Below are 55,419 nucleotides of genomic sequence, written 5' to 3'. Positions count from 1 at the left end.
AGTTCCAGCCGCGACGTGACGGCGGCGGCCAGCGTCTGCTCGTCGAGGGTGTCCTCCAGCGCGGCGAGCCAGCCGGGATCGGGGGCCGCGTCGTCGTTCAGCCAGGCCACCAGCGGGGTGTCGAGCTGGTCCAACGCCGTGGCCATCGCGCCCGCGTAACCGGTGTTGCGGCGCAGCCGGAGGACCCGCGGCCGCGACGGGTGGGCGGCGAGCAGGCCGGCCGTCCCGTCGTCGGAGGCGTTGTCCACCACCAGCGTCCGATGTGGACGGGTCTGGGCGGCGAGGGCGTCGAGGCAGGCCGTGACGTGGGCCGCGCCCCGCCAGGTGACCACGACGACGGTGGTGCTGGGCTCCGCGCTGGTCACCTGGGTGAGAATAGCGGCGTGCCCGAACTGGTAGTGCTCGCCGAGCAGCTGCTCGCCCCCGTCCCGGGTGGTACGGGCCGGTACACCGCCGAACTGCTCCCCGCGCTGGCGCGCACCGCGCCGCCGGGGTGGACGGTGTCGAGCGTGGTCGCGCGCCACGCGGATGTCACGGCCGCCCAGGTCGAGGGCATCGAAGGCCCGCGCGTGCTGAAACTCCCGCCCCGCGGCCTGATCGGCCTATGGCAGCTCGGCGTGCCGTGGTGGCCGGGCGGCGACGCCGTGCACGCGCCCACGCCGTTCGCCCCGCCCCGCGCGCCCGCCGGGCGGACACTCACCGTGACCGTGCACGACACCGTGCCGTGGACGCATCCGGAGACGCTGACCGCGCGCGGCGTCAGCTGGCACCGTTCGATGATCGCGCGGGCGGCGCGGCGCTCGTCCGGGCTGATCGTGCCGACCCGGGCCGTCGCGGACGAGCTGGCAGTGCTGGTGGACGTGACCGTGCCGGTGCGCGTGGTGCCGCACGGCGTGACCCTGCCCCAGGGCGCGGCGCCGCTGGACCTGCCGGAGCGGTACGTGCTGGCCGTCGGCACGATCGAACCGCGCAAGGGCATGGACGTGCTGGTGGACGCCGTCGCGCAGCTCGGCGACGTCGCGCTGGTGATCGCCGGCCAGCCCGGCTGGGGCGCCATCGACCCGGTGCGCCTGGCGGCCGAGCGGGGCCTGTCCGACGTGCGGGTGCTGGGAAAGGTGACCGACGCCGAGCTGGCCACCGCGCTGCGCGGCGCGAGTGTGCTGGCCGTGCCGAGCCTCGCGGAGGGCTTCGGCCTCCCGCTGCTGGAGGCGATGGCCGCGGGCGTCCCGGTGGTGCACACCGACGTCCCGGCGTTGGTCGAGGTCGCGGGGGGCGCGGGCGTGGTGGTGCCGCGCGGCGACGTTCCGGCGTTGGCTGCCGGACTGCGTTCGGTGCTGAGGTCGCCGGACCGCGCGGCGGAACTGGCGCGGCTCGGCCGTGAGCGGGCCCGCGCGTTCACCTGGCGCGCCGCCGCGGAGGCCGTCTGGGCAGCTCACCGGCGGCGGTCCTGAGGCACGGGCATTCCCAGGCGAGGAGCAGTTTGTCGGTTCCCCACCATCGCACGCTGTCACGGTCGTACTCTGCTCAAGTGACCGGTGATCCCCGAGTGCTGATCGACGCGACCGCGGTGCCCGCGGACCGGGGTGGCGTCGGCCGGTACGTGGATTCGCTCGTCGCGGCGCTCGACCAGGACGGCGCCCGGCTCACGGTCGTCTGCCAGCCGCGTGACCTGCCGCTGTACGACCGGCTCGCGCCGAGTGCGCGGGTGGTGCCCGCGTCGCCGTCGACCTCGACCCGCACGGCCCGGCTGACCTGGGAGCAGGCGACGCTGCCGAGGCTGGTGCGCAAGCTCGCCGCGGACGTCGTCCACTCGCCGCACTACACGATGCCGCTGGCCAGCTCGGCCGCTTCGGTGGTCACGCTGCACGACGCGACGTTCTTCACCGACGCGGTGCTGCACTCGTCGGTGAAGGCCCGGTTCTTCCGCGCGTGGACTTCGGCCGCGCTCCGCCGCGCGACGATGTGCGTCGTCCCGAGCCAGGCCACGGCCGACGAGTTGGCGCGCGTCAGCCCGGTGCGGCGCGCGGAGCTGGAAATCATCCACCACGGCGTGGACACGGAACGCTTCCACCCACCGTCCCCGGAAGAGATCGCGGCGGCCCGCGCGGCGATGGGCATCGGGCGGACGCCCTACATCGCATTCCTCGGCGCGCTGGAGCCGCGCAAGAACGTGCCGGCGCTGATCCGCGGCTACGCGCGCGCCGTCTCCGGCCGTGCCGACGCGCCCGCGCTGGTGCTCGCCGGCCAGCCGGGCTGGGACACGCAGGTGGAGCGCGCCCTCGACGGCGTGCCGCACCGGCTGCGCGTGATCCGCGCGGGCTACCTCCCGTTCGGCACCCTGGCCGGCTTCCTCGGCGGCGCTGAACTGGTGGCCTACCCGAGCCTCGGCGAGGGCTTCGGCCTCCCGGTCCTGGAGGCGATGGCCTGCGGCGCCGCCGTACTGACCACCCGCCGCCTCTCCCTCCCCGAAGTCGGCGGCGACGCGGTGGCCTACTGCGGCGTCGGCGCCGGCGACGTGGCCGCCGCGATCACCGAACTGCTCGACGACCCTTCCCGCCGCGCCGAACTCGCGGCGGCGGCGCAGCAGCGGGCCAAGGAGTTCTCTTGGGCTACTACGGCGGAGCGTCATCGTGAGGCTTATGGGCGGGCTTGGGCACGGCATTTGCAGGATCGGTGACGCGCGGCCGCCCGCGAAACACACGTGTCGGAGAACTACGAGGTTGACCACCCGCTCGGTTGACGATTGACTCATCGAGGTCAAGCGGCACCGGGGAGGGTCCGTGCTTGCGGCGTTCGGTCAGGCTTTGGGGCTCCTGCTTTGTTGCGCGTTTCCGGTAGGCGTGGTGCTGCTGGCCGTGTTCGCCCGAAGGCGGCGTGACAAGCGGCTGGCCGAGCACTGGCGGGAGTTGCAGGCCAGACGCGCTCTTGCTGGTGATGAAGCGGCTGTCGCGGTCGTAGAACGTGTCTACCAGCGCGCTCGCCGAGGTGCGAAAGCGGTGATCCGCTGGCAGGAGACCGGGGACCACCAGGACACGTGGTTCAAAGGTCGTCATCCGGCGCCTGGGAGCGTCCTGCTCCTTCGCGGTTCGACGGGCTGGGGACCGCACAACCGGAATCCGAACACCTACTACGTCAATCCCGGTGACCTCCTCTATTCCGCGCCCAGCGGCACGATTGCCGCGGCTCGGCGACAGCGCCGTCGCGACGCCCAGAAGTGAGCAGCGCGGGGTACCGCAGTCGCAGTCGGTGACCGGGGGACAATGGCGCGGTGACTGAGCACCCCAGCTACGGCGACGGGCTCGCCGTCGTGACCGTGACGTACTTTCCCGGCGAGACTCTCGAGAAGTTTCTCGACACGCTCGAAAAGGCGACTGACCGTGAGGTCAAGGTCGTCGTCGCCGACAACGCGTCGACGGATGGCGCGCCGGAGCGGGCGGCGGAGCGTGAGAACGTGCAGCTGGTCAGCATCGGCGAGAACGTCGGTTACGGGACGGCCGCCAATCGTGGCGTCGCGGCGCTCGATGACAGCTACGGCTGGATCGTCGTGGTGAACCCGGATCTCGAGTGGGAGCCCGGATCGCTCGACGCGTTGCTGGAGGTGGCGAAGCGGTGGCCGCGCGGGGGCGCGTTCGGGCCGCTCATCCACGATCTCGACGGCACCGTCTACCCGTCCGCGCGGCTGCTGCCGTCGTTCGGCCGCGGGATCGGGCACGCCGTGTTCGCGAAGGTCTGGCCGGGCAACCCCTGGACCCGCCAGTACCGCCAGGAGACCGGCACCCCCGTCGAGCGGACGTCCGGCTGGCTGTCCGGCTCGTGCCAGCTGCTCCGGCGCGAGGCGTTCGACTCCGTCGGCGGCTTCGACACGCGCTACTTCATGTACTTCGAGGACGTCGATCTCGGCGACCGCCTCGCCAAGGCCGGCTGGCTGAACGTCTACGCGCCGTCGTCCAGCGTGATGCACATCGGCGGCCACTCCACGGCGCGCGCGTCCGCGAAGATGCTGCGCGCGCACCACGCCAGCGCCTACCGCTACCTCGCCGACCGGCACCAGGGCCTGCGCTGGAAGCCGGTGCTGGCCGCGGTGAAGCTGGGGCTGGCCCTGCGCGTCAAGCTGGAAACCCGCAAGGGCTGACGAAAGTCAGGCGGCCCGGTGAGCACCGGGCCGCCTGACTTTCGTGCACGAACGCTGGGGTCACAGCCCGTCGAGGCGGCGGGACAGGTTCGAGCGGCCGTTGTTCTGCTTGACCGTCGGGACGAGCCCGGTCAGCTCCTCCTCGGACGGCTCGCGCAGCGGGCTGGGCACGGGCTTGGCCTGCGGCCGCGGCACCAGCGGCGTGGTCACCTGCTGCGCCGCCACTGGCTGCGGCTTGGTGGCCTGCTCGGACGAACTGCCCGGCAGTTCCAGCGGCGTGGTCGGGTTGTAGCCGGCCAGCGGGTGATCGTTCTCCTCGATCAGCGACGCCGGCAGCTGCGTCGTCGTGTCGGGGTCCTGCTGATCCAGCCCGGCGACCACGGCTCTGGCGATCTGCTGGGTATTGGAGGCGTCCATCGGTGACGTCATGTTGTCCGGCGTCACCACGAAGGCGCCGCGGGAACGAGCACGTGCGAGCAAGGCGTCCGCGCGATCGCGGGGGTCCATCCCCTCGGCCTCCCGACTGACCCGGGGCCCTCTGGGGAAAGGCCCACCTGTTTCCTGTCTAGGGTAGGCCCTCGGAGCCCGCGCCGTCAGGGTTTCCCACGGCTTGTCGCTGAGCGGCGCGTGATAAAAGAGGAGTTTTTCTGTGACGACCGAGCTCGAAGTCGACGCCGTCGTGCTGGTCGGGGGCAAGGGCACCCGCCTGCGGCCGCTCACCCTGTCCGCGCCGAAGCCGATGCTGCCGACGGCCGGTACCCCTTACCTGAGCCACCTGTTCTCGCGCATCCGCGCGGCCGGGATCCGCCACGTCGTGCTCGGCACGTCGTACCGCGCCGAGGTGTTCGAGGAGTACTTCGGCGACGGGTCCGCGCTCGGCCTGGAACTGGAGTACGTCGTCGAGGACGAGCCGCTGGACACCGGCGGCGCGATCCGCAACGTCTACGATCGGCTCCGCGCCGAGCACGCGATCATCTTCAACGGCGACATCCTGTCCGGCGCCGATCTGCGCGAACAGCTGCGGACCCATGTGGACTCCGGCGCCGACGTCACCCTGCACCTGCAGCGCGTGCCCGACCCCAGCCGGTTCGGCTCGGTGCCCACCGACGCCGACGGCCGCGTCCAGGCCTTCCTCGAGAAGACGCCGAACCCGCCGACGGACCAGATCAACGCCGGCTGCTACGTGTTCCGCCGCTCAGTGGTCGAGACCATTCCGACTGGACGGCGCGTCTCCGTGGAACGCGAGACGTTCCCGGGCCTGCTCGAGGCCGGCGCCCACCTGCACGGCTTCGTGGACTCCTCGTACTGGCTCGATGTCGGCACGCCCGAGGCGTTCGTGCGGGGCAGCGCCGACCTGGTGCGCGGCATCGCGCCGACGTCCGCGCTGGCCGGCCCGACCGGCGAGTCGCTGGTGCTGGACGGCGCGCGGGTCGCGGACACGGCCGTCGTTTCGGGCGGCTCGACGATCGGTGCGAAGGCCGAGGTGGCCGCGGGCGCGACGGTGACCGGCTCGGTGCTGTTCGACGACGCCGCCGTCGCGGAAGGGGCCACTGTGGAGCGTTCGGTGCTGGGCCGCGGCGCGCGCGTCGGCGAGGGCGCCGTGCTTCGTGGCGTGGTGGTGGGCGACGGCGCGACGGTCGGCGCGGGCTGCGAACTGCTCGACGGCGCCCGGGTCTGGCCCGGCATCACGCTGCCCGACGGCGGCATCCGCTTCTCGAGCGACGCGTAACGATGTTGCTCTGGCGGCCGCCGTTCACGCTCGACCCGGGCTCGGTGCTCGGGCCGCTCAGCCGTGGGCGCGGCTCGCTGAACTTCCAGCGCGACCGCGGTGTCTGGTGGCTGGCGGCGAACACCCCTGCCGGCCCCGGCACGCTCGCGCTGCTGCACCGCCCGGACGGCGACATCGAGGCCGAGGCCTGGGGCGACGGCGCGGGCTTCCTGCTCGACGGCGTCCCGGCCCTGCTCGGCGCCGACGATGACGACACGGGTTTCGTCGCGCACCACGGCGTGGTCGCCGAGGCCCGCCGTCGCTGCCCGGGCCTGCGCCTCGGCGCGACCGGCCGGGTGTGGGACTCGCTGGTGCTCGCGGTGCTGGAGCAGAAGGTGACGAGCAAGGAGGCGCTGCGCTCGTGGTCCGAGCTGTGCCGGTGGTTCGGCACCCGCGCGCCGGGCCCCGGGCCGGACCGCCTGCGCGTGCCGCCGGGCCCGGTCGCGATCCGGTCCATCGTGGACTGGAACTGGCACCGAGTCGGCGTCGACCTCAAGCGCCGGACGACGCTGATCAACGCCGCGCGCGTGGCGCCTCGGCTGGAGGAGGCGGTGGCGCTGCGGGGCACCGCCGGGCGGGCGCTGCTGCGGAAGGTCCCGGGCATCGGCGTCTGGACCGCGTCGGAAATCGCGCAACGCGCCTGGGGCGACCCGGACGCGGTCAGCTTCGGCGACTACAACATCCCGTCGATGGTCGGCCACACCCTGCTCGGCCGGAAGATCGACGACGAGGGCCTGGCGGAGTTGCTGGAGCCCTACGCGCCGCAACGCCAGCGGGCCATCCGTTACCTGGAGGCCTCCGGCGCGCGCAAACCCCGCTTCGGCCCGCGCATCGAACTGCGTGACTATCGCGCGATGTGAAGCCCCTCGCCGGGTTCGGCGTTCAGCGGGGTTGTTGTGGGTTCTGCTGCTCGGCTTGAGGTGGCTGGGCCGGGGGCGGGTATTGCTGCTGGCCCGGCTGCGCTTGGCCGTACTGGGGCGGGTATTGCTGCTGTGGCGGAAATGGCTGCTGTGCCGGGTACTGCGGTGGCTGTTGCGGATACTGCTGCTGCGGCGGATAACCGGGCGGCTGCGGCTTCGACTTGTTCGCCCCGACGATCCGCAGCACCACGATGATCGCCAGCGCGATCACCGCCAGCGCCGGAATGACAACAACCACGAGATGGCCCACGGCCGCACTCCTCTTCTCGACTCCCGGAAACGAACGGCGACCGTAGTGGGTCGCCCATGGTCAAGCTGCGCCGCTTGCCGACCCCGAGGTGCTTCTTTGCCCGGACCTCAGTCGGCTTTCGGCCCGTCGGGCGGCTGGTGATCCAGTGGCGGCTGATCCGGCTGGTGGTCCGGGGCCGGCTGCTGCTCACCGCCTTGCTGCGGCGGAAACCCTTGCGGCTGGCCAAACCCCGGTTGCCCGGCCTGGGACGGATACGCCGGTCCGGGTGGCGGATAGCCCTGCCCGGGCTGAGGCGGATACCCCGGTCCCGCCTGCGGATACCCAGGCCCGGCTTGAGGTGGGTAGCCCGGTCCGGCCTGCGGGTATCCGGGCCCGGCCTGCGGCGGGTATCCGGGCCCGGCCTGAGGTGGGTACCCCGGTCCAGGCGGATACCCGGGTCCGCCCTGCCACGGTGGGCCCGGCCGGCCCTGGCCGCCCGATTTCCGCGTCGCCGCCACCACGACCGCGGTCACGACGCCGGCCAGGGCCAGGAAGAGCAGCAGGATCAGCACGTGCCAGGGCTGGATCGCGTTCACAGAATGAGCACCCCTCTCACCGAGAAGGCCCATGGTAGGGGCCTCAGCCCAGCGCCGCCTTCGCGATGGCCAGTGCTTCGGCCGGGGCGAGGCCGAGGCTGCGGGTCACGGCGGCGTACTCCTGGGCTGCTTCGTGGGCGCGGGAGCGGGTTTCGTCGCCGGTCGAGCCGACGAAACTGCCTGCGCGGCCGCGGGTTTCGATCAGGCCCGCCTCTTCCAGTTCGCGGTAGGCGCGGGCGACGGTGTTGGGCGCGACGCCGAGGTCGGCCGCCAACCGGCGCACGGTGGGCAGCTTGGTGCCGACCGGCAGGGTGCGGTCGTTGATCTGCGCGGCGAGCGACGAGCGCACCTGCTCGTACGGCGGCACCGGCGAAGCGCTGTCGAAGCTGACGGTCACCCAGCCCACCCTAGCGGCGCCGCTGCTTGCGCAGCCGGATCACGACCACCACGATCAGCGCCAGGAACGCCAGCCCGAACCCGGCCAGCACCACCCACAGGCCGATGTAGCCGCCTTCGCCGGTGTGGATGTGCGGACGGGCCAGGAACAGGTCCATGCCAATCAGTCTAACCGGACGAAACGGCCGCCCTCATCAACTCGCCCAGGTCCGCCGAGTCCGCCGGCAGGGCGTCGACCGGCCACCAGCGCAGGTCGTCCGACTCCTCGCTGCGCACGGGCTCCGCACCGGCCGGCGCGCGCACCACGTACCGCACGTCGAAGTGCCGCGTCGGCAGGCCGAGCGAGCAGGTGACCGGGTGGGCGTCCAGGTGCACCGGCTCCGCGCCGATGCGCAGGCCCGTCATGCCGGACTCCTCCGTGGCCTCTCGCAGCGCCGCACCACTCAGCGAAGCATCCGACGGCTCGCAGTGCCCGCCCAACTGCAGCCACCGTCCGACGCGCGGGTGCAGCGTCAGCAGCACCCGCGTCCCCGTCGAGTCCAGGACCACGGCCGACGCCGTCAGGTGCCCCGCTTCGCACGAACGCCGGCAGGTGTCGTCGCGCGAGGCGAGGAAGCCGAGAAACGCCTGCCGCAACGCTTCCTGCGAGGTCGACGACGGCGCCCAGGAAGTCAGTGTTGCCAAGGCATCCGAGTGCACGGCATCTGTTCCCACGGTGTCAGCGCCGACCGGCCCGCTCACAGCTCGACCAGCCCGTCACCGGCCGGTCGCAGCTCCCGCGCCGGCGGTGGCCCACCCGCGGGATGCCCGATCGCGACCGCGCCCAGCGGCTCCCACCGCTCGTCCAGGCCCAAGGTGGACCGCACCAGGTCGGCCGCGAAGATCGTCGAACCGATCCAGCACGAGCCCAGGTCCTCGGCCGCCAGCGCGACCAGCAGGCCCTGCACCGCCGCACCCGCGGCGACCGTGAACATCGTGTGCTCACAGTCGTTCCGGCGTTGGTCGCGGTAGGTGTGCGCGCCGTCGGGCACCAGGAACGGGATGACCATCTCGGGCGCGTTGTACAGGATGTCGCCGCGGGAGAGCCGCCGGGAGATCTGCTCCTCGGTGAACTCGTCGCCGCCCAGGTCGTCGCGCCAGGAGTCGCGCATCGCGTCGAGGAGTTTCTTGCGCAGCCCGGCATCGCGCAGCCAGACGAACCGCACCGGGTGCGTGTGGTGCGGCGCGGGCGCGGTCAGCGCGGACGCGACGGCGCCGCGCAGCACCTCGGGGTCCACCGGCTCGTCACTGAACGAGCGGACCGAGCGCCGATGCGGCACGGCTTCGCGCCGGCCCCGCGCCAGCGCTTCGTTCGTGCCGAGGCGGAACAGGTCTTCGTCGACGGGCCGGATCAGGTTCCGCGCGGTGGAGCCGTCGTCGGTGAGCGTCAGCCCGCGCACCACGGCCACCGGCAGGCTGCCGAGCTTGCCCTTCACCAGGTCCGCCGCCGCGGCCAGTTCGTCGGCGACGGCGATCTCCGTGACGGCCAGTTCGTTGCCCTGCGAGTCGATCTGGCCGGCGTACGCGTGCAGCACGCGCAGCCCGGACGAACCGATCGCCGCGTCCGTCTGCCCAACGCGCCACGCCCGGCCCATCGTGTCCGTGATGACCACGGCCACCTCGACACCGAGCCGTTCGCGCAGGCCGTTTCGCAGCGCCAGCGCGGACGCGTCCGGCTCCGCCGGCAGCAGCGCGACCTCGTCGCCCCGCACGTTCGACGCGTCGATGCCCGACGCCGCCTGCACGATGCCCAGCGGGTTCTCGGTGATCAGCGTGCGCGCCACCCGCGCGACCACGCGCACGGACTCCTGCTCGATCAGCGCGCGGCGCGCGGCGTCGCGGGCCTCGGGGTCGGTCGGCACCCGCACGAGCCGGCCCTCGATCTTCGACACGACCTTCGAGGTGACCACTACGACGTCGCCCGAGCGCAGCCATGGCGCCGCCGCCACGATCGCGCCGGTGAGGTCGTCGCCGGGCCGGAACTCGGGCAGCCCGGGCACGGGCAGGATCTCGACCTTCGCCGAGGCGTGGTCGGTGAACTCAGTCAAGGGAAACCCCCGCAACGTCGAAGGCCGCGCGCGCCATCGCCGCGGTCGCGTCCACATCGGACATCAGCAGCGGCACGGCCCGGACGGTCACTCCCGGCACGGTCACGTCGCTGTCCTCTTCGGCGACGAGCCAGCCGTCGAGCACGCCGCCGTCCTTGCGCGCGCCGTAGTGTCGGCCCACCGCCTCGGCCGAGGTCTCGACGCCGATCGCGGTCAGGCACGCGTCGGCCATGCCGCGCAGCGCTTTGCCGCCGATGATCGGGGAGACGCCCACGACCTTGGCCCGTGACTTCACCAGCGCCTCGCGCACGCCCGGCACGCCCAGCGTCGTGCCCACCGACACCACCGGGTTCGACGGCGCGAACAGCACCAGGTCCGCCTCGCCGATCGCTTCCAGGACCCCCGGCCCCGGCTTCGCCTCGTCGTTGCCGACCGAGACGATCGAGTGCGCCGGCGGCCCGGCTTTGTAGCGCACCCACCACTCCTGGAAGTGCACGGCCTTCTGCTGGTCCGGCTGCTCCGGGTCGTCGATCACGACGTGGGTCTCCACCCGGTCGTCCGACATCGGCAGCAGCCGCACGCCAGGCTGCCAGCGGTCGCACAGCGCCTCGGTGACGGCCGAGAGCGGGTAGCCCGCGCGCAGCATCCGCGAACGGATCAGGTGCGTGGCGATGTCCTTGTCGCCCAGCCCGAACCAGGTCGGCTCGGCGCCGTACGCGGCGAGCTCCTCCTTGACCACCCAGGTCTCGCCCGCGTGGCCCCAGCCGCGCTCGGCGTCGATGCCGCCGCGGAGGGTGTACATGCAGGTGTCGAGGTCCGGGCAGATGCGCAGCCCGTGCATCCAGACGTCGTCACCCGTGTTCACCAGCGCGGTCACCTCGTGCGGCGACGGTGACTCAGCCGCCCCGATCGCAGGCATTCCCAGTGCGGTCTTCACCCCGAGCAGGAACCGGGCGCCGCCCACCCCGCCCACCAATACGACGATCTTCACGACTGCGGATCCTCGCACGCGCCGGGGCCCGGGCCCCAATACCGGTACCTGTGGTGCTCCGTACAGCCCAGCCTGGAATACAGCGCGAGTGCGCCGGCGTTGTCCAGCGCCACTTGCAGGACCCACGACCCGGCCCCGTGTTCGCGGCCCCACCCCGCCAGCGCGTGCATCAGCGCCGACGCCAGCCCGCGGCGGCGGAAGTCCGGCCGCACCGCCAGCCGTGAGACGTGCAGCCAGCCGTCCACCACGGCGCCGCGCACGGCCCCGGCGGTGACTCCGTCGGCCTCCACCACGCCGTAGCCCACCTTCCCGGTGGTCAGCACGTGCCGCACGGCGTCGCTCGGATCCCGGTCCCCGGCGGCCAGCTCCCACCACTCCGGCGTCGGCTCGTCGAGCACCTCGCCGTCCGGCGCGGGCCCGTCCGGCAGGGGCCCGGTGAGCACCGAGACCCGGTGACCCGCGGCGTGCTCGGTCCACTCGACCCAGCCCGCGGCGGCCACCGCCCGCTCCGCCGCGTCGTCCTCGATCACCTGGACGACCGCCGGGATCGCCAGATCGTGGGCGAAGTCACACACGGCTTTCAGCGCCTCCGAGACCGCGATCCCGGGGTCGCCGACGGCGAGTGCGCTGTTCGCGCGGCCGGTGAAGCCGTCGGCCCACCGCAGCCGCCACTGCCCGAGCGGCCGCTCCACGACCGGCGGCCAGGCCCGCGCACAGACGATTTCAAGCTTTTCCGCGTCGTTCACGGTTAGATTGTGACTGAGACTCCGGCCCGAGTACCGCAGGAGAACCGATGAGCTTGGCGCGCAAGGACGACCGGCACAACGAGGACCTGGTCGAAGAGATCGCCGACGGCTTCAAGCGAACGCTGAAGGAGCCCGAAGACGAGGGGAAGCCGAAGAGCCCCGGCTTCGTCATCACGGGTGACGCCCGGTCCGCGCCGAAACCCCGGCGCCGGGACCGCTGAACGGGCCGTCTCCGGGCCATACCAGGGGTATGGATAAGGGTTGCCTAATCACCACCAGGGGTGCGGGAAGCGCGTAATGTCCGCAGCGACTGGCTAAGCAGAGAAAAGCAGGAGTACGCAGTGACCTACGTGATCGCCGAGCCCTGCGTCGACGTGCTCGACAAGGCGTGTATCGACGAATGCCCCGTGGACTGTATCTACGAGGGCGACCGGATGCTGTACATCCACCCGGACGAGTGTGTCGACTGCGGTGCCTGCGAACCGGTCTGCCCGGTCGAGGCCATCTACTACGAGGACGACGTCCCCGACAACTGGTCGGACTACACCAAGGCGAACGTCGACTTCTTCAACGAGCTCGGCTCGCCCGGCGGCGCTTCGAAGGTGGGCAAGACCAGCCACGACCCCGCCTTCGTCAAGGCGCTGCCCCCGCAGGGCGAATGACCGCGGCGAAGCTGCCCGACTTCCCCTGGGACTCGCTCGCCGGCTTCAAGGCCCGCGCGCAGGAACACCCCGGGGGGATCGTCGATCTCTCCGTGGGCACGCCGGTGGACCCGGTGCCGTCCGGGATCCGCGACGCCCTGGCGTCGGTGTCGGACATCCCGGGCTACCCGGCCACCCACGGCACCCCCGCGCTGCGGGCCGCGGCCATCGAGGCACTCGGCCGCCGTCACGGCGTCGAAGGCATCGAGGCCGACGCCGTGCTGCCGACGATCGGTTCGAAGGAAGCCGTGGCCTGGCTGCCGCGGCTGCTCGGCTTCGGGCCGGGCGACCTGGTCGTGATCCCGGAGCTGGCGTACCCGACGTACGAGGTCGGCGCGCTGCTCGCCGGCGCCGAGGTGGCCCGGGCCGACGGCCTCACCCAGCTCGGCCCGCGGCGCCCCGCGATGCTCTGGCTGAACTCGCCGTCCAACCCCACCGGCCGGGTGCTCGGCGTCGACCACCTGCGCAAGGTCGTGGAGTGGGCGCGCGAGCGCGACGTCGTCGTGGTGTCGGACGAGTGCTACCTCTCGCTCGGCTGGGAGGCCGAGCCCGTGTCGGTGCTGCACCCGTCTGTCCACGGTGGACGGCTCGACGGGCTGCTCGCCGTGCACTCGCTGTCGAAGTCGGCGAACCTCGCGAGCTACCGCGCGGGTTTCGTCACCGGCGACCCGAAGCTGGTCAAGAACCTGCTGGAGATCCGCAAGCACGCCGGCATGATCGTGCCGCGCCCGGTGCAGGAGGCCATGGTCGCCGCCCTGACCGACGACGAGGCGCTGGCCGCCCAGCGGGAGCGGTACCTCCGCCGTCGGATCGTGCTGCGCAAAGCGTTGCAGGACAACGGTTTCGAGATCTCGCACTCCGAGGCGGGCCTGTACCTGTGGTCCACCCGCGGTGAGGACTCGCTGACCACCGTCGGCTGGCTCGCCGACCGCGGCATCCTCGTGGCGCCAGGCACTTTCTACGGCCCGACGGGCGGCAAGCACGTCCGCGTCGCGCTGACCGCCACTGACGAACGCATCGACGCCGCCGCCGAGCGGCTCGCCTCCTGAACCGCGTCGCTCAGTAGTCGCGGCCGGTGAAGCCGCGGTAGACGAAGCGGGTGAGCGCCTCGACGGCCTCGTCGTCGGTGGGCGCGGTCCAGCCCTCGGGTTCCGGGGCGAGCAGCCACATCTGGGCGAACCCGTCGATCAGCTGGTACATCATCGCGATGCTGAGCTGGGTCGTCGCGGGCAGCCGGTGGCCGGCCGCCGTGACCTGGTCGAGGTGGCCCGTGATGTCGGCGGCCTGGGCGACGCCGAAGCCGCCGAAGGTCCGCGCGAAGGCCTCGTTGACCATCGAGGCCTGGCGCAAGGCCTGCATGGTGGCCGCGTTGGCGCGGTAGAAGTCCCAGTACTGGCGCACGTGCCAGCGGACGGCCGCCGGGTCGCTGAAGTCCGAGAGGTGACCCTCCTCGGCGGCCTGCTCGTCGCCTGACGCGGCCAGGTCGTCCAGGAGCGCTTCGAGCAGCTCCTCTTTGCCCGCGAAGTGGTTGTAGAACGAGCCCGCGGCGCGGCCGGCCTCGGTCGTGATGTCCGTGATCTTGGTGTTCAGGTAGCCCTTGCGCGCGAACACGCGCTTGGCCGCCTCCTTCAGCGCGGTCTCGGTTTCGGCGGCTTTTTCCTTGCGGCTCGTCGCCGTCATGCGGCACCTCCCTTGACAGGAACGCTAGCAGCGCGCATCCTGAATTCAGATTCACTGAATCATAATTCATTGGAGGGGACATGGACACCACGGTGCTGATCGCGGGGGCGGGCCCGACCGGGCTGACGCTGGCCATCGAGCTGGCGCGGCGCGACGTCGGCGTCCGGCTGATCGACAAGGCCGACACCTACTTCGCCGGCTCGCGCGGGGACGGGCTGCAGCCGCGCACTCTGGAGGTCTTCGAAGACCTCGGCGTGCTGGACGCGGTCCTCGCGGCTGGTTCGCCGCAGTACCCGACGAAGGTCTACCTGGACGGCGAGTACGTCACCGAGCGGTGGATGAGCGAGCCCGCCGAGCCGACGCCCGCCCTGCCGTACCCGAACATCTGGTTCCTGGGCCAGTCGCAGACCGAGGGCATCCTGCGGGCGCGGCTGGCGGAGTTCGGCGTGGGCGTCGAGCTGGGGACGGCGCTGACGGGCTTCACCCAGGACGACCTCGGCGTGACGGCGGTGCTCTCGCGCGGCGGCGTGGAGGAGACCGTGCGCGCGGCTTGCCTGGTCGGGGCGGACGGCGGGAAGAGCGTCGTGCGCAAGACACTGGGGATCGCGTTCGAGGGGACCACGGACGAGTCGATCCGGATGCTGCTCGGCGACGTGCGGGCCGAAGGTCTGGACCACACGGCGGCGTACTGGTTCGCGCCCGCGGCGAAGCCCATGGAAGGCGTCATGTTCACGCCGCTGGCCGGCACGCCGCACTTCCAGTTCGGCGCGCCGCTGGGCGACGGCGAGCTGGCGGACGAGACCTCGCTGGCGGCGTTGCAGGCCCGGCTCGACTCGGTTTCCGGCGGCGGGATCCGGCTGCACGACCTGGCCTGGTCCACGGTGTGGCGGCCGAACATCCGGCTGGCCGAGTCGTTCCGGCGGGGGCGCGTTTTCCTTGCGGGCGACGCCGCGCACGTCCACCCGCCGACCGGCGGCCAGGGGCTGAACACCGGCGTGCAGGACGCGTACAACCTCGGCTGGAAGCTCGCCGACGGTTCACCCGAGCTGCTGGACAGCTACGAGCCCGAGCGCCGGACGGTCGCCGCCCGCGTGCTCGGGGTGTCGACCGCGCTGATGGACAAGTACGCCGACGGCGACGAGGAAGCCCACCGCCGCGGCCCCGAAACCCAGCAGCTGGACATCACCTACCGCGGCGGCCCGCTGGCCGCGCCCGCCACCGGCGAACTGCGCCCCGGCGACCGCGCCCCGGACGCCCCGCTCACCGACGCGAACGGCAAGCAACTGCGGCTGTTCGAACTCTTTCGCGGCCCGCACGCGACCGAACTGGTCTTCGGCGACGGCCCGGTGGACGCCGGTTTCCCGGGCTACCGCATCCGGCCTGCCGGCTCCATCGCGACGGGCACGGACCTCGTCGACGTAGGCGGGCACGCGTACGCCGCGTACGAAGCCACTCCCGGTCGCCGCGTGGTGGTGCGGCCGGACGGGTATGTCCGGTCGATCGCTTGAGGTCCGCTCGGTTCAGGTGGCCGGGCCGGTGGCGAGTGCGGTTTTCCGGATCCGGGCCCAGACGGCCGGCCAGGCGGCACGGGCCTCGGTGCGTTTGCGGAGTTCGTGTTCGGCGATGCGGCCCGCGACGAAACCGAGGTCGGCGTCCGCGGTGGGCAGGAGGGACCGGACGCGGTCGGTGGCCACCACGGCGTCCTGGTGGTCACCGAGGACGGTCTGGAGTTTGCGGGTCGCTTTCACCAGCGCGGCGAGCTTCGCGGCCTGCTTCTTCTTCGCCGAGGAGCGGGCCAGCTCGGCGTTGTAGCGGAGCTTCTTGCCGTGGATGCGCAGGGCGTGCAGGTCGTCGTCCGGCGGGTCGGCGGGCAGGGCGCGCACGGCTTTCTCCAGGCGGCGGTACGGCTTGCGGACGTCGGCGACCAGGTCGCGGTCCGGGGCCGGGGCCTCGTCGATCTCGTGGTCCGGGGCGCGGGTCAGCTGGGCGACGCTCTGCAGCAGGCTCGCGTAGCGGGCGCTGGACAGGGCGCGCGTGAGCCCCTTGCGGGCGGCGGCGCGTTCGGTGACGAAGACCGAGACGAGACGGCGGCCGGCGGGCTGGTCGCGGACCTCGAACGTCGCGATCACCTCGCGCAGGTGGCCGATCAGCACGTCGTAGTCCCGGACCTCGCCGAGTGACTGGCCCAGCCAGCCGAGCTCGGCGCGCGCCCGCTCGGCGCCCGGGCCGACCAGCGCGCCGGACGTCTTCAGCACGCTGCGCATCCGCCGCAGCGCGACGCGCATCTGGTGCAGGTCCTCGGGATCCGCGCCGGCGCGGGTGCCCGGCTCGCGGGCCAGCAGCTCACGCAGCTCGTGGTCGAGCTTCGCGCGGACGTGGGTGGCCGCCGGGTCGCCCGGCCCGGCCTTCGCGGGTTCGTCGGGCAGGCCCAGCTCGGCCGCGGCCGTCGGCTTCGGGGCACGGCGGCGGGCCGGCGTCACGGGGTCTGCTTCGGCGGTCACCACCTGAATGGTAGGTGAACAATCCCCTCGCCGAAACGACGAAGGGCGCGCTCCATGATGGGAAACGCGCCCTTCGGCGGTCGGATCCGGTTGAACGGCAGGTGAACAGGCGACCGGGGTTCAGTTCGCGTGCAGGGCCGCGTTCAGCTCGATGCCCACGCCGGTGCGGGCCACGACCTCGACGGCGCCGGTGGCCGAGTTGCGGCGGAACACCGCGCCCGAGATGCCGGAGATCTCCCGTGCCTTGACGGTCTTGCCCTCGACGACGACCTTGGTGCCCGCCGTCACGTACAAGCCGGCCTCGACGACCGAATCGTCGCCGAGCGAGATGCCGACGCCGCCGTTCGCGCCGATCAGGCAGCGCTCGCCGATCGAGATCACCTCGGTGCCGCCGCCCGAAAGCGTGCCCATGATGGACGCGCCGCCGCCGACGTCGCTGCCGTCGCCCACGACCACGCCGGCCGAGATGCGGCCCTCGACCATCGACGCGCCGAGCGTGCCGGCGTTGTAGTTGACGAAGCCTTCGTGCATCACGGTGGTGCCGGACGCGAGGTGGGCGCCGAGACGCGCGCGGTCGGCGTCGGCGATGCGCACGCCGGTGGGCAGCACGTAGTCGACCATTCGCGGGAACTTGTCCACGCCGTACACGGTCACGGCGCCGCGGGAGCGCAGCCGCAACCGGGTCTGCTCGAAGGCCTCGACGGGGCAGGGGCCGTGGTTGGTCCACACGACGTTGGCCAGAAGGCCGAAGATGCCGTCGAGGCTCTGGCCGCGCGGCTGGACCAGGCGGTGCGACAGCAGGTGCAGCCGCAGGTAGACGTCGTGGGCGTCGGCGGGGGCCTCGGCCAGGCGGCCGATCGTCACGCGCACCGCGACGACCTCGACACCGCGGTCGGTGTCCGGGCCCAGCAGGGTGACGGCGGCCTCGCCGAGCAGCTCGGCGGTCTCGGCGGCGGACAGCCGCTCGGTGCCGCTCGTGCCCGCTTCGGTCAGCTTCGGGTGCGGGTACCAGGTGTCCAGCACCGTCCCGTCGGCGGTGACGGTGGCCAGCCCGACGCCGACGGCGCCGGTCGTTTCGGGGTCAGGGGTCTGCTCGCTCACGCCGGTCACGGTAGCCGAGCGACGCGCCTCAACCCGTGGTGGCCTGCTGGTTCACGATTTTCTTGATCGAATCCAGTGCCGCGGAGATGTCCGTGAGCGCCTTCGTGCAGGCGCCGCCGGGGGTCGGCACGGTGGTGCAGCCCGCCGCGCGGAACGAGTTGACCGCCTGGTCCAGGCCGCTGGCCTCGCCGTCGAGCGGCCGGTCGACGGTTTTGCCCGCCTGCGCGCGCTGGTGCACGGCGCCCGCGGTGCCGCCGACCTCCGTGACGTATTTCTCGCACCCCTTCGGCAGCTGGGTCTCCGGGCTGCCGTAGCAGGCGTCGGCGGACAGCGCGTCGAGCTTGATCGGCAGCGCGTCCGGGCCGGCGGTGCCGGGGTTCGGACCGGGGGTGGGGCCTGCCTCGTTGCCGCAGCCGGCGAGAGCCAAGGCCAGGATGCCGCTCAGGGCGACCAGGGAGCTTCGCGTGCGCACGTCCCTCACGGTAGCCCTCGCGCCCGCTGGGTACGGTGCCGGTATGACCTCCCTCGAGCTGCGCGCCGATCCTGCCGACCTGACTGCCGCCCTCGTGGACGTGTTCAGTGTCTCCGGGCAGGAGACCGAGCTGGCGGACGCGGTGGAGGCGGCGTTGCGCGCGCAGGCGCCGCACCTGGAAGTGGTGCGCAACGGCGATGCCGTGCTCGCGCGCACGAATCTCGGCCGCCCGTCGCGGATCGTGCTCGCCGGGCATCTCGACACGGTGCCGTTGAACGACAACCTGCCGTCGCGGCGCTCGGGCGCCGGCGACGAGGAGACGCTGCACGGCCTCGGCTCGGTCGACATGAAGGGCGGCGACGCCGTCTTCCTGCACCTCGCCGCGACGCTGGCGGAGCCGAGGCACGACGTCACCTTTGTCTTCTACGACAACGAAGAGGTCGAGGCCGTGAAGAACGGCCTCGGGCGCATCGAGCGCGAGCTGCCGGAGTGGCTGGCGGGTGACCTGGCGATCGTCGGGGAGCCGTCGAACGGCGTGATCGAGGCCGGCTGCCAGGGCACCCTGCGGGTCGAGGTCCGCAAGAGCGGGACGCGCGCGCACACCGCGCGGGCGTGGATGGGGGAGAACGCCATCCACGCGCTTTCCGAGCCCCTGCGGCGGCTGGCCGAGTACAGCCCGCGGGTGGTCGACATCGACGGCCTGACCTACCGCGAAGGCCTCCAGGCCACCGGCATCTCCGGCGGCGTGGCGGGCAACGTGGTCCCGGACGCCGCCGTGCTGACCGTCAACCACCGTTTCGCCCCCGACCGCAGTCCCGCCCAGGCCGAGGCCCACGTGCGCGAGGTGTTCGACGGGCACGATGTGTCCCTTGTGGACATGTCGCCGGGCGCGCTGCCGGGCCTGTCCGCGCCCGCCGCCGCGGAGCTGGTGGCCGCCGCGGGCGGCCGGGCCGCCGCCAAGCTCGGCTGGACGGACGTCGCCCGGTTCGCCGCCCGGGGCATGGCCTCGGTCAACTTCGGCCCCGGCAACCCGACCTTGGCGCACACCCAGCAGGAGAACGTCCGGGTCGCGGAGATCCGGCAGGTCACGGACGTGCTGCGCAAGTTCCTGGGGTAACGGCGGCTTCAGCGGCCTTCGAGCGACTTGACGTTGTCGCCGAAGGTCCAGCCCTTCGAGCCGTCCCAGTTCAGTGACCAGGTCATCAGGCCCTTGACGCCGGAGACCGAGCCGTAGGCCTGCGACACGAGGTCCGGGGTCATATAACCGCCGCCGGCGCCGGATTGGGCGGGCAGGCCGGGGACCTGCTTGTCGTACGGGACCTTGACGGTGGTGCCCTGCACGGTGAGGCCGTCGTTGAGGCACTGGGTCTGCTTGGTGAAGCCGGTGACGGTGCCGGCCTCGTAGCTGTCGCCGGAGCAGCCGTACATGCTGCCGTTGTAGTACTGCATGTTCAGCCACCACAGGCGGCCGTTGTCGGCGTACTTCTTGATGATCGGCAGGTACGAGCCCCAGATCGAGCCGTAGGTGACGCTGCCGCCGGTGACGTACGCGGTTTCCGGCGCCATCGTGAGGCCGAAGTTCGACGGCATCTGCGCCAGCACGCCGTCGATGATCCGGATCAGGTTCGACTGCGAGGCGGACAGGGTGTTGATGTCGCCGCTGCCGGTGAGGCCGGTCTCGATGTCGATGTCGATCCCGTCGAAGTTGTACTGCTTGAGGATCGGCACGATGGTGCTGACGAACTTGTCGGCCACCGTCGAGGCGCTCAGGTCGATGCCGGCCGTCGCGCCGCCGATCGACATCAGGATCGTGGCGCCGGCGTCCTTCGCGGCGCACATCTCGGCCGGGGTCGCGACCTTCACGCCGGTGTCCATGCCGTCCTGCCACAGCACGGTGCCGTCGGACCGGATCACCGGGAACGCGGCGTTGAGCACGTTGTAACCGTGGGCCGCGATGTCGGGGTTGGTGATCGGGGTCCAGCCGAGGCCGGGGTGGACGCCGTTCGCGGCGCCGTCCCAGTTCTCCCAGTAACCCTGCAGGACCTTGCCCGACGGCCGCGATTTCACCGCGCAGGCGTCGCCTTGCGCGGACGCTCCGGCGGGCGCGGCCCAGGTGAGCGGGAGGGCGAGCAGCGCGGCCAGCGCGGCGCCGAACACACGTGACTTCCGGGTGAACATACCGGCTCCCGTCTCGAGAACAGCGCACGACGTTGTCGGAGAACGGTAGGCGCCCCGCTCGGCGGTTGACTACCTACGAACAGGTGGTCTAGACAACTAGGGCGGGTCTGGCCGGGCGCAGGGGGCTGGGCCGGGCTGCCCGGGTCCGCGGGCCGGGCGAGAGTGGCGAACGCCGCGCCGTCACCCCATCCGGCTCACGGCCGGGCGGGGTGACGGCGGGCGTGCGCTCACGTGGTCGCGAGCTTCCAGACCGCGTAGCCGATCGCGTCGCTGTTGCGTTCCAGCGGCGTGTCCGGGATGTTCGAAACGGTGTCGCACGAGCGGTGGTAGCAGTTGTCGAACGCGGCGCCCGCGGTGCCGCCCCACTTCTGTTGCTGGGCGGCGGTCTTCACGTCACCGGCGCCGGTGGCCAGCCCGCCGACCGGGATGCCCGCGCTCTTGAACGACGCGTGGTCCGAGCGGCCGTCACCCTCGCTGTCGCCCTCGGTCTGGATGCCGACGGACGTGAAGTACTCGTCGAACACCGCCTTCACCGAGGCCACGTCGTCGTAGACGAAGTAACCCCAGTTCTTCGAGCCGATCATGTCGAAGTTCAAGTAGGTCTTGATCTTCGTGCGGTCGGCCGAGGACAGGCTGCTGACGTAGAACCGCGAACCGCGCATGCCCGACTCCTCGTCGGCCCACCACGCGAAGCGCACGCGCTCGGCCATCGCCGGGTCCGTGCGCGCCAGGGTCAGCGCGACTTCGAGGATCGACGCGCTGCCGGAGCCGTTGTCGTTGATGCCCGGCCCGGCGCTCACGCTGTCGAGGTGCGCGCCCAGCATGAGCACCTGGTTCGCGTCGCCCTTCGGCCATTCCGCGATCAGGTTCTGCGTGCGGCCCGCGCAGCTCGTGCAGGTCTGCCGGGTGACGGTGTAGCCGGCGGCCTGCAGTTTCTGCTCCACATAGGACACCGAGGCCGCGTAACCACCGCCGGCGGAGCGGTTCCCGCCGTTCTGCTGGGCGATGGCCTGCAACTGGTTCAGGTGCGCCTTGATGTTCGCGAGCGAGATGTCCGGGGCGACCGCGGCGCGCGTGCTGCAGCCGGACGGCTCACCGCTGACGGCGGGCACGCTGACCGCGTTCCAGGCCGCCTTCACGGCGGTGAACTCCGTGCAGCTGCCCGGGTACAGCGCCAGCGCGGCTTCGAGCGTCGCCTTGCGGGCGGCCTTGTGGTTCCACGAGGAGGTCTTCTTCAACAGGCCGTTGTAGAAGATCTTGCCCGCCTTCTGAATGCCGATCCCGCTGACGGTGCTGTTGTCACAGGTCGGGCTGGCGGGCTTGCCCGCGGCCGCGGAACCCTCGGCCAGCAGGTAGAACCAGTGGTTCTGCGGGCCCGCGGCGGCGTGCACCTCGGTGCTCGGGATCGACGAGGAGTAGCAGTTCGGGTCGCCGACCAGCGACGGGTCGTACATATAGCGGATCGGGCCCTGGCCGACCAGGTTGACGCCCTCGCCGACCTGGTAGTCCGGGGTGTCCTTGGGGTTGTTCGCGTACGCCTCGGTGAGCGCGCCGAAGATGTCGCCGGTGGACTCGTTCAGCCCGCCGTTCTCGTTGCCGCCGCCGGCGCCGCCCGGGGTGGTCTGGAAGATGCCGTGGCCGAACTCGTGCCCGACGACGTCCATCGACGTGGCCTGGCGCCGGTTGTCCTGCGAGTGGCCGAAGTGGGTGGACGAGCCGTTCCAGTAGGCGTTCACGTCGTTGAGGCCGACCGAAGCGGGGTAGCCGCCGCCGGAGCCGTTGATGCCGTTGCGGCCCAGCCAGTCGCGCAGCATGTTCCACTCGGTCTGGACGCTGAACAGCGTGTCCACGCAGGCGGTCTCGAGGTCGGTGCCGCTGCCGCTGCCCCAGGCGTTGTCGGTGCCGGTGAACACCGAGCCGCCCTCACGGCCGCAGCTGATCCCGGTGCGGCCCGGGTCGCGCATCGAGAACGAGCTGCCGGAGCCGGTGGTGTCGATGCCGACATTGCCCACGTAGTAGCTGTTGCCGGTGCCGGCCAGCGCAGTGCTCCCAGCGCTTCCGGTGGTCTCGGGGGCTTCGGCCTTCACATCGTCGCGCTGGTCGAGCACGGCGCCGGTGGCCGCGTCCACGAACACGTGCAGGTTGCTGGGCGCCTTCGCGGTGCGGCCCGCGACGACGACCTCGTACGCCAGCTTCGGCGCCGAGCCCGCCAGCACGACCAGCTCCGGTGCGCTCACACTGTCCACAGTGGGCAGTTGGGTGCGGGCGACGGAGGCGGCCTTGGTGGCGTCGAAGGCCGCTTTGGTGGCCACGCCGATCGGCGCCGTCTCGGCGGCCGCGGTGTCGAGGACGCGGCCGGCACCGTCGGCGACGACCACCGCGTCACCGCCCACGACCTTCAGGCCGCGGTAGGTGCGCTCGTAGGAGCTGTAGAACAGCCCGGCGCCGCCCGGGGTGGTGCCGAGGCGGTGGAACGCCTCGTCCGCGCCCTTGCGCAGCTGGTCCAGACCTGCGGCGGCGGCCTGGTCGGAGGCCGTGGCCGCGAGGGCCTGGGGGTCGGCGGCGGGCTGGGCCGGGGCCGCGCCGGCCGGGGTCACCGGCAGGGCGAGCAGGGAGAGCGCCAAACCGGCGGCGGTGGCCACGGCGGCGGTGCGCACTTTTCTGACGGTCATCGAGGTCCTCTCGGGGTGCCTGACCGCAGCCCGGAGGCACCGGCGGTGGGGAGGGGGAGACGCCGGCCGGGTTACGGGTTCACGGTGAGCGGGAACGGGTGAAGGTGATCCGCGGACACCGTGAGTAAACGAGCGGTCACCGGGCCGGTCAATGCGCCGAATGGCCCAGCGCGGGATTACCCGGGCCTTAACGGAATGGGGAAAACCCTTGAATATCAGGGCTTTCACGCCGGACGGTCCAGCGCCACTACTTTCGTAGGGATTTGTCCGTTACACCCCGTTCGTAGGGGTGGGCCGGTGATCCACACCGGACGCGTTCACGGGGGCGTCATCCGAGGGTCACCGGCGGGGCGACGCTGGGGTTCTCCCGGGTGGCGCTGGCCGTAGGCTCAGGGGGGTGAGCGAAGAGTCTGAGTTTCCCGACGGCCAGTACCCGGAGCGCCCGGTGGAGCGCCACAAGGGACCGGTGGTGCTGCGGCGCGACCGTCGTGACCAGGGCAGCACCACCGATCAACGGCTGCTGGACGCCCGCGGGCCGAGCGACTGGGTGCACACCGACCCGTGGCGGGTGCTGCGCATCCAGGCCGAGTTCGTGGAGGGCTTCGGCGCGCTGGCGGAGGTGCCGCGCGCGGTGACCGTGTTCGGGTCCGCGCGGACCAAGCGGGACCACCCCGAGTACGAGCTGGGCCGCAAGATCGGCGGGGCGCTGGCCGCGGCCGGCTTCGCGGTGATGACCGGCGGCGGCCCGGGCGCGATGGAGGCGGTGAACCGCGGCGCGGCCGAGGCCGGCGGGTTCTCGGTCGGGCTCGGCATCGAGCTGCCGTTCGAGCAGGGCCTGAACCCGTGGGTCGACCTCGGGGTGAATTTCCGCTACTTCTTCGCGCGCAAGACGATGTTCGTCAAGTACTCGCAGGCGTTCATCTGCCTGCCGGGCGGCTTCGGCACGCTGGACGAGCTGTTCGAGGCGCTGACGCTGGTCCAGACCAAGAAGGTGACCAAGTTCCCGGTGGTGCTGTTCGGCACCGACTACTGGGGCGGGCTGTACGACTGGATCGCGAAGTCCGTGCTGGAGGGCGGGAAGATCGGCGAGAAGGATCTCAAACTGCTGCACCTGACCGACGACATCGACGACGCTGTGCGCGTGGTGCAGGAGTCGTACCAGGCCTGGGAGGATACGCACTGATGCGGGTTTGTGTGTTCTGCGGCTCTTCGATGGGCCTTTCGCCGGTGTACGCGGAAGCTGCGGCCGCGCTGGGCAAAGAGCTGGCGCAGCGCGGGATCGGCCTGGTCTACGGCGGCGCGAGCGTCGGCACCATGGGCGCGGTGGCCGACGCGGCGCTGGCCGCGGGCGGCGAGGTGATCGGCGTGATCCCGGAGGCGCTGTCGCGGGTGGAAATCGCGCACGCCGGGCTGACGGAGCTGCACGTCGTCCCGGACATGCACCAGCGCAAGGCGAAGATGGCCGCGCTGTCGGACGCGTTCCTCGCGCTGCCGGGCGGGGCGGGCACGTTGGAGGAGCTGTTCGAGGTCTGGACCTGGGCGCAGCTCGACCTGCACGCCAAGCCGATCGGGCTGGTCGACGTCGCCGGGTACTACGCGCCGCTGATGTCGTTCGCCGAGCACATGGTGACGGAAGGCTTCCTCGGCGCCGGTTACCGCGACCTTCTGACGATCGACGCGGACGCCGCGAAGCTGCTCGACCGCTTCGGGATGACCGCCTGACCACGCGGACGGTCCGCACCGGGTGCGTGAGTGACGAACCACACCACCGGTAGGATACGAAGATACTTCGAGTTCCAGCCGGACCGAAGGTGGGGACGCCTTCACCTACGGTCGTCAAGGTCGGGCTGTCCCGCCGACAGAGCGCACGGAATGAGGTTCGACGGTGGCGGTCCTACTGGTGTTGCTCGCCGCCGCCGTCAGCGGACTGGGCCTGGTGCTGCTGCGCAAGGCGAACCAGTCCGAACCGGAGCGGCCCGGGTTCTCCTGGGCGCAGCTGTGGCTGATGATCCGGCACCGCCCGCTCTGGCTGGCCGGGATCGCCACGATGCTCGCCGAGTTCGGGCTGCACGCGCTCGCCCTTTCACAGAGCACGGTCACCACGGTGCAGCTGCTGGTGGTGATGGAGCTGCCGTTCACGCTCATCCTGTCCCAGCTGATCCTCGGCGGGCGCCTGCGCTACCGGGAATGGGCGGCGATCGCCTCGATGACGCTCGGCATCGTCGTGCTGCTGCTGGCCCTTTCGCCGCACGGCGGGCACGCGGACGAGGTGCCGCTGGGCACCTGGCTGGTCGGGCTCGGCGTCACGGTCGCGGCGGTCGGCGGGATCCTGCTGGCCTCGCGGTGGGCCGGGCGCGTGGCCCGGACGGCATTGGCCGGGATCGCCGCCGGCATGGGCGCCGGCCTGATCGCCGTGGTGGTCAAACCGGTCACGGCGGCGGTGGGGCACGGCGTGGGGGCGCTGGTCACCACCTGGCAGACCTGGGCGTTGATCCTCGTCAGCGCCGCGGCGTTCGTCTTGCTGCAGAACGCTTTGCAGGCCGGGCGCCTGGTCGCCTCCCAGCCGGGCATCACCCTCGCCAACCCCGTGGTGGCGGTGCTGTGGGGGGTGCTCGTGTTCCACGAGCAGGTGCGGGGCGGGTGGTGGCTGCTCGGCGCGGCGCTGGGGGCGGTGCTGCTCGCGGTCGGCGCGGCGCTGCTGTCGGGTTCCCCGCTGCTCGACGGCTACCGGGAAGCCCCCGACGACGAGGAGCTGCGGCTGCTGGTCAGCGGTGAAGAGGACCCGAACGCACCGGATGAATCGGATGTTTCACGAAGCTACGTATAAAGGCGATTTCGGCGCGCCGCCCCGGTGCGCGCCGACTCACGTTGAAGAGGAATCCTCGATGTCGCAGGCGATCGGCTGGAACAACTTCGTCGACACCGAAGCGGAGGCGGAGTATCGGCGCCTGCTCCTGCTGGAGCGGATCTTCGACCCGTTCAGCCTCCGGCAGCTCGACGACCTCGGGGTCCGGCGAGGCTGGCAGTGCCTGGAGATCGGCGCTGGGGCGGGCTCGGTGGCCCGGCGGATGGCCGAGCTGGCCGGTCCGGAGAACGTGGTGGCGACCGACCTCAGCCTCAAGTTCCTCGGCCCGCTGGCCGATCTCGGCGTGACCGTGCTGCACCACGACGTCACGACCGATGACGCGCCCGGGGAGTTCGACCTCATCCACACCCGGTTCGTGCTCGACCACCTGCCCGCGCGGGAAGCGGTGATCAAGCGGATGGCGTCGTGGCTCAAGCCCGGCGGCTGGCTGCTGATCGAGATCGGCACGACGATGCCCGAGCTGGCCTCACACCCGGCGACCCGCCGTTCGATGGCGGTGCTGACCCAGGTGATGACCGAGCGCGTCGGGACCGCCGCGGACTGGGCCCGCACCCTGCCGGTCCCGCTGGAGGCCGCCTGCCTGGCCGACTGCGCGGCGGAGGGCTCGATCCTCCCGGCCCGCGGCGGCCAGGATCTGGCGCACTGGCTGATGAACACCACGAAACTGGTCGAGGAACACGCCTTGGCCACGGGCCTCATCACGCGCGAGGAACTCGACGAAGCCTTCGCGATGTACGAGACACCATCCTTTGTGGACTACACCTGGATGACCGTGGCGGCCCGCGGGCGCCGGGACTGAGCTTTACCGCTGGGCCGGGGTGAGGCGCACTGGTGGATGCCGGACACCCGAGGTGAAATTCGGTCTGGCGTGGCCGGGTCGTCCGGTCTGTTCGATCGCGTTGACCGCGGCGGGTGGGTGTGGGCTTGAGTGGATCGGGTGCCGAGCGGGGTTGCCGATCGCGTCGACTGCGGCGGTCAGCGGGTCGGGGTGAGGCGGACTGGCAAACTGCGAACACCCCAGGTGAAGTTCGACGCGGTGTAGCCGGGTTCCCCCGTCTGCTCGATCGAAGCGACGCCGGCGGTGAGTTCTTCGAGGAACACGGACAGTTCCAGCCGGGCGAGGCGGGCGCCGAGGCATTGGTGACGGCCGCCGCCGAAGGAGAGGTGTTTGTTCGGGGTGCGGGACAGGTCGAAGCGGGTCGGGGTGTCGAAGGCGGCCTCGTCGCGGTTGGCTGAGACGTTCCAGACCGTTACGCGGTCGCCTTCGGCTATGTCGGTGCCGGCGATCCGCGCGGGGCGGGTGGCGGTGCGCAGGACGTGCACGCCCGGCGTGGTCCACCGGAGCACCTCTTCGATCGCGGTCGGCAGGATCGAGCGGCCCTCGGTGCGCAGTTTTTCCCACTGGGACGGGTTTTCCAGCAGGGCGAGCACCGCGCCGCCGGCCGAGTAGCGGGTGGTTTCGTTGCCGCCGGCGAGCACGCCGTTGCAGTTGACGGCGATCTCCTCGTCCGAGAGCAGCCGCGTCTCGCCCGGCACCGAAGTGGACCGCCGGTCGTGCGCGATGCGGCTGACGAAGTCGTCGCCCGGGGAGGCACGGCGCTCGGTCACCAGCTCCGAGAAGTACAGGAAGATCTCGGCGTGCGCGGCCAGCCGGCTCTGCTCGTCCTCGCCCTCGAAGGCGGCGTTCATCGTGCTGCCCAGCCAATCCCACTCCTCGCGCGGGACGCCCATCAGCGCGCAGACGACCCGGGTCGGGACCCGGCGGGCCAGGTCGACGATGTCGATCTCCCGGTCCCGTAGGGCCTCGCCGAGCAGTTCGCGCACCACGCGCCGGATCAGGTCCTCGGCGTGCGGGATCTCGGCCGGCGAGAAACCCTTGGCCAGCACGCGTTTGAGCTGCGAGTGGTCGGGCGGGTCCGAGACGATCAGCATCCGCTGGGTCACCGCGGCCACCGCTGCCGGGTTGGTCTCCAGGCGCATCCCGTTGCGGGAGCTGAAGGTCTCCCAATCGTGGTAGACGCCGAGCGCGTCCTCGTAGCGGGTCACCGCCCAGAACCCCGGGCCGTCGGGCTCGGGGTGCCAGTGCACCGGGTCGTGCTCCCGCAGCCAGGCCAGGTCCTGCCAGAAACCGTTGCCGGAAAACGTCTTCTCGTCGGTGAGGTCGATCAGCACGCCGCACCGCCGCCGGTCAGCAGCTTCGCCAGCAGGGGCAGGGTCGTCCCGGCCAGCTCGGTGCCGAACATGTGGCCGCCGTCGAACTGCCGCCGGTCGAATTCCTTGGTGGTGTAAGAACTCCACTCGTCCAGTGACGCCGAGCTGACCAGTTGGTCGGTGTCGCCGCCCCAAGCGTGGACGGCCGAGTCCAGCCGGGTTTCGGCCGGCAGGACGAAGGTCGACGCCAGCGCGCCGTCCTTGCGCATGATGCCGAGGGTGTACTCCCGGGCGTCCTGGTCCAGCTCCTTGACTTCCGCGGAGCTGTTGTCCAGCAGCTTCCGGATGACGTCGTCGCTGCCGTACCGGCCGCTGTTGCCGGCCCAGGTGTGCGGGGGGTCGCTGGCCGCGATGACGAGTGCCGCCGGTGGCCGTCCGCGTTCGCCCAGCCGCCGGGTGACCTCGTAACCCAGCAGGCCGCCGAAGCTCTCCCCGAACACGACCAGCGGGGCCGTCGGCTCGATCAGCTCGGCGACCTCGGCCGCCACGGCTTCGGCCGCTTCGGCCATTGTGGACGGATGCTCCTCGCGCCAGCGGTTCTCCCGCCCGGGAAGCTGCACTCCGACCACCGAAACGCCGTCGCCGAGCCGGTCCTGCCAGGAGCGGTAACGCCCGCAGCCGGCGCCGCCGTGGGCCAGGCACAGCAGCGTCGGTCGCTGGGCCGGCTTCGGGTGCCAAGCGACCAGCCAGGACGCCGGGCGCACGCTCTCGGCCGTGGGCTCCGTGCGCCGGTCCAGTTCGCGCGCGAGCTGGGCGGGGGTCGGGTTGGCCAGCAGGAGGGTGATGGAGAACCGGACGCCGGTCGAGCGGCGCAGCGCCGCCACAGCCCGCGCCGCGAGCAGGGAATGCCCGCCCAGCTCGAAAAAGTCGGCGTCGACGTCGGTGACCGGGCGGTCCAGCAGCTCGCTCCAGGTGGCGCACACCTCCGCTTCCCTGGGCGTGCTCGGCGCCCGTCGGGCCGGCGCATGAGCTTCGGCCGACGCCCGGCTCAGCGCCTCCCGGTCCACCTTGCCGTTGGCGGTCGCGGGCAGCGCGGGCACGAAGTCGACCACGGCGGGGACCAGGTGATCAGGCAGCTTGGCCCGGCAGTGCGCACGGACCATCGCGGCTCCCGCGGTGAGGTCGTGCCCGGCCGCCACGACGGCGGCGATCCCCAGCGCCGCACCGGATTCCAGGACGAACGCGGCCGCGGTGGTGATCGCGGGCAGCTGTTCGACGACCTTCTCCAGCTCCGCCGGCTCGATCCGGAAGCCCCGCACCTTCACCTGGTCGTCGACGCGGCCGAGGTAGTCGAGCTGCCCGTCCGGCCGGGCCGAGACCAGGTCGCCGGTCCGGTAGAGCCGGTCGGCGATCCCCGGCACGGAAACAAAACGCTCGGCGGTCAGCTCCGGCTGGTTGCGGTAGCCCCGGGCGAGGGCGTCGCCGCCGAGGTACAACTCGCCCGGCGTCCCCTCTGCGACGGGCGACCGGTCCTCGTCGAGCACAACAGCCGAATAGCCGGCCGGTGCGCGGCCGATGGTCGACACGTCGTCACCGCGGGCGGTGTCGGCCCAGGTCGCGGCCATGGTGGCCTCGGTCGGGCCGTACACGTTGAGCACGCGGTGGTTCGCCGCCAGCAGTTCGGCGAGCCCGCGGGGACAGCGCTCCCCGGCGACGACCACCACCTCCGCGGTCGACAAAGCGCCAGTGCACGCGGCCATCAGCGACGGGGTCAGCACCACCGTGCGCGGTCCGATCGCGGCGATGCGCTGGGCCAGGTCGACGTCGTCGGTGCGCTCGTCGGTGAGGTCGATGATCGCGGTGCCCTGCCCGTGCAGCAGGTGCAGCAGGGTGCACCACAGCCAGCCGTCGAAGGCGGGCGACAGCGCGTTGACGCCCAGCCCGCCCGGCGTCAGGCCGATTTCCGCCAGCGTGGTAAGGAAAACGCCCAGACCGCCGTACGTGATCTCCACGCCCTTCGGCCGTCCGGTGGTTCCGGAGGTGTAGACGATGTACGCGACTTCGCCGGGCGAAACGGGCTCCAGCACGGTTTCGGTTTCCGATGCGGTTTCGGGATCAACCCTCGGCCGGTTACCGGTGAACGGTGCAGTCTCGTGCGCCAGCAGCACCTCGACCCCGGCGTCGTCCAGGACGAAGGCGAGCCGTTCGGCCGGGTGGCGGTCGTCGAGCAGGACGGCGGTCGCGCCGAGCCGCCAGACGGCCAGCAGGCCCGCCGCGGCGAACCGAGAGCGGCCGGTGGCCACCCCGACCACGGTGCCCGCCCGGGTTCCGGCCTCGGCCAGCGCCGAAGCGATCGATGCCGTGTGCCGGGCCAGCCCGCGGAAGTCGAGGGTCCCGTCGGGTGCGGAGAAGGCGGTCTCGGCGGGGATGCGCTCGGCCCACCTGTCCACCGCGTCGAACAAGCGTGCCAGGTCTTCGTGGACTGCTGAGGCGCTAACAGGCATGCGGGTTCCCGTCCGTGGAAGGGCGAAGGCGGCGACAGCCGGCACCGCGAATTCCCGGAACCGCAGGGGAGTCGTGAACCGGAACGAATGCCGGTGACGGCGGGTGACAGATTACTGACGCAGTGCTCCGGTGGCAATACCGATTAGCGATGTTCGCCTTTTAGTCCTTTTGACTTCCTGTCAGAAGCGCCGTTCAATACTGGACTGGACCATCTGGCGTAACCGGAGAAAGTTTGTCGTTTATCGATTTATCTTATGGCCGTATCAGGTCAGGCGGCGCCCTCGTCGGGGCGTTTGTGATAGCGGTCCACGTACTCCTGGCCGGACAGCTCCAGGATCATGTACATGATCTCGTCGGTGACCGAGCGGCGGATGGCCGGCGACGAGTCCTGGCCCTCGTAACGGGAGAAGTCCAGCGGCTCGCCGAAGACGACCTTGATCTTGGCCAGGCGGGGGATCTTCGCGCCGCCGGGCTGGATGCCCTCGGTGCCGGACAGGGCGACCGGGACGACCTTGGCGCCGGTCGAGAGCGCCAGCGCGGCCACGCCGGTGTGGCCGCGGTGCAGGCGGCCGTCCAGTGACCGGGTGCCCTCGGGGTAGATGGCGAAGACGCCGCCCGCCTCCAGCACCTTGCGGCCCGCCTCCAGCGCGGCGAGGCCGGCCTGGGCGTTGCCGCGCTCGACCGGGACGTAGCCCAGCGCGTCGAGCGACTTGGCGATGAACCGTCCTTTGAGGCCCTTGCCGGTGAAGTACTCCGCCTTGCCCAAGAACCGGACCTGGCGCGGGGTGGTGAAGGTGATCACACCGGTGTCGAGCGCTGCCCGGTGGTTCGAGGCCAGCAGCACCGGGCCTTCGGCCGGGATGTTCGCCAGGCCCTCGATCCGCGGGCGGTAGAGCACGCGGACCAGCGGGCCGACGACGAAGCGGAGGAGCAGGGGCAGCAAGGGGTCTCCCTCCAGTGGGGCCGGGCGGCTTCCCCAGCATGGCACGATCGGCCCCATGACCTGGTTCGAACGTCGCACCTGGCAGGAGCCGCGATGGACGCCCGCCGACATCCTCGCGGCGAAGCGTGGCCGGACGGTGTCCGTCGTGCTGCCTGCGCTCGACGAGGAGCGGACGGTCGGTGGTGTCGTCGCGTCCGTGTGGCCGCTGCTCGGCACCGTCGTCGACGAGCTGGTGGTGATGGACTCCGGCTCGACCGACGCGACGGCCGCGCTGGCCGAGGCCGCCGGCGCGCGGGTGGTACGGCGTGAGGACGTGCTGCCCGGCCTGGCGCCCCGGCCCGGCAAGGGCGAGGTGCTCTGGCGGTCGCTCGCGGCCACCGCCGGCGACCTCGTGGTGTTCCTCGACTCCGACCTGGTCGACCCGGACCCGGCGTTCGTGCCGTCGCTGCTCGGCCCGCTGCTCACCGAGTCCGGCGTGCACCTGGTCAAGGGCTTCTACCGACGGCCGCTGCGGCTCGAGAGCACCGGCGGCGGCCGCGTGACCGAGCTGCTGGCCCGGCCCGTGCTCTCCTCGTTGCGCCCGGCGCTCTCGGACCTCGTGCAGCCGCTCGGCGGCGAGTACGCGGGCACGCGCGAGTTCTTCGAGTCGGTGCCGTTCGCGGGTGGTTACGGCGTGGAGATCGGGCTGCTGCTCGACGTCGAGGCCCGTCACGGCCTCGACGCGCTCGCGCAGGTCAACCTGGGCGTCCGCAAGCATCGCAACCGCTCGCTGCTGCAACTGGGCGTGATGGCACGTCAGATCCTCGGCACGGCCCTCGCCCGCTGCGGCGTGCCCACCGACGCCACCGCGCGGCTGACGCAGTTCGTGCAGGTCTCCGGGGAGTGGCTGCCCGACGTCACCGAGATCCCGGTGCTGGACCGGCCGCCGATGCGCGAGGTGCGGGCCGGCCGTCCGCCAGGGTGAGCACCTGGTCGAACCCGGCCAGCTGCCCGGGCCGGTGGGTGACCAGCACGACCGTCCCCTTCGCGGCGGCCAGCACCCGGGCCAGCACCTCGTCACCGTGCTCGGGGTCCAGGCCCTCCACCGGCTCGTCCAGCAGGAGCACCGGCGGCGCGGCGAGCACGGCGCGCGCCAGCGCCAGGCGCTGACGCTGGCCACCGGACAGCGCGGCTCCGTCCGGTCCGGTGCCGCGGTCCAGCGGCAGGTCGAAGCCCGCGGTCGCGCAGGCTTCGAGCAGTTCGCCGTCGGTCGCGCGTGGTTTGGCCAGGCGGAGGTTCTCGCGGACGGTGGTGTGGAAGACGTGCGCGTCGGCGAGCGCCCCCGAGACGACCCGGGCGTCGTGCTCCCGCAGCGGGCGGCCGTCGATGGTGACGTGGCCGGACGTCGGCTCGACGAAGGCGAGCAGGACGTGCAGCAGCGTCGTCTTGCCCGAGCCCGACGGGCCGAGGATGCCGAGGCGCCGCCCCGGCGGCAGGTCGAGGCTGACCCCGGCGAGCGCCGGCGGGCGGCCGGGGTGGGTGACGCCGACGTCGTGCAGCCGCAGGTGACCGGGGCCCGGTTCTTCGTCCTCGCGCGGCGTCGGCCGTTCGCCCAGCACCGCGCGGACGCGGCGGAGCGAGGCGCGCACCTCCGGCAGCCGCCGGGAGGCCGCGGTCAGCGGCAGGACCACCTCGAACAGCGCCATCACGGACAGCGTCAGCGCCGCCGTGACCGGGACGCTCGCGGCACTGAGCAGCGCGACGGCGGCCGTGGTGGCGAGCTGGACGAGCACCCCGGCCGCGGTGAGCGCGGCCATCCACGCGGAGGTCCGGCGTGACCGCGCGGCGAGCCCGTCGGCCACGGCGCCGGCGGCCGCGCGAGCCGCTGGTTCGGCGCCGTACGCGATCAGCTCGCGACGGCCGGTGCTCAGCTCGACCGCGCGTTCGGCCAGCTCCTGCCGGGCCGGTGCGGCAGCCGCGGACGCGGCGGCGGTGAGGCGGGCGGCCGGCCAGGGGAGCAGGGCCGCGACCACCAGCCCGGTGGCCACCGCGGCGGCCGCGGGAAGGCTCGCCAGCGCGACGACGGTGGTCACCACGACTCCGGCGATCATCGCGACCCCGGCGGGCAGCAGCAGCCGGAGCACGGCGTCCTGCACCGCGTCCACATCGGACACCAGCCGGGTCACGAGGTCGGCACCCGAGTGCCGTGCGACGCGCTGGGGCAGCAGCGCCTCGTAGACGCGGGTGCGCAGTTCGGCGAGATGGCGCAGCACCACTTCGTGCCCGGCGAGGCGCTCCGCGTAGCGCAAACCGCCGCGCAGCAACGCGAACACCCGCACGGCGAGCACGGCCACGGTGAGCGCGGCGAGCGGCGGCCGTTCCGCCGCGCGCAGCAGGAGCCAGGCCGCGGTGCCGGTCAGCGCCAGCCCGGACAGCTCGGCCCCGGCGGCGAGCAGCGCCGCCCGGATCAGTCGGGGAATGTCCACAGTGTCCTTCTCCCGGGTCTCAGACGGCTTGCGGCACACGGCCGCCCCGCAGTTCGACGACCCGCGTCGCCAGTGCCGCCATGGCCGGGCGGTGGGCGACGAGCAGCGCGGTGCGGCCGGGCAGCAGGCGGCGGGCGCCGTCGAGCACGGTGCGCTCGGTGCCGGCGTCGAGCCGGGCGGTCGGCTCGTCGAGCAGGACCAGCGACGCGTCGGTGCGGGCCAGCGCGCGGGCCAGCCCGACCCGTTGCCGCTGCCCCGCCGACAGGCCCGCGCCCAGCTCGCCGATCCGGGTCGCATAGCCCTGGGGCAGGGTGGCGACGACGTCGTCCAGCGCGGCGGCGCGGGCCGCGGCCGCGACGTCACGCGGGCCGCCCATCGCGATGTTCCCGGCGACGGTCCCGCTGAACAGCGTCGGGCGCTGCGGCAGCCAGGCGAGGTCGCGGTGCCATTCCTCGTGGTCCAGCTCGCGCAGGTCGACGCCGTCCACCAGCACCCGGCCCGCCGTCGGCGGGACGAAACCCAGCAGGACGGCCAGCATCGTGGACTTGCCCGCGCCGCTCGGCCCCACCAGCGCGACGGCCTCGCCCGCCCGCAGCGTCAAGTCCACTTCGGACAGTGCCGGCCGGTCGCCGTACTGCACCGAGACCCGGTCGAAGACAACCTCCGGCGCGCCCCGCCGCCGGGTCGCCGTGCCGCCGGATCGGGTCGCGACGGGTTCGGCCAGTATCTCGCGCATCGCCGTGAGCCCCTCGGCCGCCGCGTGGAACTTCGCGCCCGCGGCGCGCAGCGGCAGGTATGCCTCGGGCGCGAGCACCAGTACCAGCATCGCGGTGCGGGCGGACATCGAGCCGTCCAGCAGCCGGAACCCGATCGGCACGGCGATCAGCGCGATGGACAGCGTCGCGACCAGTTCCAGCACCAGCGCGGAAAGGAAGGCGACGCGCAGGGTCTTCATGGTCGCGCCGGTGTGGGCTTCGGCCATCGCGCGCACGGTCTTGGCCTGCGCGGCGGCGCGGCCGAACAGCTTCAGCGTCGGCAGGCCGCGGACCACGTCCAGGAAGTGCCCGCCCAGCTTGGTCAGCAGGGCCCACTGCCGCTCGGTCCTGGCCCGCGTGTGCGCGCCGACCAGCGCGGCGAACACCGGGATCAACGGCAGCGTCACGGTCACCACCAGCGCCGAGGCCAGATCGGCCGAGAACAGCCGGGCCAGCACGGCCACCGGCACCACGGCGGACACCACCAGCGCCGGCAGGTACCCGGTGAGGTGCGCTTCGGCCGCGTCGGCCCCCTTGATCACGCGGGTCGCCACCGCGGGGGAGTCCGAGCCCAGCAGGCGACGGCGCAGCCCGGCCTGCGCGGCCGCCGCGAACCGTCCGCTGACCACGCCCTGGGCCAGCGCCAGCAGCACCCGGGCGAACACCGCGATGAGCAACGCGGTGCCGATCCCGCCGCCGGTGAGCAGGGTGGCGAGCCCCTCGGCCTGGACGAGCACCGCGCCCGCGGTCAGCGCGCCCAGCACCCCGAGGACGGCCAGATACCGGCGTAAACCGGGCAGTGACGGCATGTTCTCCCCCTCCGAAGCCCTAGAAGTGCAGCAGCGAGCCGCGGTCGACCGGTGCGCGGTTCATCCGCCAGGTCAGCCACTGCACCACGATCAGCAGCAGCACCGACGGCACCGCGAACCAGGCCAGCAGCGCCGCCGTCTCGGGCGCGGTGGCCGCGGCGTCCACGGTCAGCGCGTACGCCGGGTCCACACTGGACGTCAGCACTGTCGGGAACCGGAGCACGCCCACGAGCAGCGCCGGTGTCGCGGACAGCAGCATCACCGCGGGCAGCGCGAGCCGGCTCCGGCCGGTCCGAAGTCCGAAGAGGACAGTGGCGAACGCGGCGAACGCGAGCAACGTCACCACCGGCGCGAGCCACGACGCGCCGTGCACCACGATCGTGCCCCAGACCGTCGCGATCAGCAGGAAACCGCCCACCGGCAGGGCCGCCGAGCGGGCCAGCCGCAGCGCGCGTCCGGTGAGCTCGGCCGGGCCCCGCACCGCGAGGAAAACCGCGCCCTGCAAGCAGAACAGGGCCACGAAGCCGAGGCCCCACAGCACGGCGTACGGGGTGAAGAGCGCAAGGACGTCGTCCACCGGGCCGCCGTGCGCGTCCACGGGCAGGCCCAGCACCAGGTTGCCGAGGAACAGCCCCCACGAGACCGCCGTGACCAGCGCGCCCGCCGTGATGCCGAACGACCAGGGGCCGCGGCGCGCGCCCGGCCGCCGGCTGCGCAGCTGTACCGACGCGGTGAACGTCACCAGCCCCAGCAGCAGGACCACCACCAGCGCGTACGCCCCGGCGAAGACCTTGCCCTCCAGGTGCGGGAACGCGCCGAACAGGACCCCGACCGCGGCGACCAGCCACACCTCGTTGGCCAGGAAAAACGGCCCCAGCGCACCGAGCGCCCGCCGTGCCCGGGGCTCGTCGGCGCGCCCGAGCCCGGGCAGCAGCAGCCCGACGCCGTAGTCGTAGCCGGCCAGGCCGAAGTAGCCGCCGAGCAGCAGGCCCAGCCCGCACCACCAGAAGGTCGCCATGGTCAGACTCCACTCAGGACGGGCAGTTCGGGCTCGGCCGGTGCCGACGCGGATTCCGGGCCGCGGCGCGCGATCCGGGCCAGCAGCACCCAGTCGGCCACCGCGAGAATGAGGAACAGCAGCGAGAAAGCGATGAAGGAGAACAGGATCTGGCCCGCGCCGACCCCGGCGAGCGCGTCCGCGGTGCGCAGCTTCCCCCAGATCAGCCACGGCTGACGGCCGACCTCCCGCACGAGCCAGCCGCAGATCGCGGCGGCGAACGGCAGCGCGATCGCGGGCACCATCAGGTACAGCAGCGGCCGGGCGCGGGTCAGCCAGTTCCGGAACAGCAGCACCGTGCCGGCCAGCGAGCACAGCAGCGCGAGGAAGCCGACGCCGATCATCAGTCCCAGCGGCAGCCCGACACTGGCCTGGCCCAGCTTGCCCGGCTGGTACATCTTCAGCTCGCCGAACTGCGCGAAGCCCTGGTTGACCGTGAGGATGCTGCCGGCCAACGCCGTCAGCACGCCGATCCGCATCGAGCGGCGGAAGAACTCGATCTCCGTGGTGCGCTTGAGGAAGTGGTACGCGCTCACCCCCGTCACGAAGAAGCCGCCGGTCAGCAGCGCCGCCGAGAGCAGGTGCGGCAGCGACGACACGAGCGCCGGGTTGGTGAACAGCGCGCCGAAGCTGTCGAGCCGCAGCACGCCGCCCTGGACGTGGCTGCCGACCGGGTCCTGGAGGAACGAGTTGGTCACCATGATGAACAGCGTCGAGGCGTACGCGGTGAGCGCGACGAGCCAGACCAGCGCCAGGTGCACCCACTTGTTCAGCCGGCCCCAGCCGAAGATCCACAATCCCAGGAAGGTGGACTCGAGGAAGAACGCCACCAGCGTCTCGATCGCCAGTGGCGCGCCGAAGACGTCTCCGGCGAATGCGGACAGTCCGGTCCAAGTGAGTCCGAACTGGAATTCCATCACGATTCCGGTGGCGATGCCCAGCGCGTAATTGATCACGTACAGCCGGCCCCAGAACCGGGTCATCCTGGCCAGCTCGGGCTTCCCGCCGAGCGCGGCGCGGGTCTGCATGATCGCCACCAGCGTGACCAGGCCCAGCGTGAGCAGCACGAACAGGAAGTGGAACGAGGTCGTCGTCGCGAACTGGAGTCTCGCGATCGGGAGTGCGTCCATGCCGCAACCCTATAGGTAGCGTGGCTACATGTAGCAAGGAAATCTATGAAGTCGGGGAAATCTCAGGGTTTCCCCGGAGGTCTTTCGAGGCCCGTTCGCATTACCCTTCCAGGGGTTGGTATGGGTAGGGTGACAACCTATGAAGGCAGACACCTTGCGCGGACACCTGGACGCGCTGTTGCTGGCGGTGCTCGATGGCCGGAAGCTGCACGGCTACGCGATCATCGAGGCGCTGTCGCTGCGCAGCGACGGTGCGCTCGACCTGCCCACCGGGACCGTGTACCCGGCCCTGCGACGGCTCGAACGGGCCGGCTACCTGGCCAGCGAGTGGGACGTCGTGGCCGGCCGGAAGCGCCGCACCTACCGCCTCACGCGGCCGGGGCAGCAGGAGCTCGCCGCCGAGCGGGCCGAATGGCAGGAGTTCACCACGGTGATCGGCGGCGTCCTGCGGGGGAGCGAGTGAACGTGATCGACGAGTACCTCGAGGACCTCGACCGGCGGCTGATCGGCTGCCGGTCGGCGAAGGCCGACCTGCTCGGGGAGGCGGGCGACGGGCTGCGCGACGCCGCGGAGGCCTATCGGGCCGGCGGCTGGTCCGACGACGAGGCCGAGCGCCGCGCCGTCGCCGACTTCGGCGAGGCGGGCGTGGTCGCCGGGGACTACCAGGCCGAGCTGAGCATGCACAGCGGGGTGCGGACGCTGTGGAAACTCATCGTCGGCATCCCGGCGATGTCGCTGGGCTGGGACTTCGCCCGGCTCCTGACCTTCGGCGACTGGACCAGGCTGTCGACGCCGAGCCCGGGCTGGTACATGGGGATCATCCAGCTGTCGCACGCGGCGATCTTCACGGTCCCGCTCGTCGGGCTGGCCACCCTGCTCGGCACACGCTGGCTCAGCCGCCGGGTCGACGGCGTCCGGCTGGCCCGGATCTGCGGCGCGCTGATCACCGTGGCGGTCGGGATCAACCTGGTCTCGATCAGCGCGCTGCTCATCGCGACGGGCGCGGTCGACCCGTCGAGGCTGTTCCTCAGCGTTCCGTGCGGGGTGCTGATGGTGGCGTGGGCGCTGCTCTCCCTGCGCCTGGTCGTGCTCGCGCGACGCGCCCGCGGCCGGTGTGCCACGATCGTCGCGTGACGACCGCGCTGATCTACCTCGTAGTCATGCTGCTGGTGGCCGCCGTGGTGTTCCTGCTCGCCGCGGTGGTGTTCGGCCGGGGCGAGGAGCTGGCCCCGCTGCCGCCGGGCAGCTCGCCCACCCGCCTGCCCGCCGAGGACATCACCGGCGAGGACGTGCAGCAGGTGCACTACCAGCTGGTGCTGCGCGGCTACAAGATGTCCGAAGTGGACTGGGTGATGCGGCGGCTGGGCGTGGAGCTGGACGGGCTGCGGGCGCGGGTCGCGGAGCTGGAGGCCCGGGAGGCGCACGAGGCGGGCGCGCAGCCGTGGGCCACCGGTGAGTGACCTGGTGCTGTCCGTCGACGTCGCGGCGCCGGCGGGGACCACCTGGCTGGCACTGACCGACTGGACGCGCCAGGGCGAGTGGATGCTCGGCACCTCGGTGCGCGTGGTCGAGGGCAACGGCCGCAGCGTGGGGTCCAAGATCGCGGCGTTCACCGGTCTCGCCGGGATCGGCTTCACGGACATGATGGAGATCACCGCCTGGGAGCCGCCGCTGCGGTGCACGGTGCGCCACCTCGGCAGCGTGGTGCAGGGCACCGGGGTGTTCCAGGTGGTGGCCAAGGGCGCGGCGCGCTGCACGTTCGTCTGGGCGGAGCATCTGAAGCTGCCGTTCGGCGTGGTCGGGCAGCTGGCCTGGCCGGTGCTGCGGCCGGCGTTCACGCTGGGGGTGCGGCAGTCGCTGCGGCAGTTCGCGCGCTTCGCCGAGGACTATTCGATAGGGGGAAGATGACGGGAATGACCGCATTGCTGGGCGAAGACGGCGTGGTCCGGTGTTCGTGGGGCAACTCGGCGCCGGACTACGCGGCCTACCACGACGAGGAGTGGGGCAGCCCGCTGCACGGCGAGGCCGAGCTGTACGAGCGGCTCTGCCTCGAGTCGTTCCAGTCCGGGCTGTCGTGGATCACGATCCTGCGCAAGCGCGAGAACTTCCGGAAGGCGTTCAAGAAGTTCCAGCCGGCGAAGGTCGCGCGCTTCGGCGAAGCGGACATCGAGCGGCTCATGCAGGACGCGTCGATCGTGCGGAACCGGGCGAAGATCCTCGCCGCGATCACCAACGCGCGCGCCATCGCCGCGTTGGACACTCCGCTGGACGAGCTGCTGTGGTCCTTCGCCCCGGCCAAGCACCGGCGGCCGAAGACGATGGCCGACGTGCCGGCGATCACCGACGAGTCCAAGGCCATGGCGAAGGACCTGAAGAAACGCGGCTTCGCCTTCCTCGGCCCGACCACCTGTTACGCGCTGATGCAGGCGACCGGCATGGTCGACGACCACGTGGCCGGCTGCTTCCGGGCCAAGCGCTCGTGAGTGGCTGCGACGGTTAGCACCGGTACAGCCACTCACGAGTCCTATTTGCCCTGGAAGTTCGGCCGGCGCTTGCCGACGAAGGCCTCGACCGCCTCGGTGTGGTCGGCGGTGGCGCCCAGCGCGGTCTGCGCCGCGTCCTCCGCGGCGAGCGCATCGTCCAGAGAGGACTGAGCGGCGACCGACAGCACGTGCTTGATCTTCGCGTACGCGACCGTCGGCCCGGCGGCCAGCTTCGCGGCCACGGACTGGGCGCGCGCGGCCAGTTCCTCGTCCGGCACGACCTCGCCGACCAGCCCGATCCGCAGCGCCTCGGCCGAGTCCACCGTGCGGGCCATCAGCATCAGCTCCGCGGCGCGACCGAGGCCGATGAGCCGCTGGAGCGTCCACGACGCACCGGAGTCCGGGCCGAGGCCGACGTTCGCGAACGCCATCAGGAAGCTCGACGAGCTCGCGGCGATCCGCAGGTCGCTGGCGTAGGCGAAGGCCGCGCCCGCACCCGCCGCGGTGCCGTTCACCGCCGCGATCACCGGCTTCGGCAGGTCCATGATCGCGTGGACGATCGGGTTGTAGTGATCGCTCACCGTGTGCAACGGCGCGGGGTCGTTGGCCTGCAGCAGTCCCACGTGCTCCTTCAGGTCCTGCCCGGCGCAGAACGCGCGGCCCGAGCCGGTGAGCACGACCGCGCGCACGTCCGCGTCTTCGGCGGCCGCGCGCAGTTCGGCGAGCAGCCGCTCCTTGAGCTCGACAGTCAGCGAGTTGTACGCCTGCGGCCGGTTCAGGGTCAGGGTGCGCACCCCGTCGGCGTCGGCGGTCAACAGGACGTCGGATGTGGTCACTGATGCTCCTCTTGGCGAAATCCCGGTTCTCCGCACCGAGTGTTTCAGCCCGGCGGGCGGCATACCAGCACCGATGCAAGGGCAAATGATCGGTCCGCGTTCGCGCCCGGCCGCTGATGAGGGACAATGGGGGCCGAGACCCGGCTGGTTTGGGAGTGCGCGACCCGGGCGCGCCGGTTGAGACGGAGGGAGCACGCTATGGCGGCCATGAAGCCCCGGACCGGAGATGGTCCCCTCGAAGTGACTAAGGAGGGGCGGGGCCTTGTGATGCGGGTGCCACTGGAGGGTGGTGGCCGGCTCGTCGTCGAGCTCTCCGCGGAAGAAGCGAAGGATCTCGGCGTGGCACTTCAGGAGGTCACCGGCTGATCCCCGGCTCCCGGCTCCGTTCATCTCCGCACCCCGGTCTCCCCTCGGAGACCGGGGTCGCGGTTCGTCTGCGCCCAAAGGTTGCCCACTGTGCGTAACTCACTACCACCCGTCCCGACGAAGCTGCCCGAGATAGAGGTCTCCGTCACCTATCGGCGCGGCGCCCCGGTCGCGCATCTCGCGACGGCACCGGACCCGGCCGGGGAGTCGCATGTGGAGCACGGCGCGAGCGGCAAGACCGGCGACGTCCACGAGGTGCCGGGCGAGGGCTCACCCCGGTGGGTGGTCGGGCTCGGCGAGGGCGCGCCGCGGGACTACCGCAAGGCGGGCGCGGCGTTCGCCCGCGCGGCCCGCGCCGCGGCGGAGGACGGGTCGGCCAAGGCCGTCCAGGTCGCGCTGCCCGCGGACGTCACCGGCGAGCAGGCCGGCGAGCTGGCCATGGGCCTGCTGCTCGGCGGCTACCGGTTCAAGGTGACCACCGAGGAGCCGAAGCCCGCGCTGACGGCCGTCCGGCTGGTGGCCGCGAGCGAGGACGCGGTGCCGGAGTACGCGGCGCAGGTGGCGCGGGTGCGGGAGCTGGCCGCGGCCGCCGCGCTGACCCGGGACCTCGCGAACACGCCGTCGAACATCAAGAATCCCGCTTGGCTGGCCAACACCGCGGCGAAGGTGGTGGGCGCGGCCGAGGGCGTGACCGTGACCGTGCGGGACGAGAAGTGGCTCGCGGACAACGGCTTCGGCGGGGTGCTCGCCGTCGGCGGCGGCTCGGCTTCGCCGCCGCGGCTGATCGAGCTGCAGTACCGGCCGCGCGGCGCGTCCTCGCACGTTCTGATGGTGGGCAAGGGCATCACCTTCGACACCGGCGGCCTGTCGATCAAGCCGGCCGACGGCATGCACCTGATGCGCACCGACATGGCGGGCGGCGCGGCCGTGATCGCCGCGGTGCGCGCGATCGCCGCGCTGAAGCTGCCGGTGCGGGTGACCGCGCTGGTGCCCGCGGCGGAGAACCACGTGTCCGGCTCGGCCTACCGCCCCGGCGACATCGTGCGCCACTACGGCGGCCGCACCACCGAGGTCGGCAACACCGACGCCGAGGGCCGGATGGTGATGGCCGACGCGCTGGCGTACGGCATCGCCGAGTACCGGCCGGACGTCGTGATCGACACCGCCACGCTGACCGGCGCGATGAAGGTCTCGCTCGGCCTGCGCACCGGCGGCCTCTTCGCGACCGACGACGAGCTGGCCGCGCGGGTCGTCGCCGCCGGCGCCCGCGTCGGCGAGGCGTGGTGGCGGATGCCGCTGGTGGAGGACTACGCGACGTCGATCCAGGGCGAGCTCGGCGACGTCCGCCAGGCCCCGGGCGGTCCCGGCGGCATCATGGCGGCGCTGTTCCTGCGCGAGTTCACGGCCGGACTGCCGTGGGCGCACCTGGACATCGCCGGCCCGGGCCGCGCGGACAAGACCTACGACGACGTGGTGCCCGGCGCGTCCGGCTTCGCCAGCCGGACCCTGGTGGAGTTCGCGGCTTCCTACGCTTCCTGACTCGTGAGTGTTCAGGACGGTTCCCACCGTCCTGAACACTCACGAGCCCTTACGTGGTCACGGAAGGCGCGCACGGCGGGCGAGACCGGTTCGCCCTTGCGCCAGGCCAGCCCGATCGTCCGGCCGACCGGCGGCAGCAACGGGACTTCCGAGACCCCGGCCGGCGCGCCCGGCTCGAAGTGGGGGAGCAGCGCGACCCCCAGCCCGGCCGCGACCAGGCCGCGCACGGTGTCCGATTCCTGGCCCTCGAAGGCGATTCTCGGGCTGAACCCGGCCGCCGCGCAGAGGTCGTCGGTGATCCGGCGGAGGCCGTAACCCGGCTCCAGCATCACGAACTCCTCGTCGGCCAGCTCCGCCATGCCGACGCCCTCGTGCCCGGCCAGCCGGTGGCCCGCCGGGACGGACAGCAGGATCGGCTGCTCGTCCAGCACCGCCGTGTCCAGCGCCGGGTCTTCGGGCACCGGGGCGAGCAGGGCCAGGTCCAGCTCGCCGCTGGAGAGCCGGTCGAGCATCTCCTGGCGTGACCCCTGCACCAGCGTGAACCGAGCGGCGGGGGCCTGGGCGCGGTAGTCGCGCAGCAGCGTCGGCACCAGCGAGCGGCCGAGCAGGTGCAGGAAGCCCAGCACGACGCGGCCGCTGCCCGGCTCGATCTCCTCCCGCGCCAGCCGCGCGCCCGCGTCGACCGGGCCCAACGCGCGTTCCGCCGCTTCCGCCAGCAGCTCGGCCGCACGGGTGAGCCGGATGCCGCGGCCGTCGGGGACCGTCAGCGGGCTGCCCAGTGCCTCGCCGAGCGCGGCCAGCCGACGGCTGATCGTCGGCTGCGGAACGGCGAGCAGTTCGGCCGCGCGTGTGACGTTCCTCGTCTCGCGCAGGGTCGCGAGCAGCAGGAGATGGGGCGCGAGCTGCGCGGTCAGGCTTTCATGCGGCATGGTATCGATTATCGCCGATGGTCGTATTGGACGTATTGATTAGCACTGCTTACTTTCAGGTCGTGACCATCACCGCTCCCACCCGACGGGTCAAGGTCGCGGTCGCCGCCGCCGGATTCACCTCCTTCGCCCTGCTCTACGCCCCTCAACCGGTGCTGCCGCAGCTCGCCGCGCAGTACCACCTCGACCCCGCCGGCGCCTCGCTCGCGGTCAGCGTGGCCACCGGCGCGCTCGCCATCTCCGTGCTGCCGATCGCGGCACTGTCCGAAGTGGTCGGTCGTCGGCCGGTGATCCTGGCGTCGGTGGTGCTTTCCTCGCTGCTGGCCCTGCTGCTGCCGCTCATGCCGTCGTACCCCCTGCTCCTGGTGCTGCGGGCGGTGCAGGGCGCCGCGATCGCGGGTTTCCCGGGCGTCGCCACGGCGTACCTCGTGGAGCGGCTCGGAAAGAAGGGCGTGGCCGCGGCCGTCGGGGCGATGATCGCGGGCAATTCCATCGGCGGCATGACCGGACGGCTCGCGACGGGCTTCGCCGCGGGCCCGCTCGGCTGGCGCGGGGCGTTGTACGTCGTGGCCGGGATTTCCTTGGTGTGCGCCGTGATCACCGTGGTCACGCTGCCGCCGTCGACCCCGCAGGCGGACGCGCGACGCCAGACCCTGCGCGACGTCGGCGCCGGGCTCGTCGCCGCCGTGCGAAAGCCGGTGCTGCTCGCCCAGTACGCCGTGGCGCTGCTCGCGATGGGCTCGTTCGTCGCGCTTTACAACGCGGCGGGCTTCCGGCTCACGGGCTCGCCGCTGAACCTGTCACCCGCCATCGCTTCGCTGGTGTTCCTGTCGTACGCGCTGGGCTCGGTCTCGTCGGCGACCGCGGGCCGGTTCGCCGCGCGGATCGGGCGCCGCCGCGCCGTGAGCGCCGCGCTGATCCTGATGGCAGTGGGCGCCGCGCTGACCATCGCGGACTCGCTGCCGATGGTCGTGCTCGGCTTCGCGGTGCTGACCTGCGCGTTCTTCGCCGCCCACTCGATCGCCAACAGCTGGGCCGCCGCCGAGGCGCCCGAGAACGCCCGCGGCCAGGTCGGCGGCACGTACACGCTCATGTACTACCTGGGCAGCAGCGTCGTCGGCTCGATCGGCAGCGCGGTCTACGGGCAGGCGGGCTGGGCGTGGCTGATCGGCGCCGTCTCCGGGTGCCTGCTGCTGGCCGTCGCCGCGGTCTGGGTGGGCACGGCCGTCCGCTCGCCCTCCCCGGCCCGCCGTGAGCTGGCGCCGCGCTGAATCAGCAGGCGGCGGCGACCAGCAGGCCGCCGCCCACCGGGAGCAGGGCCGGGACCAGCCGTTCGTCCTCGCGCATCGCGCGGGCGACCTCGCGCAGCGCGAGCGTCTCCGGGTCGCGGCGGGACGGGTCGGCGACGCGGCCGCCGGCCAGGACGTTGTGGAACGCGATGATCCCGCCGCGGCGCAGCAGGGCCACGCCCTTCTCGTAGTAGCTGGGGAACTCGATCCGCGCCGCGTCGATGAACACCAGGTCGTAGCCGCCGGGGGTGAGCCGCGGCAGCACGTCCAGCGCGCGCCCGACGATCAGCCGCGTCCGGCCCGGCGGGTAGCCCGCCTCCAGGAACGCCTTGCGCGCCGCGCGCTGGTACTCCGGCTCGAGGTCGATGGAGGTCAGGATGCCGTCCGCGGCCATGCCGCGCAGCAGGTGCAGGCCGCTGACGCCGGTGCCGGTGCCGACCTCCACGACCGCCCGCGCGGCCACCGTCGCGGCGAGGAAACGCAAGGTCGCGCCCGCCCCGGAGGCCAGTGGGGAGCAGCCGAGATCGGCCGCGCGCGCCCGCGCCGCGGCCAGTACGTCGTCGTCGGGAAGGTACCCGTCGACGTACTCGGCGCCGACCGGATCGGCTGCCGAGGCCGCATGCGTCCCGGAACTCACGCGCGAAGGTTAGCGTTGGTTGTCGATAAATACGCGAAGGCTCCCTGGTAAGCCCGCGGAAATAACTTCTCAGGCTGTTCTCAGTCCTGTCTCACTAGAACCATAGGGAGACCCGCGAGACTCAGGATCAAGCGCACGGGAACTCCGTGCACCCGGAGCACGTTGGCTGAGCAGAAGAGGAGACACGCAGATGGAGGTGCCTGCTCCCCTGATGCAGAACGCCGATATGCCCGAAGCCGAGCCGGTCGCCGTGGACGGCGGTGGCGAGGCGGCCTGGACGCCGCCCTCGTGGGACGAGATCGTGCGCGAGCACGCCGACCGGGTGTACCGGCTGGCGTACCGCCTGACCGGCAACGCCCACGACGCCGAGGACCTGACCCAGGAGACGTTCATCCGCGTCTTCCGCTCGCTGGCGTCCTACAAGCCGGGCACCTTCGAGGGCTGGCTGCACCGGATCACCACGAACCTGTTCCTCGACATGGCGCGCCGCCGGTCCCGGGTGCGCATGGAGGGGCTGCCGGACGACACGGACCGGATCGTCGGCGACGACCCGAGCCCGGAGCAGGTCTACACCGACACGCACCTGGACCCGGACCTGCAGGAGGCGCTCGACGAGCTGCCCCCGGAGTTCCGCGCCGCTGTCGTGCTGTGTGACGTCGAAGGCCTTTCCTACGAGGAGATCGGCGCGACGCTCGGCGTCAAGCTGGGCACTGTCCGCAGCCGGATCCACCGTGGCCGCCAGGCGCTGCGCGCCTCGCTCGAGCGCCGTCGCGCGCAGCGGGACGAGTCTGCGAAGGTGTCGGTATGACCGCACCGCGAGGTTGGGGACTCCCCGAGTCGCACCTGCTACCGGACGTAGTCGTCGCGTTCGTCGACGGCGAGCTTTCGCTGGGCCCGCAGGACCGGGCCGCCTCGCATATCGCGCGCTGCCCCGGCTGCGCGGCCGAGGTGGCCGCCCAGCGGCAGGCCGTCGCGGCGGTCAAGCGCGCCGGCGACCCCTCCATGTCGGCCGGGTTCCTGGCCAGCCTCCGCTCCATCCCGGAGCACACCGACCTGCCCAGCTCACCCGACAACCTGGCGGTGACGGCCGACGGCCAGCTGGTCGCCATCCAGCGTCCCGACCGCGTCGCCGGCCTGCGGGAGAGCGGCGTGTTCGGTGGCACCCCGTTGGGCTCGACCGCGCCGCTCGGGCACTCGTCCACAGTGCTCGGCGGCGGCCGGTTCACCTTCAGCCGCAAGAAGGCGGCCCAGGGCGCGGGCGTGGTCGTCTCGGGACTGGTGCTGAGCGCGCTGGCCCTGGTGGGGACGTCGGCGGACAGCGGTGAGGGCTCGACCGACCCGAGCCCCCAGCCGCCGCCGAACGCGAACCTGCTGCCCGCCCAGATGGGGGTGCAGCCGCTGCTGTCGCCCACGTCGACCTCGGTCCGGCCGGTGAGCGACACCACGACCGCGGCGGTCCCGGTCCGCTGAAGACTCTTGTCCCACCGCTGAGGGCTCGCCTGGTCGCAGGCGGGCCTTCAGCGCTTTCCGGACGACGTCGTCGCCCGACCGTGCGTCCCTTTTGTCCTTTTACCTGGTCAGACAACAGCCATTTCACCGTCGTCTCGGCAGACTCGGCGGTCTGGGCTTGGGTATCGTCGACGCCCAGCCACCTGATCTCAGCCCCGGGGAAAAATGACCGAGCAGCCTGACGCGAACCCAGCCCAGCCGGGCTCCGCCGGTGACGACCGGCTGGGCCCCCGCCCGCTGGACCGGCCCGCCGTGGATCCGGCCCAGTCCGCGGTGTTCGGCCGGCCGCGCGGAGTCGATGGCGCGTTCGACAAGCTCTACACCCCGGCGTCCAACGGCAGCCAGAACCTGAGCCTCGCGCCGCCCGCGCCCGAATCGCTGGCGGAGGCGTTCCGGCGCCCGCCGGGGTCCGAAGGCGTGCTGCTGGAGCGTCCGCGTGAGGCCACCGGCGACGCGGCCGCCGCCGAGCCTCCCCTGTGGACGGACGGCAAGGACCCGTGGCGCGACCCGGCCGCGGGCGCCGTGCTCGCCGGTCCCGCCGTGCCGGCCGAGGACGAGCCGAAGCCCGGCAAGCGCCCGGCCGGCGCGTTGCTGAGCCTGCCCGAGGTGCTGTTCGGCCGCCGGGTGCAGACGAAGGCGCTGGTGCTGCTCGGTGTGGTCGCGCTGCTCGTCGGCGCGGTCGGCGGGCTGGTCGGCTGGTGGGTGGCCGACACCGGGTCCGCGCTGACCGGCAGCGCCACGATCTCCGAGGCCGACGCGGCCAAGGAGCGCCCGCCGGGCTCGGTCGCCGACATCGCCAAGCGCGTCTCGCCCGCCGTCGTCTCACTCGAGGTCTTCAAGCCCGGCGCGGATTCCGGCGAGCAGGGCTCCGGCGTGATGATCGACCCGCAGGGCTACATCCTGACCAACGAGCACGTGGTGACCACCGCGGTGGCCGACCCGACCGTGAAGGTCACCGCCATCTTCAACGACGGCACCCGCACCGAGGCGAAGATCGTCGGCTCGGACCAGAAGAGCGACCTCGCCGTGGTGAAGGTGAACGTCACCAATCCCGTGGTGCTGCAGATCGGCAAGTCCTCCGGGCTGCAGGTGGGTGACGCCGTGATCGCCGTCGGCTCGCCGCTGGCGCTGCAGAACACCGTCACCTCCGGCATCGTCAGCGCGCTGGACCGGCCCATCACCGCGGGCGGCGACAACGGCACGCCCCCGGTGACCTACGAGGCGATCCAGACCGACGCGGCGATCAACCACGGCAACTCCGGCGGCGCGCTCGTCGACTCCACCGGCGCGCTGGTGGGCATCAACTCCTCGATCCGCTCGTCCAGCGCTGACGGCGGCAGCATCGGCATCGGCTTCGCCATCCCGAGCGACTACGCGATCAAGATCGCCAAGGCGCTGATCAAGGACGGCAAGGTGACCCACGCGGACATCGGCATCAACGCCTCGTCCACGGTCACCGGCTCGGCCACGATGGGCGCGCAGGTGAAGAACGTCGCGCCGAACGGCCCGGCCGCGGCCGCGGGGATCAAGGAGGGCGACGTGATCACGAAGATCGGCGACCGCCCGGTCCGCGACTCCGCCGAGCTGACCGTGGCCGTGCGCAACCACGACGTCGGCGAGGTCGTCCCGGTGCAGCTGGCGCGCGACGGCGCCCTGCTGGTGGTCGACGTGACCCTCGGTTCGGACTGACCGGGCGACAGGTTCGCCGTCGGGCCTGCCGGAACGCGGGGTGGCGCGGGTAGGCTGAGCCGGTAAGGCGCGAGCGGAGGTTCACGGGTGTTCGACAGTGTCGGCTGGGGCGAGATCCTCGTGCTCATCGTCGCGGGGCTCTTCATCCTCGGGCCCGAGCGCCTGCCGGAAGCGGCGTCGTGGATGGCCAAGAGCGTGCGCAAGGTCCGCGAGTTCGCCACCGGCGCCAAGGAGCAGCTGCGCGAGGAGATGGGCCCGGAGTTCGACCAGCTCCGCAAGCCGCTCGAAGACCTGCGCGGGCTGCGCAACTTCGACCCCAAGCGCGTGGTCACCCAGCACCTGTTCGACGGAGACTCGGACCCGCTCGGGCTCAGCGCGTTCAACGGGTCGAACGGATCCAACGGTGCGAACGGGTCCAACGGCGCCAACGGCTCCGGCGTGAAACCGCAGAGCATCGCCCCGCAGGCCGAGCCGCTGAAGCCGGGCGAGCGCCCGCCGGTGGACCCGGACGCCACCTGAGCTGTGCAGGCGATTGTCGATCTTCCTGGGTAGCCTCTGGGCGAAACGTCCACGGCCGCCAGGAGGTCTGAAGATGTCGCTTCGCACGGGAGTACTGGCCGGGACGGTCGCGGTCGCCGCGATGGCGCTCGCCGGCTGCACCGCCGACGACGAGCCCAGCACCGCGCCGCCGGCCACCAGCACTCCGGTCGTGACGCCCGCCGTCCCGAGTGCGTCCGCGGGCAATGCGGCGGGGGCTCAGCCGAACGGGAAGCGCGGCGTCGACGTGCTGATCACCGTCGCCTATGCGAACGGTCATGTCGCCCCGCCCGCGGGCATCGTCGACGTGCAGGTCGGCGATCAGGTGAAGATCACCGTGACCTCGGACCAGCAGCAGAACATCGATGTGCAGGGCCAGCCCGACCGCAGCGCCAACGTGGGCCCCGGGCAGCCCGCGTCCGTGAGCTGGACCGTGCTGAAGCCCGGGGACACCCAGGTTTCCCTGCGCGAGGCGAACACCGTGCTGGTCACGGTGCACGCCGCCTGAGGCGCTAGCGGCCCGCGGGGCTGACGTTCAGCATCATCCCGGCCAGGCCGCGGGCCCGGACGGTGAGCTTCTTCGCCGCTTCCTTCAGCACCAGCGAAGCGGGCGCGTCCGGCTCGGCGAGCACGATCGGCGTGCCCTCGTCGCCCTGCTCGCGCAGCCGCGGGTCGAGCGGGACCTGGCCGAGCAGCGGCACCGGTGAGCCGACGGACTTCGACAGCGAGTCGGCGACCGACTGGCCGCCGCCCGAGCCGAAGATCTCCATCCGCTCGCCCGAGGGCGTTTCGAGCCAGGACATGTTCTCGATCACCCCGGCCACGCGCTGGCGGGTCTGCATCGCGATCGCGCCCGCGCGCTCGGCCACCTCGGCGGCGGCCTGCTGCGGGGTGGTGACCACGAGGATCTCGGCGTTCGGGATCAGCTGCGCCACCGAGATCGCGATGTCACCGGTGCCCGGCGGCAGGTCCAGCAGCAGGATGTCCAGATCGCCCCAGAACACGTCGGCCAGGAACTGCTGCAACGCGCGGTGCAGCATCGGGCCGCGCCACACCACCGGCGCGTTGCCCGGGGTGAACATGCCGATGGAGATCACCTTCACGCCGTGGGACTGCGGCGGCATGATCATCGTGTCGACCTTGGTCGGCTTCTCGCGCGCGCCCAGCATGCGCGGGATCGAGTGGCCGTAGATGTCCGCGTCCACCACGCCGACGGACAGGCCGCGCTCCGCCATCGCGACGGCCAGGTTCACCGTCACCGAGGACTTCCCGACCCCGCCCTTGCCCGACGCCACGCAGTACACCCGGGTCATGGAACCGGGCTGCGCGAACGGGATCACCGGCTCGGCGGCGTCCCCGCGCAGGGACTTGCGAAGCTCGCTGCGCTGCTCGTCGTTCATCACGTCCAGCTCGACCCGCACGTCGGCGACGCCGGGGAGCTTCTTGACGGCCTCGGTGGTGTCCTTGGTCAGCGTCGCCTTGAGCGGGCAGCCGGCCACGGTGAGGTAGATGCCGACGGTGACCACACCGTCTTCGCCGACCACCACGTCCTTCACCATGCCGAGGTCGGTGATCGGCTTTTTGATTTCGGGGTCGTACACGTCCTTCAGCGCGGTGCGGACGTCGTCGACGCTGGGGAGCTGCTGTGTACTCGTCACTCAGCCCATGTTACGTACTGGTAGCGCGACGGTGTTTCACGCCTGCTTCGTCCGCCTCGGCTTGGGCTCGATGGCGAGGTCTTCGCGCAGCCGTTCCAGCTCGCTGCGCAGGTAGTCGCGGGTGGCCACCTCGCCGACCGCCAGCCGAAGCGACGCCAGCTCACGCGCCAGGTACTCGGTGTCGGCCTTGGTCTGGGCGGAGCGCTTGCGGTCCTCGTCCAGTGCGACGCGGTCACGGTCGTCCTGCCGGTTCTGCGCCAGCAGGATCAGCGGCGCGGCGTACGCGGCCTGCGTGGAGAAGGCCAGGTTCAGCAGGATGAACGGGTACGGGTCCCAGTGGAACGAGATCCCCACCAGGTTCAGCACGATCCAGACGACCACGATCAGCGTCTGCCAGAACAGGTACTTGCCGGTGCCCAGGAAGCGCGCGAGGCGCTCGGTCAGCCGGCCGAAGGTGTCCGGGTCGATGTTCAGCCGCAGCCGGGCCTGGCCGCGCGGCTGGTCGAGCCGGCGGCCGGAGGTGAGTTCAGGCACGTTCGGCCCCTTGTGGTTCGGCGGTCTCGGAAGTACCGCTGGTTTCGACGCCGTCGGCGACGTCGCGCAGGCCGGTCTCGCGCCAGCCGTCGGGCAGCAGGTGGTCCAGGACGTCGTCGACGGTGACGGCGCCCAGCAGGTGGTCCTCGGCGTCGACCACCGGGCCGCACGCGAGGTTGTACGCCGCGAAGTACCGCGTCACCTCGGGCAGCGACGCCGTCGGGGGCAACGCGGCGAGGTCGGTGTCGACGGCGCTCGCGATCAGCTCGGCCGGCGGCTCGCGCAGCAGCCGCTGGAAGTGCACCACGCCGACGAATCGCCCGGTCGGCGTCGCCGAGGGCGGACGGCAGACGAACACCATGGTGGCCAGCGCGGCGGGCAGGTCGGCGTTGCGGATGTGGGCGAGCGCCTCGGCGATCGTCGCGTCGGGGGTGAGGACCACCGGCTCCGGCGTCATCAGGCCGCCCGCGGTGTCGGGGGAGTACGCCAGCAGCCGCTTGACCGGCGCCGACTCCTCCGGCTCCATCAGCTCCAGCAGCCGCCGCTGCTCGGCCGGGGCCAGCTCGGACAGCAGGTCCGCCGCGTCGTCGGGGTTCATCGCCTCGAGGATGTCGGCGGCGCGCTCCTCGGGCAGGTAGCCGAGCAGCTCCTTCTGGTCGTCGTCGGGCAGCTCCTCGATGACGTCGGCGAGCCGCTCGTCGTCCATCGCGTCGGCCACCTCGTGCCGGCGCTTGAGCGGCAGGTCGCGCACGGTCGCGGCGACGTCGACCGCGCGCATCGTGTCGAACAGCATCAACAGCTGGCCCGCGCCCTGCGGCTGCCCGGCCAGGTCGGTGAGGCCGAGCCCGGCGACCTCGCTCCACGGCACCACGTGCATCGCCGCGCGGCGGCGGCCCAGCGCGAGGCGGGTCGAGCGTTCGCGGATCGCCAGCTTGGCCAGCACCCAGTCCCGCGTGCGGGTGGGCTCCAGCGCGGCGTCGACGACGGTGACGCGGGTATCGGTGCCGACCAGCGTCGAATGCGCGTCGAGCAGCTGCCCGCACACCAGCACTTCGTTGGGGCGCTGGGTGAAGTGGCGCATGTTCACCGAGCCGGTGGCGAGCGTCACGGCGTTCGGCTCGATCGACGTCACGCGCAGCATGGGCACGAAGACGCGCCGCCGCGTCGCCAGCTCGACCACCAGGCCGAGCACCCGCGGCGGCTGCTGGTCGAGCCGCAGGCCCGCGACGACGTCACGGACCTTCCCGATCGACTCCCCGTCGGGTCCGAATACCGGCAGACCCGCCAGCTGAGCTGCGAAAACCCTGTTCACGGCGGACATGCACCAGACACTATCGGCTGCCGCGCCGCCGCGCCCGCGCCGCGCACGCCGGTGCTCTCCGTGTCCTCTCAGTCAGGACAGCGCCCACGAAACCAGGCGGGTCAGCGACTCGTACGAGGGCCCTTCGTCGCCGAGGTCCCCGGCGTCACGCAGGTCTTCGGCGAACCACAGCTGGTTCTCGACGGAGCGGACCAGCGTCCAGGCCTTCACCCGCTCGGCGTCCAGCCCGGTGACCGCGGTCTTGTCGTCCAATATGGACTGTTCGAACCGGTTCCACAGCAGGGAGAACACCCCGTACTCGAGGTCGCCGGCGAGCGGCTTGGGGTCGATCACCAGCCACGGCTCACGCTGACCGGCGAGCACGTTCTGGTAGTGCAGGTCCTCGTTCACCAGCGCCCGGCCGGCGGACGGGCCGAGGTCGCGGCACACCTCGATCGCGGCGTCGAGATGCTTGCGGGGGAATGGTTCGCCCAGCTCGCGCCACGTCTCCGGCAGGTATTCGAGTAGCCGTTCGGCTTCGCCGCGCAACGTCCGGGCCAGCTCGGGTGGCGCGGGCACGGCCAGCCGCCGCGCCAGCCCGCTCATCACCTCGACGGCTTCGAGCAGCGGCTCGTCGTCCAGCGTCCTGGTGTGGTCGAGGCGTTCGAGCAGCATCACCCCCTCGTCGGGCGCGGACTCCAGCAGCAGCACCGAGCCGCGACCGGCCCATGTGGACAGTGCGAGCGGCTCGTACCGAGATTCCTCTTCCACCCAGCCGAGTTTGAGCGCGACCGGGGTGCCGTCCGCACGGCGCGCGGGCTGGACGACGCCGACGAAACCGTGCATCGCCTCGCCTTCCGGCGTCAGGCTCCACAACCGGGCGTACTTCTCGGCCAGGCCGGGCAAAGCCGCGAGCCAGGGCCGGCTTTCGGGGCCGAGCACCCGGGGCGCGCGGGCGGCGAAGGCGGGCGGGATCCGCAGCGGGGTCACCGGCTCAGCCTGTCAGTGGTGTCCAGTCCATTTCCCCGGTTGCGTGGCGCGCGTAGAATAGGGAATCCAGGGGCGAGGCGACCCGGGAGCTGCCATGATCGTCGAAATTCTGAGTGCGGTCGTAGTCGTGGGCGGGGTCTGGCTGGGGGCCACCGTCCGGGTCGTGAAGCAGTACGAACGCGGCCTGGTGTTCCGGTTCGGCCGGGTCCTGCCGAAGCTGCGCGGCCCGGGGCTGACCCTGCTGATGCCGGTGGCCGACCGGCTGCAGAAGGTGAACATGCAGATCGTCACCATGCCGGTGCCCGCGCAGGACGGCATCACCCGCGACAACGTCACGGTGCGCGTCGACGCGGTGGTGTACTTCAAGGTGATCGACCCGATCGTGGCCTCGGTGAACGTGCAGGACTACCGCGCCGCCGTCGGGCAGGTCGCGCAGACCTCGCTGCGCTCGATCATCGGCAAGAGCGACCTCGACGACCTGCTGTCCAACCGCGAGCGGCTCAACCAGGGCCTGGAGCTGATGATCGACAGCCCGGCGCTCGACTGGGGCATCCACATCGACCGCGTCGAGATCAAGGACGTCGCGCTGCCGGAGACGATGAAGCGCTCGATGTCCCGCCAGGCCGAGGCCGAGCGTGAGCGCCGCGCCCGGGTGATTTCCGCGGACGGCGAGCTGCAGGCGTCGTACAAGCTGTCCCAGGCGGCGGCCACGATGGCCGACACCCCGGCCGCCCTGCAGCTGCGGCTGCTGGAGACCGTGGTGCAGGTGTCTGCGGAGAAGAACTCGACCCTGGTGCTGCCGTTCCCGGTGGAGCTGCTGAGGTTCCTCGACGCGGCCACTCCTCGCCCGCCCGCGACGGCTGGGGCCGCGGCACCGGCTGCCGCGGTTGATCCGGCCGAGGCGGAACCCGCCCTGCCGGAGGGCGCAGCGCCCGAGAACGCCCTGCCGGAGTCTGCGTTGCCGGAGTCTGCACTGCCGGAGTCTGCTCAGCCGGAGACGAACGACCGGATCACCCCGTCACCCCGCAGGCCGGGCGACGCGCTCACCGAAGCGGAGTGAAGCCCGGCTAGTTGCCGAGGTAGCCGTTGACGCCCAGGATGATGATCGTCACGAAGAAACCGATGTACAGGGCCACGATCACGTAACCGATCACCACGGCGGACAGCGCGATGCCGCGGCCGCCCGCCTCGCCGCGGTTGGCCTTGCTCAGCGCGATGTGGCCCATGATGATGCCCGGGACGGCGATGAGGCAGGTCAGCAGGCCGAGCAGC

60 protein-coding genes (2 of these 60 running past the window's edge) are annotated in these 55,419 nt (G+C 72.0%); 30 read left to right on the top strand and 30 right to left on the bottom strand.

Annotated features, from left to right (window positions below; translation table 11 throughout):
* On the bottom strand, nt 1-365 hold the 5' end (the start) of the coding sequence (locus BMY97_RS36260) for a glycosyltransferase family 2 protein (protein ID WP_091626325.1). The gene continues 565 nt to the left of window position 1, outside the view; only the first 365 of its 930 coding nucleotides appear in the window; it begins with the start codon at nt 363-365; its stop codon lies off the left edge, out of view.
* Between the two features lie 18 nt (nt 366-383).
* Between BMY97_RS36260 and BMY97_RS36255 the strand changes: the two genes are divergently transcribed.
* The 4 genes from BMY97_RS36255 to BMY97_RS36245 all read left to right on the top strand — a co-directional run bounded on the left by BMY97_RS36255 (nt 384) and on the right by BMY97_RS36245 (nt 4,132).
* The gene (locus BMY97_RS36255; RefSeq protein WP_091626323.1) at nt 384-1,451 is read left to right on the top strand and encodes a glycosyltransferase family 4 protein; all 1,068 of its coding nucleotides are present in this window, start codon (nt 384-386) and stop codon (nt 1,449-1,451) included.
* A 95-nt stretch (nt 1,452-1,546) separates the two neighbouring features.
* A complete protein-coding gene (locus tag BMY97_RS36250; protein ID WP_091626320.1) occupies nt 1,547-2,677 on the top strand; it encodes a glycosyltransferase family 4 protein in 1,131 nt (376 codons plus the stop codon).
* Between the two features lie 103 nt (nt 2,678-2,780).
* Entirely contained in the window at nt 2,781-3,218 is a 438-nt protein-coding gene (locus BMY97_RS46420; RefSeq protein ID WP_143086379.1) for a hypothetical protein, read from the top strand.
* 50 nt (nt 3,219-3,268) lie between these two features.
* Nucleotides 3,269-4,132 carry a glycosyltransferase family 2 protein gene (locus BMY97_RS36245; protein ID WP_177231704.1) on the top strand — a complete coding sequence of 288 codons (864 nt, stop codon included), beginning with the start codon at nt 3,269-3,271 and terminating at the stop codon, nt 4,130-4,132.
* A 60-nt stretch (nt 4,133-4,192) separates the two neighbouring features.
* On the opposite strand, the gene BMY97_RS36240 is transcribed toward BMY97_RS36245, so the two are convergent.
* Nucleotides 4,193-4,639: a hypothetical protein gene (locus BMY97_RS36240; protein WP_091626317.1), complete on the bottom strand. Its 447-nt coding sequence runs from the start codon at nt 4,637-4,639 to the stop codon at nt 4,193-4,195.
* Nucleotides 4,640-4,781: 142 nt separating this feature from the next.
* Between BMY97_RS36240 and manB the strand changes: the two genes are divergently transcribed.
* Together manB and BMY97_RS36230 are read left to right on the top strand one after the other, a co-directional pair.
* Complete coding sequence (gene manB / locus BMY97_RS36235) at nt 4,782-5,861, top strand: mannose-1-phosphate guanylyltransferase (protein ID WP_091626314.1); 1,080 nt, start codon at nt 4,782-4,784, stop codon at nt 5,859-5,861.
* Nucleotides 5,862-5,866: 5 nt separating this feature from the next.
* Nucleotides 5,867-6,760, top strand: a complete 894-nt coding sequence (locus BMY97_RS36230; RefSeq protein WP_091626467.1) for a DNA-3-methyladenine glycosylase family protein — start codon at nt 5,867-5,869, stop codon at nt 6,758-6,760.
* A gap of 22 nt (nt 6,761-6,782) precedes the next feature.
* Here BMY97_RS36230 and BMY97_RS36225 read toward each other — a convergent pair whose 3' ends face one another.
* From BMY97_RS36225 to BMY97_RS36195, 7 genes are all read right to left on the bottom strand, one after another.
* Nucleotides 6,783-7,070 (bottom strand): hypothetical protein, encoded by a 288-nt coding sequence (locus BMY97_RS36225; RefSeq protein ID WP_091626311.1) that lies wholly within the window; start codon nt 7,068-7,070, stop codon nt 6,783-6,785.
* 618 nt (nt 7,071-7,688) lie between these two features.
* Nucleotides 7,689-8,042, bottom strand: a complete 354-nt coding sequence (locus BMY97_RS36215) for a GntR family transcriptional regulator (protein ID WP_091626464.1) — start codon at nt 8,040-8,042, stop codon at nt 7,689-7,691.
* Between the two features lie 10 nt (nt 8,043-8,052).
* Nucleotides 8,053-8,199 (bottom strand): hypothetical protein, encoded by a 147-nt coding sequence (locus BMY97_RS47385; RefSeq protein ID WP_177231703.1) that lies wholly within the window; start codon nt 8,197-8,199, stop codon nt 8,053-8,055.
* Nucleotides 8,200-8,209: 10 nt separating this feature from the next.
* Nucleotides 8,210-8,725, bottom strand: coding sequence for an NUDIX hydrolase (locus tag BMY97_RS36210; protein ID WP_245787676.1), 516 nt, complete (start codon nt 8,723-8,725; stop codon nt 8,210-8,212).
* A 53-nt stretch (nt 8,726-8,778) separates the two neighbouring features.
* A complete protein-coding gene (locus BMY97_RS36205) occupies nt 8,779-10,185 on the bottom strand; it encodes a coenzyme F420-0:L-glutamate ligase (RefSeq protein WP_177231702.1) in 1,407 nt (468 codons plus the stop codon).
* Complete coding sequence (cofD, locus tag BMY97_RS36200) at nt 10,121-11,119, bottom strand: 2-phospho-L-lactate transferase (RefSeq protein ID WP_091626307.1); 999 nt, start codon at nt 11,117-11,119, stop codon at nt 10,121-10,123. Before cofD ends, BMY97_RS36205 begins: the two co-directional genes overlap by 65 nt.
* Entirely contained in the window at nt 11,116-11,865 is a 750-nt protein-coding gene (locus BMY97_RS36195) for a GNAT family N-acetyltransferase (RefSeq protein ID WP_091626304.1), read from the bottom strand. Before BMY97_RS36195 ends, cofD begins: the two co-directional genes overlap by 4 nt.
* 47 nt (nt 11,866-11,912) lie before the next feature.
* Between BMY97_RS36195 and BMY97_RS47380 the strand changes: the two genes are divergently transcribed.
* From BMY97_RS47380 to dapC, 3 genes are all read left to right on the top strand, one after another.
* Complete coding sequence (locus BMY97_RS47380) at nt 11,913-12,086, top strand: hypothetical protein (protein WP_091626301.1); 174 nt, start codon at nt 11,913-11,915, stop codon at nt 12,084-12,086.
* 120 nt (nt 12,087-12,206) lie between these two features.
* Nucleotides 12,207-12,527, top strand: coding sequence for a ferredoxin (gene fdxA, locus BMY97_RS36185; RefSeq protein WP_091626298.1), 321 nt, complete (start codon nt 12,207-12,209; stop codon nt 12,525-12,527).
* Nucleotides 12,524-13,615 (top strand): succinyldiaminopimelate transaminase, encoded by a 1,092-nt coding sequence (gene dapC / locus BMY97_RS36180; protein ID WP_091626295.1) that lies wholly within the window; start codon nt 12,524-12,526, stop codon nt 13,613-13,615. The genes fdxA and dapC overlap by 4 nt, the downstream gene beginning before the upstream one ends.
* 10 nt (nt 13,616-13,625) lie before the next feature.
* Here the strand turns inward: dapC and BMY97_RS36175 are convergent, their stop codons facing one another.
* The gene (locus BMY97_RS36175; protein WP_091626291.1) at nt 13,626-14,246 is read right to left on the bottom strand and encodes a TetR/AcrR family transcriptional regulator; all 621 of its coding nucleotides are present in this window, start codon (nt 14,244-14,246) and stop codon (nt 13,626-13,628) included.
* A gap of 80 nt (nt 14,247-14,326) precedes the next feature.
* Here BMY97_RS36175 and BMY97_RS36170 point away from each other — a divergent pair, with 80 nt between their 5' ends.
* Complete coding sequence (locus tag BMY97_RS36170; RefSeq protein WP_091626289.1) at nt 14,327-15,754, top strand: FAD-dependent monooxygenase; 1,428 nt, start codon at nt 14,327-14,329, stop codon at nt 15,752-15,754.
* Nucleotides 15,755-15,766: 12 nt separating this feature from the next.
* Here BMY97_RS36170 and BMY97_RS36165 read toward each other — a convergent pair whose 3' ends face one another.
* From BMY97_RS36165 to BMY97_RS36155, 3 genes are all read right to left on the bottom strand, one after another.
* Nucleotides 15,767-16,747, bottom strand: a complete 981-nt coding sequence (locus BMY97_RS36165; protein WP_091626458.1) for a CHAD domain-containing protein — start codon at nt 16,745-16,747, stop codon at nt 15,767-15,769.
* Between the two features lie 120 nt (nt 16,748-16,867).
* On the bottom strand, nt 16,868-17,848 hold the full coding sequence (gene dapD, locus BMY97_RS36160; protein WP_091626453.1) for a 2,3,4,5-tetrahydropyridine-2,6-dicarboxylate N-succinyltransferase: 981 nt from the start codon (nt 17,846-17,848) through the stop codon (nt 16,868-16,870).
* A gap of 28 nt (nt 17,849-17,876) precedes the next feature.
* Nucleotides 17,877-18,320: a hypothetical protein gene (locus BMY97_RS36155; protein ID WP_245787675.1), complete on the bottom strand. Its 444-nt coding sequence runs from the start codon at nt 18,318-18,320 to the stop codon at nt 17,877-17,879.
* Nucleotides 18,321-18,363: 43 nt separating this feature from the next.
* Between BMY97_RS36155 and dapE the strand changes: the two genes are divergently transcribed.
* Nucleotides 18,364-19,437 (top strand): succinyl-diaminopimelate desuccinylase, encoded by a 1,074-nt coding sequence (gene dapE / locus BMY97_RS36150; protein ID WP_091626286.1) that lies wholly within the window; start codon nt 18,364-18,366, stop codon nt 19,435-19,437.
* A gap of 8 nt (nt 19,438-19,445) precedes the next feature.
* Here the strand turns inward: dapE and BMY97_RS36145 are convergent, their stop codons facing one another.
* On the bottom strand, nt 19,446-20,498 hold the full coding sequence (locus tag BMY97_RS36145) for a chitinase (RefSeq protein ID WP_177231701.1): 1,053 nt from the start codon (nt 20,496-20,498) through the stop codon (nt 19,446-19,448).
* Nucleotides 20,499-20,725: 227 nt separating this feature from the next.
* Nucleotides 20,726-23,170, bottom strand: a complete 2,445-nt coding sequence (locus BMY97_RS36140) for a M28 family peptidase (protein ID WP_091626284.1) — start codon at nt 23,168-23,170, stop codon at nt 20,726-20,728.
* Nucleotides 23,171-23,567: 397 nt separating this feature from the next.
* Between BMY97_RS36140 and BMY97_RS36135 the strand changes: the two genes are divergently transcribed.
* The 4 genes from BMY97_RS36135 (at nt 23,568) to BMY97_RS36120 (ending at nt 26,835) form a co-directional block, all read left to right on the top strand.
* Nucleotides 23,568-24,353, top strand: a complete 786-nt coding sequence (locus BMY97_RS36135; RefSeq protein ID WP_091626281.1) for an LOG family protein — start codon at nt 23,568-23,570, stop codon at nt 24,351-24,353.
* A complete protein-coding gene (locus BMY97_RS36130; RefSeq protein ID WP_177231700.1) occupies nt 24,353-24,892 on the top strand; it encodes an LOG family protein in 540 nt (179 codons plus the stop codon). The genes BMY97_RS36135 and BMY97_RS36130 overlap by 1 nt, the downstream gene beginning before the upstream one ends.
* Before the next feature lie 163 nt (nt 24,893-25,055).
* Nucleotides 25,056-25,997, top strand: coding sequence for a DMT family transporter (locus tag BMY97_RS36125; RefSeq protein WP_091626278.1), 942 nt, complete (start codon nt 25,056-25,058; stop codon nt 25,995-25,997).
* Nucleotides 25,998-26,055: 58 nt separating this feature from the next.
* Entirely contained in the window at nt 26,056-26,835 is a 780-nt protein-coding gene (locus BMY97_RS36120) for a class I SAM-dependent methyltransferase (RefSeq protein ID WP_177231699.1), read from the top strand.
* Nucleotides 26,836-27,011: 176 nt separating this feature from the next.
* Here the strand turns inward: BMY97_RS36120 and BMY97_RS36115 are convergent, their stop codons facing one another.
* The 3 genes from BMY97_RS36115 to BMY97_RS36105 form a co-directional block, all read right to left on the bottom strand.
* Complete coding sequence (locus BMY97_RS36115) at nt 27,012-28,208, bottom strand: cytochrome P450 (RefSeq protein WP_091626272.1); 1,197 nt, start codon at nt 28,206-28,208, stop codon at nt 27,012-27,014.
* Nucleotides 28,202-30,691: an AMP-binding protein gene (locus BMY97_RS36110; protein WP_177231698.1), complete on the bottom strand. Its 2,490-nt coding sequence runs from the start codon at nt 30,689-30,691 to the stop codon at nt 28,202-28,204. Before BMY97_RS36110 ends, BMY97_RS36115 begins: the two co-directional genes overlap by 7 nt.
* A gap of 269 nt (nt 30,692-30,960) precedes the next feature.
* Nucleotides 30,961-31,635 (bottom strand): lysophospholipid acyltransferase family protein, encoded by a 675-nt coding sequence (locus BMY97_RS36105; RefSeq protein ID WP_091626269.1) that lies wholly within the window; start codon nt 31,633-31,635, stop codon nt 30,961-30,963.
* Between the two features lie 55 nt (nt 31,636-31,690).
* Here BMY97_RS36105 and BMY97_RS36100 point away from each other — a divergent pair, with 55 nt between their 5' ends.
* Entirely contained in the window at nt 31,691-32,599 is a 909-nt protein-coding gene (locus BMY97_RS36100; protein ID WP_091626266.1) for a glucosyl-3-phosphoglycerate synthase, read from the top strand.
* On the opposite strand, the gene cydC is transcribed toward BMY97_RS36100, so the two are convergent.
* The 4 genes from cydC to BMY97_RS36080 are packed head-to-tail and all read right to left on the bottom strand — an operon-like array spanning nt 32,532 to nt 37,851.
* On the bottom strand, nt 32,532-34,100 hold the full coding sequence (cydC, locus tag BMY97_RS36095) for a thiol reductant ABC exporter subunit CydC (RefSeq protein WP_091626435.1): 1,569 nt from the start codon (nt 34,098-34,100) through the stop codon (nt 32,532-32,534). The two genes, BMY97_RS36100 and cydC, sit on opposite strands and share 68 nt — an antisense overlap.
* A gap of 19 nt (nt 34,101-34,119) precedes the next feature.
* Nucleotides 34,120-35,664 carry a thiol reductant ABC exporter subunit CydD gene (cydD, locus tag BMY97_RS36090; protein ID WP_091626264.1) on the bottom strand — a complete coding sequence of 515 codons (1,545 nt, stop codon included), beginning with the start codon at nt 35,662-35,664 and terminating at the stop codon, nt 34,120-34,122.
* Nucleotides 35,665-35,683: 19 nt separating this feature from the next.
* A complete protein-coding gene (locus BMY97_RS36085) occupies nt 35,684-36,682 on the bottom strand; it encodes a cytochrome d ubiquinol oxidase subunit II (protein ID WP_091626261.1) in 999 nt (332 codons plus the stop codon).
* 2 nt (nt 36,683-36,684) lie between these two features.
* Nucleotides 36,685-37,851: a cytochrome ubiquinol oxidase subunit I gene (locus BMY97_RS36080; protein ID WP_091626259.1), complete on the bottom strand. Its 1,167-nt coding sequence runs from the start codon at nt 37,849-37,851 to the stop codon at nt 36,685-36,687.
* Nucleotides 37,852-37,990: 139 nt separating this feature from the next.
* On the opposite strand from BMY97_RS36080, the gene BMY97_RS36075 reads away from it, so the two are divergent.
* From BMY97_RS36075 to BMY97_RS36055, 5 genes are read left to right on the top strand one after another with little or no spacing between them, the layout of a single operon-like run.
* Nucleotides 37,991-38,314, top strand: coding sequence for a helix-turn-helix transcriptional regulator (locus BMY97_RS36075; protein ID WP_091626256.1), 324 nt, complete (start codon nt 37,991-37,993; stop codon nt 38,312-38,314).
* Nucleotides 38,315-38,316: 2 nt separating this feature from the next.
* Nucleotides 38,317-38,985: a permease prefix domain 1-containing protein gene (locus tag BMY97_RS47375; RefSeq protein WP_091626430.1), complete on the top strand. Its 669-nt coding sequence runs from the start codon at nt 38,317-38,319 to the stop codon at nt 38,983-38,985.
* Nucleotides 38,982-39,311, top strand: coding sequence for a DivIVA domain-containing protein (locus BMY97_RS36065; RefSeq protein ID WP_091626253.1), 330 nt, complete (start codon nt 38,982-38,984; stop codon nt 39,309-39,311). Before BMY97_RS47375 ends, BMY97_RS36065 begins: the two co-directional genes overlap by 4 nt.
* Nucleotides 39,304-39,759, top strand: coding sequence for an SRPBCC family protein (locus tag BMY97_RS36060; protein WP_091626251.1), 456 nt, complete (start codon nt 39,304-39,306; stop codon nt 39,757-39,759). Before BMY97_RS36065 ends, BMY97_RS36060 begins: the two co-directional genes overlap by 8 nt.
* Nucleotides 39,760-39,764: 5 nt before the next feature.
* The gene (locus BMY97_RS36055; RefSeq protein WP_091626248.1) at nt 39,765-40,334 is read left to right on the top strand and encodes a DNA-3-methyladenine glycosylase I; all 570 of its coding nucleotides are present in this window, start codon (nt 39,765-39,767) and stop codon (nt 40,332-40,334) included.
* A 41-nt stretch (nt 40,335-40,375) separates the two neighbouring features.
* Here BMY97_RS36055 and BMY97_RS36050 read toward each other — a convergent pair whose 3' ends face one another.
* On the bottom strand, nt 40,376-41,170 hold the full coding sequence (locus BMY97_RS36050) for an enoyl-CoA hydratase-related protein (RefSeq protein ID WP_091626245.1): 795 nt from the start codon (nt 41,168-41,170) through the stop codon (nt 40,376-40,378).
* A 198-nt stretch (nt 41,171-41,368) separates the two neighbouring features.
* On the opposite strand from BMY97_RS36050, the gene BMY97_RS36045 reads away from it, so the two are divergent.
* Both BMY97_RS36045 and BMY97_RS36040 read left to right on the top strand, forming a co-directional pair.
* Nucleotides 41,369-41,536 (top strand): DUF3117 domain-containing protein, encoded by a 168-nt coding sequence (locus BMY97_RS36045; protein ID WP_091294302.1) that lies wholly within the window; start codon nt 41,369-41,371, stop codon nt 41,534-41,536.
* A 90-nt stretch (nt 41,537-41,626) separates the two neighbouring features.
* Entirely contained in the window at nt 41,627-43,075 is a 1,449-nt protein-coding gene (locus tag BMY97_RS36040) for a leucyl aminopeptidase family protein (RefSeq protein ID WP_091626242.1), read from the top strand.
* Between the two features lie 11 nt (nt 43,076-43,086).
* Here the strand turns inward: BMY97_RS36040 and BMY97_RS36035 are convergent, their stop codons facing one another.
* Nucleotides 43,087-44,004: a LysR family transcriptional regulator gene (locus BMY97_RS36035; protein WP_091626240.1), complete on the bottom strand. Its 918-nt coding sequence runs from the start codon at nt 44,002-44,004 to the stop codon at nt 43,087-43,089.
* A gap of 68 nt (nt 44,005-44,072) precedes the next feature.
* Between BMY97_RS36035 and BMY97_RS36030 the strand changes: the two genes are divergently transcribed.
* A complete protein-coding gene (locus tag BMY97_RS36030; RefSeq protein WP_245787683.1) occupies nt 44,073-45,275 on the top strand; it encodes an MFS transporter in 1,203 nt (400 codons plus the stop codon).
* 1 nt (nt 45,276) lies between these two features.
* Here the strand turns inward: BMY97_RS36030 and BMY97_RS36025 are convergent, their stop codons facing one another.
* Nucleotides 45,277-45,930, bottom strand: coding sequence for an O-methyltransferase (locus BMY97_RS36025; RefSeq protein WP_091626235.1), 654 nt, complete (start codon nt 45,928-45,930; stop codon nt 45,277-45,279).
* Nucleotides 45,931-46,120: 190 nt separating this feature from the next.
* Between BMY97_RS36025 and sigE the strand changes: the two genes are divergently transcribed.
* The 5 genes from sigE (at nt 46,121) to BMY97_RS36000 (ending at nt 50,173) form a co-directional block, all read left to right on the top strand.
* Nucleotides 46,121-46,738, top strand: a complete 618-nt coding sequence (gene sigE, locus BMY97_RS36020; protein WP_091626232.1) for an RNA polymerase sigma factor SigE — start codon at nt 46,121-46,123, stop codon at nt 46,736-46,738.
* A complete protein-coding gene (locus BMY97_RS36015; RefSeq protein ID WP_091626229.1) occupies nt 46,735-47,400 on the top strand; it encodes a zf-HC2 domain-containing protein in 666 nt (221 codons plus the stop codon). The genes sigE and BMY97_RS36015 overlap by 4 nt, the downstream gene beginning before the upstream one ends.
* Before the next feature lie 204 nt (nt 47,401-47,604).
* Nucleotides 47,605-49,128, top strand: coding sequence for a trypsin-like peptidase domain-containing protein (locus tag BMY97_RS36010; RefSeq protein ID WP_091626226.1), 1,524 nt, complete (start codon nt 47,605-47,607; stop codon nt 49,126-49,128).
* Nucleotides 49,129-49,215: 87 nt separating this feature from the next.
* Nucleotides 49,216-49,647 carry a Sec-independent protein translocase protein TatB gene (tatB, locus tag BMY97_RS36005; RefSeq protein WP_091626224.1) on the top strand — a complete coding sequence of 144 codons (432 nt, stop codon included), beginning with the start codon at nt 49,216-49,218 and terminating at the stop codon, nt 49,645-49,647.
* Between the two features lie 73 nt (nt 49,648-49,720).
* The gene (locus BMY97_RS36000; protein WP_091626221.1) at nt 49,721-50,173 is read left to right on the top strand and encodes a cupredoxin domain-containing protein; all 453 of its coding nucleotides are present in this window, start codon (nt 49,721-49,723) and stop codon (nt 50,171-50,173) included.
* Between the two features lie 4 nt (nt 50,174-50,177).
* Here the strand turns inward: BMY97_RS36000 and BMY97_RS35995 are convergent, their stop codons facing one another.
* The 4 genes from BMY97_RS35995 to BMY97_RS35980 all read right to left on the bottom strand — a co-directional run bounded on the left by BMY97_RS35995 (nt 50,178) and on the right by BMY97_RS35980 (nt 54,147).
* Nucleotides 50,178-51,323 (bottom strand): Mrp/NBP35 family ATP-binding protein, encoded by a 1,146-nt coding sequence (locus BMY97_RS35995; RefSeq protein WP_091626219.1) that lies wholly within the window; start codon nt 51,321-51,323, stop codon nt 50,178-50,180.
* Between the two features lie 36 nt (nt 51,324-51,359).
* Nucleotides 51,360-51,857 (bottom strand): DUF1003 domain-containing protein, encoded by a 498-nt coding sequence (locus BMY97_RS35990; protein WP_091626216.1) that lies wholly within the window; start codon nt 51,855-51,857, stop codon nt 51,360-51,362.
* On the bottom strand, nt 51,850-53,178 hold the full coding sequence (locus BMY97_RS35985) for a magnesium transporter MgtE N-terminal domain-containing protein (RefSeq protein WP_091626214.1): 1,329 nt from the start codon (nt 53,176-53,178) through the stop codon (nt 51,850-51,852). The genes BMY97_RS35990 and BMY97_RS35985 overlap by 8 nt, the downstream gene beginning before the upstream one ends.
* 72 nt (nt 53,179-53,250) lie before the next feature.
* On the bottom strand, nt 53,251-54,147 hold the full coding sequence (locus tag BMY97_RS35980) for an aminoglycoside phosphotransferase family protein (protein WP_091626211.1): 897 nt from the start codon (nt 54,145-54,147) through the stop codon (nt 53,251-53,253).
* A gap of 94 nt (nt 54,148-54,241) precedes the next feature.
* Between BMY97_RS35980 and BMY97_RS35975 the strand changes: the two genes are divergently transcribed.
* On the top strand, nt 54,242-55,207 hold the full coding sequence (locus tag BMY97_RS35975) for a slipin family protein (RefSeq protein WP_091626208.1): 966 nt from the start codon (nt 54,242-54,244) through the stop codon (nt 55,205-55,207).
* Between the two features lie 7 nt (nt 55,208-55,214).
* On the opposite strand, the gene BMY97_RS35970 is transcribed toward BMY97_RS35975, so the two are convergent.
* Nucleotides 55,215-55,419: the end of a DUF4190 domain-containing protein gene (locus tag BMY97_RS35970; RefSeq protein ID WP_091626206.1), read on the bottom strand. Its footprint extends 515 nt past the window's final position; 205 of the gene's 720 nt are visible here — the last part of the coding sequence; the start codon falls outside the window, past its right edge; it ends in the stop codon at nt 55,215-55,217.

The organism is Amycolatopsis saalfeldensis, assembly GCF_900110575.1.
In the GTDB taxonomy this organism is placed as follows: Bacteria; Actinomycetota; Actinomycetes; order Mycobacteriales; family Pseudonocardiaceae; genus Amycolatopsis; species Amycolatopsis saalfeldensis.
Note: the sequence above shows the minus strand (reverse complement) of the source record. Positions and strands in the feature narration are given on the sequence as shown.

What these genes read in the sequence shown, in the direction of transcription:
- BMY97_RS36010 (WP_091626226.1), top strand. Translation starts at nt 47,605, where the DNA reads ATGACCGAGCAGCCTGACGCGAACCCAGCCCAGCCGGGCTCCGCCGGT.
- BMY97_RS36110 (WP_177231698.1), bottom strand. Translation starts at nt 30,691, where the DNA reads ATGCCTGTTAGCGCCTCAGCAGTCCACGAAGACCTGGCACGCTTGTTC.
- BMY97_RS36130 (WP_177231700.1), top strand. Translation starts at nt 24,353, where the DNA reads ATGCGGGTTTGTGTGTTCTGCGGCTCTTCGATGGGCCTTTCGCCGGTG.
- BMY97_RS36145 (WP_177231701.1), bottom strand. Translation starts at nt 20,498, where the DNA reads ATGTTCACCCGGAAGTCACGTGTGTTCGGCGCCGCGCTGGCCGCGCTG.
- BMY97_RS36140 (WP_091626284.1), bottom strand. Translation starts at nt 23,170, where the DNA reads ATGACCGTCAGAAAAGTGCGCACCGCCGCCGTGGCCACCGCCGCCGGT.
- BMY97_RS36045 (WP_091294302.1), top strand. Translation starts at nt 41,369, where the DNA reads ATGGCGGCCATGAAGCCCCGGACCGGAGATGGTCCCCTCGAAGTGACT.
- dapE (WP_091626286.1), top strand. Translation starts at nt 18,364, where the DNA reads ATGACCTCCCTCGAGCTGCGCGCCGATCCTGCCGACCTGACTGCCGCC.
- BMY97_RS36170 (WP_091626289.1), top strand. Translation starts at nt 14,327, where the DNA reads ATGGACACCACGGTGCTGATCGCGGGGGCGGGCCCGACCGGGCTGACG.
- BMY97_RS36100 (WP_091626266.1), top strand. Translation starts at nt 31,691, where the DNA reads ATGACCTGGTTCGAACGTCGCACCTGGCAGGAGCCGCGATGGACGCCC.
- BMY97_RS36175 (WP_091626291.1), bottom strand. Translation starts at nt 14,246, where the DNA reads ATGACGGCGACGAGCCGCAAGGAAAAAGCCGCCGAAACCGAGACCGCG.
- BMY97_RS36055 (WP_091626248.1), top strand. Translation starts at nt 39,765, where the DNA reads ATGACCGCATTGCTGGGCGAAGACGGCGTGGTCCGGTGTTCGTGGGGC.
- BMY97_RS36120 (WP_177231699.1), top strand. Translation starts at nt 26,056, where the DNA reads ATGTCGCAGGCGATCGGCTGGAACAACTTCGTCGACACCGAAGCGGAG.
- BMY97_RS35975 (WP_091626208.1), top strand. Translation starts at nt 54,242, where the DNA reads ATGATCGTCGAAATTCTGAGTGCGGTCGTAGTCGTGGGCGGGGTCTGG.
- sigE (WP_091626232.1), top strand. Translation starts at nt 46,121, where the DNA reads ATGGAGGTGCCTGCTCCCCTGATGCAGAACGCCGATATGCCCGAAGCC.
- BMY97_RS47380 (WP_091626301.1), top strand. Translation starts at nt 11,913, where the DNA reads ATGAGCTTGGCGCGCAAGGACGACCGGCACAACGAGGACCTGGTCGAA.
- cydD (WP_091626264.1), bottom strand. Translation starts at nt 35,664, where the DNA reads ATGCCGTCACTGCCCGGTTTACGCCGGTATCTGGCCGTCCTCGGGGTG.
- BMY97_RS36080 (WP_091626259.1), bottom strand. Translation starts at nt 37,851, where the DNA reads ATGGACGCACTCCCGATCGCGAGACTCCAGTTCGCGACGACGACCTCG.
- dapC (WP_091626295.1), top strand. Translation starts at nt 12,524, where the DNA reads ATGACCGCGGCGAAGCTGCCCGACTTCCCCTGGGACTCGCTCGCCGGC.
- BMY97_RS36000 (WP_091626221.1), top strand. Translation starts at nt 49,721, where the DNA reads ATGTCGCTTCGCACGGGAGTACTGGCCGGGACGGTCGCGGTCGCCGCG.
- BMY97_RS47385 (WP_177231703.1), bottom strand. Translation starts at nt 8,199, where the DNA reads ATGGACCTGTTCCTGGCCCGTCCGCACATCCACACCGGCGAAGGCGGC.
- BMY97_RS36015 (WP_091626229.1), top strand. Translation starts at nt 46,735, where the DNA reads ATGACCGCACCGCGAGGTTGGGGACTCCCCGAGTCGCACCTGCTACCG.
- BMY97_RS35985 (WP_091626214.1), bottom strand. Translation starts at nt 53,178, where the DNA reads ATGTCCGCCGTGAACAGGGTTTTCGCAGCTCAGCTGGCGGGTCTGCCG.
- BMY97_RS36240 (WP_091626317.1), bottom strand. Translation starts at nt 4,639, where the DNA reads ATGGACCCCCGCGATCGCGCGGACGCCTTGCTCGCACGTGCTCGTTCC.
- BMY97_RS36075 (WP_091626256.1), top strand. Translation starts at nt 37,991, where the DNA reads ATGAAGGCAGACACCTTGCGCGGACACCTGGACGCGCTGTTGCTGGCG.
- BMY97_RS36035 (WP_091626240.1), bottom strand. Translation starts at nt 44,004, where the DNA reads ATGCCGCATGAAAGCCTGACCGCGCAGCTCGCGCCCCATCTCCTGCTG.
- BMY97_RS36085 (WP_091626261.1), bottom strand. Translation starts at nt 36,682, where the DNA reads ATGGCGACCTTCTGGTGGTGCGGGCTGGGCCTGCTGCTCGGCGGCTAC.
- BMY97_RS36205 (WP_177231702.1), bottom strand. Translation starts at nt 10,185, where the DNA reads ATGTGGACGCGACCGCGGCGATGGCGCGCGCGGCCTTCGACGTTGCGG.